This window comes from Planctomycetota bacterium (assembly GCA_016125255.1).
Taxonomy (GTDB): domain Bacteria; phylum Planctomycetota; class Phycisphaerae; order Phycisphaerales; family Zrk34; genus RI-421.
Genome location: WGMD01000006.1, coordinates 1 through 57,671, shown reverse-complemented (window position 1 = coordinate 57,671; position 57,671 = coordinate 1). Strand labels below are relative to the sequence as shown.

At 64.1% G+C, this 57,671-nt stretch carries 45 protein-coding genes (1 of these 45 running past the window's edge); 12 read left to right on the top strand and 33 right to left on the bottom strand.

What is annotated here, in order from left to right:
* Positions 1 to 916 carry the 5' portion of a methionine--tRNA ligase gene (locus tag GC162_06960; GenBank protein ID MBI1368379.1) on the bottom strand. It extends 644 nt beyond the left edge of the window, so 916 of the gene's 1,560 nt are visible here — the first part of the coding sequence; it begins with the start codon at positions 914 to 916; the stop codon falls past the left edge of the window.
* 598 nt (positions 917 to 1,514) lie between these two features.
* On the opposite strand from GC162_06960, the gene GC162_06955 reads away from it, so the two are divergent.
* Genes GC162_06955 through GC162_06940 form a run of 4 tightly spaced genes read left to right on the top strand, consistent with a single transcriptional unit; the run spans position 1,515 to position 5,683 of the window.
* On the top strand, positions 1,515 to 3,062 hold the full coding sequence (locus GC162_06955; protein ID MBI1368378.1) for a hypothetical protein: 1,548 nt from the start codon (positions 1,515 to 1,517) through the stop codon (positions 3,060 to 3,062).
* A gap of 2 nt (positions 3,063 to 3,064) precedes the next feature.
* A complete protein-coding gene (locus tag GC162_06950; GenBank protein MBI1368377.1) occupies positions 3,065 to 3,895 on the top strand; it encodes a hypothetical protein in 831 nt (276 codons plus the stop codon).
* 3 nt (positions 3,896 to 3,898) lie between these two features.
* Positions 3,899 to 5,029: a hypothetical protein gene (locus GC162_06945; protein MBI1368376.1), complete on the top strand. Its 1,131-nt coding sequence runs from the start codon at positions 3,899 to 3,901 to the stop codon at positions 5,027 to 5,029.
* Complete coding sequence (locus GC162_06940; protein MBI1368375.1) at positions 5,030 to 5,683, top strand: MBL fold metallo-hydrolase; 654 nt, start codon at positions 5,030 to 5,032, stop codon at positions 5,681 to 5,683.
* Between the two features lie 380 nt (positions 5,684 to 6,063).
* Here the strand turns inward: GC162_06940 and GC162_06935 are convergent, their stop codons facing one another.
* The 22 genes from GC162_06935 to GC162_06830 all read right to left on the bottom strand — a co-directional run bounded on the left by GC162_06935 (position 6,064) and on the right by GC162_06830 (position 37,051).
* The gene (locus GC162_06935; GenBank protein ID MBI1368374.1) at positions 6,064 to 6,654 is read right to left on the bottom strand and encodes a hypothetical protein; all 591 of its coding nucleotides are present in this window, start codon (positions 6,652 to 6,654) and stop codon (positions 6,064 to 6,066) included.
* A gap of 107 nt (positions 6,655 to 6,761) precedes the next feature.
* Positions 6,762 to 8,108: a hypothetical protein gene (locus tag GC162_06930; GenBank protein ID MBI1368373.1), complete on the bottom strand. Its 1,347-nt coding sequence runs from the start codon at positions 8,106 to 8,108 to the stop codon at positions 6,762 to 6,764.
* A complete protein-coding gene (locus GC162_06925; GenBank protein MBI1368372.1) occupies positions 8,105 to 9,748 on the bottom strand; it encodes a hypothetical protein in 1,644 nt (547 codons plus the stop codon). Before GC162_06925 ends, GC162_06930 begins: the two co-directional genes overlap by 4 nt.
* Positions 9,745 to 10,335: a sigma-70 family RNA polymerase sigma factor gene (locus GC162_06920; GenBank protein MBI1368371.1), complete on the bottom strand. Its 591-nt coding sequence runs from the start codon at positions 10,333 to 10,335 to the stop codon at positions 9,745 to 9,747. The genes GC162_06925 and GC162_06920 overlap by 4 nt, the downstream gene beginning before the upstream one ends.
* Positions 10,332 to 12,587 carry a hypothetical protein gene (locus GC162_06915; protein MBI1368370.1) on the bottom strand — a complete coding sequence of 752 codons (2,256 nt, stop codon included), beginning with the start codon at positions 12,585 to 12,587 and terminating at the stop codon, positions 10,332 to 10,334. Before GC162_06915 ends, GC162_06920 begins: the two co-directional genes overlap by 4 nt.
* Positions 12,584 to 16,582 carry a PQQ-binding-like beta-propeller repeat protein gene (locus GC162_06910; GenBank protein ID MBI1368369.1) on the bottom strand — a complete coding sequence of 1,333 codons (3,999 nt, stop codon included), beginning with the start codon at positions 16,580 to 16,582 and terminating at the stop codon, positions 12,584 to 12,586. The genes GC162_06915 and GC162_06910 overlap by 4 nt, the downstream gene beginning before the upstream one ends.
* Complete coding sequence (locus tag GC162_06905) at positions 16,579 to 20,436, bottom strand: PQQ-binding-like beta-propeller repeat protein (GenBank protein MBI1368368.1); 3,858 nt, start codon at positions 20,434 to 20,436, stop codon at positions 16,579 to 16,581. Before GC162_06905 ends, GC162_06910 begins: the two co-directional genes overlap by 4 nt.
* A gap of 71 nt (positions 20,437 to 20,507) precedes the next feature.
* Positions 20,508 to 21,794 (bottom strand): DUF1552 domain-containing protein, encoded by a 1,287-nt coding sequence (locus GC162_06900; protein MBI1368367.1) that lies wholly within the window; start codon positions 21,792 to 21,794, stop codon positions 20,508 to 20,510.
* Positions 21,795 to 21,820: 26 nt separating this feature from the next.
* Positions 21,821 to 24,283, bottom strand: a complete 2,463-nt coding sequence (locus GC162_06895; protein ID MBI1368366.1) for a DUF1592 domain-containing protein — start codon at positions 24,281 to 24,283, stop codon at positions 21,821 to 21,823.
* A gap of 27 nt (positions 24,284 to 24,310) precedes the next feature.
* Positions 24,311 to 25,735 (bottom strand): hypothetical protein, encoded by a 1,425-nt coding sequence (locus tag GC162_06890; GenBank protein ID MBI1368365.1) that lies wholly within the window; start codon positions 25,733 to 25,735, stop codon positions 24,311 to 24,313.
* A 24-nt stretch (positions 25,736 to 25,759) separates the two neighbouring features.
* Positions 25,760 to 26,551, bottom strand: a complete 792-nt coding sequence (locus GC162_06885) for a hypothetical protein (protein MBI1368364.1) — start codon at positions 26,549 to 26,551, stop codon at positions 25,760 to 25,762.
* 1 nt (position 26,552) lies between these two features.
* Positions 26,553 to 28,136, bottom strand: coding sequence for a hypothetical protein (locus tag GC162_06880; protein ID MBI1368363.1), 1,584 nt, complete (start codon positions 28,134 to 28,136; stop codon positions 26,553 to 26,555).
* Positions 28,129 to 28,707: a sigma-70 family RNA polymerase sigma factor gene (locus GC162_06875; GenBank protein MBI1368362.1), complete on the bottom strand. Its 579-nt coding sequence runs from the start codon at positions 28,705 to 28,707 to the stop codon at positions 28,129 to 28,131. The genes GC162_06880 and GC162_06875 overlap by 8 nt, the downstream gene beginning before the upstream one ends.
* 104 nt (positions 28,708 to 28,811) lie before the next feature.
* Complete coding sequence (locus GC162_06870) at positions 28,812 to 29,435, bottom strand: hypothetical protein (GenBank protein MBI1368361.1); 624 nt, start codon at positions 29,433 to 29,435, stop codon at positions 28,812 to 28,814.
* A 135-nt stretch (positions 29,436 to 29,570) separates the two neighbouring features.
* Positions 29,571 to 30,452 (bottom strand): PEP-CTERM sorting domain-containing protein, encoded by an 882-nt coding sequence (locus GC162_06865; GenBank protein ID MBI1368360.1) that lies wholly within the window; start codon positions 30,450 to 30,452, stop codon positions 29,571 to 29,573.
* Between the two features lie 151 nt (positions 30,453 to 30,603).
* Positions 30,604 to 30,828, bottom strand: coding sequence for a Trm112 family protein (locus GC162_06860; GenBank protein MBI1368359.1), 225 nt, complete (start codon positions 30,826 to 30,828; stop codon positions 30,604 to 30,606).
* A 12-nt stretch (positions 30,829 to 30,840) separates the two neighbouring features.
* Positions 30,841 to 32,130, bottom strand: coding sequence for a UDP-N-acetylglucosamine 1-carboxyvinyltransferase (gene murA, locus GC162_06855; protein ID MBI1368358.1), 1,290 nt, complete (start codon positions 32,128 to 32,130; stop codon positions 30,841 to 30,843).
* A gap of 67 nt (positions 32,131 to 32,197) precedes the next feature.
* Positions 32,198 to 33,238 carry a gfo/Idh/MocA family oxidoreductase gene (locus GC162_06850; GenBank protein ID MBI1368357.1) on the bottom strand — a complete coding sequence of 347 codons (1,041 nt, stop codon included), beginning with the start codon at positions 33,236 to 33,238 and terminating at the stop codon, positions 32,198 to 32,200.
* 129 nt (positions 33,239 to 33,367) lie between these two features.
* The gene (locus GC162_06845) at positions 33,368 to 33,970 is read right to left on the bottom strand and encodes a gluconate 2-dehydrogenase subunit 3 family protein (GenBank protein MBI1368356.1); all 603 of its coding nucleotides are present in this window, start codon (positions 33,968 to 33,970) and stop codon (positions 33,368 to 33,370) included.
* A gap of 23 nt (positions 33,971 to 33,993) precedes the next feature.
* A complete protein-coding gene (locus GC162_06840) occupies positions 33,994 to 35,700 on the bottom strand; it encodes an FAD-binding protein (protein MBI1368355.1) in 1,707 nt (568 codons plus the stop codon).
* Between the two features lie 153 nt (positions 35,701 to 35,853).
* The gene (locus GC162_06835; GenBank protein MBI1368354.1) at positions 35,854 to 36,699 is read right to left on the bottom strand and encodes a metal-dependent hydrolase; all 846 of its coding nucleotides are present in this window, start codon (positions 36,697 to 36,699) and stop codon (positions 35,854 to 35,856) included.
* A 130-nt stretch (positions 36,700 to 36,829) separates the two neighbouring features.
* Entirely contained in the window at positions 36,830 to 37,051 is a 222-nt protein-coding gene (locus GC162_06830) for a hypothetical protein (protein MBI1368353.1), read from the bottom strand.
* Positions 37,052 to 37,201: 150 nt separating this feature from the next.
* On the opposite strand from GC162_06830, the gene GC162_06825 reads away from it, so the two are divergent.
* From GC162_06825 to GC162_06815, 3 genes are all read left to right on the top strand, one after another.
* Positions 37,202 to 38,404, top strand: a complete 1,203-nt coding sequence (locus tag GC162_06825) for a gfo/Idh/MocA family oxidoreductase (protein ID MBI1368352.1) — start codon at positions 37,202 to 37,204, stop codon at positions 38,402 to 38,404.
* A 54-nt stretch (positions 38,405 to 38,458) separates the two neighbouring features.
* Entirely contained in the window at positions 38,459 to 39,175 is a 717-nt protein-coding gene (locus tag GC162_06820) for a hypothetical protein (protein MBI1368351.1), read from the top strand.
* Between the two features lie 294 nt (positions 39,176 to 39,469).
* Complete coding sequence (locus GC162_06815) at positions 39,470 to 40,525, top strand: PEP-CTERM sorting domain-containing protein (GenBank protein MBI1368350.1); 1,056 nt, start codon at positions 39,470 to 39,472, stop codon at positions 40,523 to 40,525.
* Positions 40,526 to 40,603: 78 nt separating this feature from the next.
* On the opposite strand, the gene ilvE is transcribed toward GC162_06815, so the two are convergent.
* The 3 genes from ilvE to GC162_06800 all read right to left on the bottom strand — a co-directional run bounded on the left by ilvE (position 40,604) and on the right by GC162_06800 (position 42,259).
* A complete protein-coding gene (gene ilvE, locus GC162_06810) occupies positions 40,604 to 41,476 on the bottom strand; it encodes a branched-chain-amino-acid transaminase (GenBank protein MBI1368349.1) in 873 nt (290 codons plus the stop codon).
* Between the two features lie 48 nt (positions 41,477 to 41,524).
* Positions 41,525 to 41,896: a 50S ribosomal protein L20 gene (rplT, locus tag GC162_06805; protein ID MBI1368348.1), complete on the bottom strand. Its 372-nt coding sequence runs from the start codon at positions 41,894 to 41,896 to the stop codon at positions 41,525 to 41,527.
* Positions 41,897 to 41,986: 90 nt separating this feature from the next.
* Complete coding sequence (locus GC162_06800) at positions 41,987 to 42,259, bottom strand: 50S ribosomal protein L35 (GenBank protein MBI1368347.1); 273 nt, start codon at positions 42,257 to 42,259, stop codon at positions 41,987 to 41,989.
* Positions 42,260 to 42,386: 127 nt separating this feature from the next.
* Between GC162_06800 and GC162_06795 the strand changes: the two genes are divergently transcribed.
* On the top strand, positions 42,387 to 43,169 hold the full coding sequence (locus GC162_06795; protein MBI1368346.1) for a glycosyltransferase: 783 nt from the start codon (positions 42,387 to 42,389) through the stop codon (positions 43,167 to 43,169).
* 805 nt (positions 43,170 to 43,974) lie between these two features.
* Here the strand turns inward: GC162_06795 and GC162_06790 are convergent.
* From GC162_06790 to GC162_06765, 6 genes are all read right to left on the bottom strand, one after another.
* Positions 43,975 to 44,868, bottom strand: a complete 894-nt coding sequence (locus GC162_06790; GenBank protein ID MBI1368345.1) for a prepilin-type N-terminal cleavage/methylation domain-containing protein — start codon at positions 44,866 to 44,868, stop codon at positions 43,975 to 43,977.
* On the bottom strand, positions 44,865 to 46,118 hold the full coding sequence (locus GC162_06785) for a hypothetical protein (protein ID MBI1368344.1): 1,254 nt from the start codon (positions 46,116 to 46,118) through the stop codon (positions 44,865 to 44,867). The genes GC162_06790 and GC162_06785 overlap by 4 nt, the downstream gene beginning before the upstream one ends.
* Before the next feature lie 55 nt (positions 46,119 to 46,173).
* Positions 46,174 to 47,526 (bottom strand): hypothetical protein, encoded by a 1,353-nt coding sequence (locus tag GC162_06780; protein MBI1368343.1) that lies wholly within the window; start codon positions 47,524 to 47,526, stop codon positions 46,174 to 46,176.
* Complete coding sequence (locus GC162_06775) at positions 47,492 to 48,916, bottom strand: hypothetical protein (GenBank protein ID MBI1368342.1); 1,425 nt, start codon at positions 48,914 to 48,916, stop codon at positions 47,492 to 47,494. Before GC162_06775 ends, GC162_06780 begins: the two co-directional genes overlap by 35 nt.
* The gene (locus tag GC162_06770) at positions 48,909 to 49,424 is read right to left on the bottom strand and encodes a sigma-70 family RNA polymerase sigma factor (GenBank protein MBI1368341.1); all 516 of its coding nucleotides are present in this window, start codon (positions 49,422 to 49,424) and stop codon (positions 48,909 to 48,911) included. Before GC162_06770 ends, GC162_06775 begins: the two co-directional genes overlap by 8 nt.
* Positions 49,425 to 49,508: 84 nt before the next feature.
* Positions 49,509 to 51,185, bottom strand: coding sequence for a hypothetical protein (locus GC162_06765; GenBank protein ID MBI1368340.1), 1,677 nt, complete (start codon positions 51,183 to 51,185; stop codon positions 49,509 to 49,511).
* Positions 51,186 to 51,360: 175 nt separating this feature from the next.
* On the opposite strand from GC162_06765, the gene dnaN reads away from it, so the two are divergent.
* The 3 genes from dnaN to GC162_06750 all read left to right on the top strand — a co-directional run bounded on the left by dnaN (position 51,361) and on the right by GC162_06750 (position 55,714).
* Entirely contained in the window at positions 51,361 to 52,461 is a 1,101-nt protein-coding gene (dnaN, locus tag GC162_06760) for a DNA polymerase III subunit beta (protein ID MBI1368339.1), read from the top strand.
* Between the two features lie 252 nt (positions 52,462 to 52,713).
* Positions 52,714 to 53,238 (top strand): hypothetical protein, encoded by a 525-nt coding sequence (locus GC162_06755; GenBank protein MBI1368338.1) that lies wholly within the window; start codon positions 52,714 to 52,716, stop codon positions 53,236 to 53,238.
* Complete coding sequence (locus GC162_06750) at positions 53,228 to 55,714, top strand: c-type cytochrome (GenBank protein MBI1368337.1); 2,487 nt, start codon at positions 53,228 to 53,230, stop codon at positions 55,712 to 55,714. The genes GC162_06755 and GC162_06750 overlap by 11 nt, the downstream gene beginning before the upstream one ends.
* A 127-nt stretch (positions 55,715 to 55,841) precedes the next feature.
* Here GC162_06750 and GC162_06745 read toward each other — a convergent pair whose 3' ends face one another.
* Positions 55,842 to 56,465: an FCD domain-containing protein gene (locus GC162_06745; GenBank protein MBI1368336.1), complete on the bottom strand. Its 624-nt coding sequence runs from the start codon at positions 56,463 to 56,465 to the stop codon at positions 55,842 to 55,844.
* Positions 56,466 to 56,823: 358 nt separating this feature from the next.
* Between GC162_06745 and GC162_06740 the strand changes: the two genes are divergently transcribed.
* Positions 56,824 to 57,546 carry a D-arabino 3-hexulose 6-phosphate aldehyde lyase gene (locus GC162_06740; protein MBI1368335.1) on the top strand — a complete coding sequence of 241 codons (723 nt, stop codon included), beginning with the start codon at positions 56,824 to 56,826 and terminating at the stop codon, positions 57,544 to 57,546.
* The last annotated feature ends 125 nt before the right edge of the window (positions 57,547 to 57,671 follow it).

Here is a 57,671-nt window from a genome sequence, read left to right as displayed (position 1 = left end):
TGAAATTCCCGAGACTTTTGGACATCTTCTGCCCCTCGCTGATCCAGAAGCTGTGCGAATAGATCTGCCTGGGCAGGGGCTTGTCGAGCGCCATGAGCATGGCGGGCCAGATGACGGCGTGGAACCAGAGGATATCCTTGGCGATCAGGTGCACGTCAGCCGGCCAGTACTTGGCGCGATCGGGCGTGTCGACGGCCGTCAGGTAATTGAAGAGCGCGTCGATCCACACGTAGATCGTCTGCGCATCGTCGCCGGGCATGGCGATGCCCCATCCGCCGGCGCCGGTGCGACTCACGGGTACATCGTTGAGTCCTTCGCGCAGGCGGCCGAGCACTTCGTTGCGGCGCGATTCGGGCTGCACGAAGTCGGGGTTCTCGGTGAGCAAGGCGGTGAGCTTGTCGCCATACTTGCTCAGACGGAAAAAGTAATTCTTCTCGGTCTTGCGGACGAGCGGCTTGTGCGTGACGGGGCTTTTGTAGTCGTATTCCTTGGCCTTGTTTTCCGGCAGGTACTCCTCCTGCGAGGCGTCGTACCAACCGACGTACTGACCGTCGTAGACGTCGCCGGTGTCCATGAGCGCCTGGACGAATTCGACGACGCGCGACTTGTGACGGTCCTGCGAGGTGCGGATGAAGTCGTCGTTGGTCATGCCCAGTTTGGCGAAGGTCGCCTCGAACACCGCGGCGTTGCGGTCGGCCCATTCCTGCGCGGTCGTATTGTTGCGCGCGGCCGAGTCGACGACCTTGGCGGCATGTTCATCGGTGCCGGTCAGGAAGAAGACATCGTCGCCGCGCAGGCGGTGGTAACGGGCGAGCACGTCGGCGAGCGTCGTCGTGTAGAGATGCCCGATGTGCGGGCGGTCATTGACGTAGTAGATCGGCGTCGTGACGTAGAACTTTTGAGCGGATTGAGGCATAGTCGCGTCATTCTACTGTGCAGGGAATCGAATACCAGTCGGCGGACGCAGAAGGTTCGAAAGCGATGGAGGATGCCGACTGAAAAATGGCCATGGCAAATTGAGACCTCGCAATAACCACCGAGGCGCCAAGAGCACCAAGATGATGACGGGGTTTCCGCTCGACAAAGCATTCCTTGGTGCTCTGGTGGTTCAGGATTTGAGAGAAATCAATTTTCAATTTTGACCTTGTTGCATCCTAGAATGTGAAGATGGATAAGCCGATAAAGGATGAAGCATGCGAGGCGGGGCCGCAGCGTCGGGGGTGGCTGAGCTGGCTTCGGAGAGGGCTGTCAGCGTGGCTGGGGATACACCGTGGATGCGCCTGCCGCTCGATTGATACGCACGCACAGCAGAACACGCCGGGGCGCGAGCCATCAAAACCGGCGTCCGATTCATAACTTATTTCTTGGCATCATCCCAAGGGGCCTGTACAATAGAGTGTTCACACGGGGGTGTGGGAAAGCCCTTGTCTGCCGAGCGTTTGTCGGTGTTATCATGGATGGGGCAGCCGTTCGGCGAGGGCTTTAGGTGAAGAGGACGCACCCGGAGTGCCGGCATGTACTTCAAGTTTCCGTGTGATCACTGCGGAAAGAATCTGAAGGTCAGCGAGGAAAACGTCGGTCGCAAGGCCCGTTGCCCTTACTGCCATAAGGCCATCACCGTTCCGCAGGTCACCCCCGCCGACATCCCCGTCGCCACGCCGCGCGGCAAGCGCGGCCCCAACGGCAAGTCGCAACGCTCCAGTGCACGCACGCAGGCCGAGTGGTCCGACGGCACCAACGTCACGCTCCTGCCCAGCGCCATGATCGGCGTCGTGATCACCATCGCCTTCTACACCATCCTCTTCCCCTTCAAGCACACGTACTTCGGCAAGCTCTTCATCAAGCAGGAAACCGGCGCGTGGGTCTGCTACGCACTGGTGTACCTGATGGCCTGGTCCGTGGTCATGCTCTTTTTCAAATCCCGCAAGCTTCGCCGCCAGAAGGACGCCATGCTCTTTGACGTCCTGCCCACCGAAATTTCCGAGGACATCAATGTCCGCACCGTCGATCAGTTCATGGAGCACATCCGCTCCCTCCCCGCCCGCGCGTCCAACAGCTTCCTGATCAATCGCGTGCTGCGAGGCCTCGAACATTTCCAGGTCCGCAAGTCCAACCCCGAAGTCGCCACCATGATGGCCTCCCAATCCGAGATCGACGCCAACAGCGTCCAGGGCAGCTACACCATCGTCAAGGTCTTCATCTGGGCCATTCCGATCCTCGGATTCATCGGCACCGTCGTGGGCATCTCCGACGCGGTCAATTCGTTCAACGGCTCGATGGGCCAGGCGCAGGACATCAGCGTCCTCAAGGAATCGCTCAACAACGTCACCGGCGGCCTGGCCACCGCGTTCGACACCACGCTCGTCGCGCTGGTGATGAGTCTGCTTGTTTCCTTCCCCGCCAGTTCGCTTCAGAAGTCCGAAGAGGACCTGATCAACTGGGTCGACGAATACTGCAACGAGAATCTGCTCAAACGCCTCAATGACGAGGTCAAGCCGGAGGGCGAAGGCGCCACTCCGCCCGCCGGGGACCGTCAGGCGGAGATTCGCGCGGTGGTCGATCAGGCCCTGGCGGCGCACCATGCGGAGATGGAGGCATGGCGACAGAAGTACGAAGCGGTCGGCGACGCCATCTCGCGGAAAGTCGCTGAGGGATGGACGCAGATCAACGAGAAGTACCGCGGCGAGCAGGATGAGCGGCTCAAGCAGATCAATCAGATGGTCGCCGCGGTCAACCCGGGCGCGGCCCTCGTGCCGCAGGTCGTCGACGAGATGAAGTCGGCGATGACGGACCTGCGTGAGCAGACGCAGTCGGTGCAGTCGGAAATCGCCGGTTCGATGCGCGCGTCGGCCGACGCGCTCAAGAGCTATTTCGCCAATCTGGAAGTGGGTCTGCGCTCGCTCAACAGCGTGCTGAGCCAGCTTGGCGACAAGCAGATCAAGCTCGAGTCGCGCGAGTCGATGCCGGCGCATGAGTCGCCGGTGCATGAATCGCCGGTGGATGAAATGCCCGATGACGATTTGCCGCAGGGGGTCTTAAGCAAGCGTCATGGAGGAGGGTAAGCATGGCGCGTCGCCGCCAGGTTGCTGAACCGCCCGTCACGCTGTTTCCCTTCCTGAGTATTTTGGCGTGCGTGATCGGCGTGCTGACGCTGATGATCACGGCGATGGTGCTCGGCGAGATTGATCCGGGCCACGTGGCGCAGACCGCCCTGTTCATGCGGCAGCAGGAAGACCGCGACGATCATTTCAAGCAAGTGTCGAATCAATCCGATCGCGATCGTGAGGAAATTCAGCGGCTGCAAAAACTGCTCGAAGAGGCGGAGAATGTGCGGCAGCAGGTGGCGGCGGCGCGCAGCGAGCTGGCCCGCCTCGAAGCCGAGCGCACGCAGCAGATTCGCAATCTCGTCGCCAACAAAGGCAACAACGCCCAGATGCTCGCGGAGGCCAACGACCTTCGCCTGCGCGTCGTGGAACTCGAACCGGAGTTGCGCGACTTGCAGGAGAAGATCGAATCGCTCAAGCGTGAAATCGCCGACCGCAAGAAGAAGCCGGAGGAATCGCAGGTGACGATCCTGCCCAGCGGCAGCGGCACGGACCTGAAGCCGCGCTTCGTCGAGTGCAATGCCGGCGGCGTCGTGCTCTACGAAGGCGCCGATACGGTGCATGTGCGTCGCGGCGACCTGGCCAAGAGCGAGCCGTTCCTGAAACTGCTCGATGCCGTGGCGTCGGGCAAGGATGAAACCGTGATTTTCCTCATCCGTGAAGACGGACTGGGGACATATTTCGTCGCCCGCGGCATCGCCCGTTCCCGCTATGCCCGCAACGGCAAGCTCCCCGTGTACGGACAGGGCAAGATCGACCTGACCATGTTCAAGGACCTCATCAAGAAGTAGCCCATGCGACTGCGCCAGACACAGCACGGCGGCAGCCTCGATTCGCTGCTGGACACGATGACGAATGTCGTGGGGATCCTCGTGATCCTGCTGGCGGTGACGCAGTTGGGCGTGGGCGATGCGGTCAAACGCATTGTCTCGACGCGCGGCGTCAGCGCCAGCGCCTCGCTCAATGTCACGCTCGAAAAGCTCGACATCGCTGAAAAGGACGCCGACAGTCTGCGGGCGCTGCTCGATCAGCTGCGCGAGCAATGGCGCGATGTCGGTCGCCGCGTGGCCAACGATCAGGCGGACCTGCAGCAGATCACCCAGCTCATCGAAGCGCTCAAAAAGGAGCTTTCGATGAAGCCCGACGCCAAGATCGACGCCGCGGAAGTCAAGAAGATCATCGATGACCGCGGCAAGCATGCGCACGATCTTGAGAGTAAGATTTCCAGCGCACAGGCGGAGCTCGCCAAGCTCAAGGCGATTCTCGACACGACGCCGCAAATGCAGGTGCCCGCGCCCAAGATCATCACGCTGCCCAATCCCCGGCCTGCGCCGCCGGAGGCCACGCCGATCCTGTTCATCTGCCGCGAAGGTCGGATTTTGCCGGTGGATATGACGCAGCTTGAGCTGGTGGCGCAGACCGGCGTGCAGCAGGCGGGGGGGACGCCCAATGCCAAGGGCGAAATCGATTGCGACGCCGTCGTCAACTATTTCGAGACCCATGCCCTCGGCGACAAATACTTTCGTGTCCGCATCAAGATTCACAACTACACGCCCTACATGATCCTCGACCGCAAACCCGACGCCGGCGAAACCGTCGAGCAGCTTTCCGCACCGCAAAGCGACTATCAGCAGGCCGTCCGTGCCGCCAATAAGACCACCCAGTACGCCCGCTATCTCGTCTGGCCCGACAGCTTCGAGACCTACATCGCCGCCCGCGCCATCGCCGCCGACGCCGACATGATGGCCGGCTGGGAGCCCATGACCCTCAACAGCGAATGGTCCGTCCGCCTCGAAGGCAACATCAAGTGCAAGGGCCGGCCCCCTGAGCCGCCGCCGCCGCCCGACAAGACGATCCGTCCGCCCGACTCCACCGAGGCCGCCCCCAACCGTGTCGATCCGCCGCCAATTGATACCATTGACTGAATGAGCACGCTTTTCGAACAGATTCACGTCGGCGGCGACAAGAACTTCTCCTACCTCGTCGGCGATCTGGACACCTGTCAGCTCGCCATCGTCGATCCCGGGTACAACCCCTATATCCCCCTCGACCGGGCCGCTGAGCTGCGATGCGATGTCGTCATGGTCATTGGAACCCATTCCCACTACGACCACATCGCCGGTGTTCCCGACGTCGTCCGAAAGACCGGCGCCCCCTTCGCCGCCTACCAGACCGTCCCCGGCGTCGATCGCCCCCTGCGCGATGGCCAGACGATTCGCATCGGCTCCGTCCCCATCAAAATCACCTTCTGCCCCGGTCACGCCCCCGACTCGATCCTCCTCCTCTGCGATCATGACAAGCTGATTGTCGGCGACGAACTGTTCGTCGGCGGCGTCGGCAAGTCCAAATCGCAGCAGCAGGCCCGGCTCCACCACCGCAATCTCCACGAGAAAATCCTCACCTTCCCCGACGAAACCGAGGTCTACCCCGGCCACAACTACGGCCCGACCCCGCACTCGACCATCGGTCACGAACGCCGCACCAACCCCTTCCTCCTCGCCTCGACTTTCAACGACTTCTACCACCTCCGCACCAACTGGAAACGCTACCTCCAGGAACACAACATCCAATGGGGCTGACCCCTCAAGCCCGCACCCCGCGCACCCGTTCGACCATGTTCGCCGATTTCGACCGCGCCGTGCGCCCCCGTTTTCACCCGTAATAACCCCGCTTTCGCGCATCATCACGTCGCTTCGCGCGCACCGGACGGTCCGGTGCGCACCGGCGCACCGGGGTTGGGCGCGCCGGTGCGCCGTGTTTTAACGACTTACAAACGCCCTTGCCCGCCCCATGCGCGCTTTTGCCGCGCCCATGCGCTAATCGCGTCACCTCTGTGCGAAATCCGACAAAATCTCCCCCTCTTACTTCCCATTTCCAGGTCGCGCCCGCGGATGTCAACCTCGAGCGTGAACAGGGTAGTGAAGCGCTCGCCGTTGGCTCGCGGCTAAACGGGGGACGGTCATGCGTTCGTCGTTACAAAATCCCAATGCTGGGCGCGCTTGCCTTCCTTGATCGGGTTCATGCGAACGTACTCGATCGCGCGATTGATGGCGTCGGCCTGATCGAGAAACACCTTCCACTGACCCACCGCCCACGGTGAGGGCACGCGGCCATCACGGCGAGCGAACGTCGCGAGCGGATGACGATTCTCTTCGATCAACCGGCGCGTCGCGGCGCCTTTGAGGTGATTGACGATCAGTTCGATGTTCTGGTCGTGACGCGCGATCACCAGATGCACATGCTCCGGCAAAATCGCACCGGCGAGAATGCGGTAACCGGCCTTGTCCGTCTTGTCCGCGAACCCGCGCGCGATCGCACGGGCCTGATGTCCGTCAAAAACAACCGGCGGATATTTGAGCGCCGACTTCGCCTCCCGCCGCGATATCGGGTCATGCGCTCGGCCGGCGACCGAGCGCCGCGTCGTCGTTTTCGTCGCCGGACCGAACCGCAACAGTTCCCACGCCCCGACGAAATCCGACCACGATCCCCGCGGATCATTGGGGAGCCAGAACCCATACGCGCAGAAAATAACATGAAACGCCCGGACCATGTCGCGGATTCTAATGCGCGCGGGGAACAAGGGGAAGCGCTCGCCGTTGGCTCGCGGCTAAACGGGGGGGTTTCGTTTAGCCGCGAGCCAACGGCGAGCGCTTTTTGTCAATTCGGCGATGCGGGGACGAGGGCGGCGTGGGGGCCGGCTATGCAGATGCTTTCGAAGCGCAGTTCGGCGTCGGGCGTGTCGAGGTGGGGCTCGATGACGAGCGTGTGCGTCGCATCGGGGTCGAGGTTCTCGGCGAGGACCTGGTAGAAGTGCGTGTTGCCGTTCAAGCGCTTGGCGAGTTTGCCGGCGTCGAAGGTGTCGATCATCGCGCCTTTGGGGCCGTCGGGGCGCTGGACGGGTTGGCCGTCGATCGTGGCGGTGAACGAGCCGGATTTGACGGTGGCTTCGCCGAAAATCAGTACGTCGGACCCGCGGAAGCGGAGGGTGTAGTTCGCGGCGGCGGGGCCCGTGGCGATGACCAGCGAGTCGAGCCAGCGGGACATGAGCATGTCGAAATACGCGGAGACGACATGCGGCTTGCCAACGGTCCAGCCGGCGGGCGGCCCGGGCGGATCCTTGAGCGGGATGCGCGCGGAGGTCATGTACGTGTCGGCGTTGAGCATCTTTTCGGGCGGGGCGCAGACGCGCTGATCGTCGATGGCGGACAGCAGGGCGGACCATGCGGCGTCGGTGAAAAGCGTGTACCCGTCGTCGCCGGGATGCACGCCGTCGTAGGGCCAGAGTTCTTCGAGCGTGGTGAGCTTGTCGCGCACGCGCTGTTGCGCGAGGGCGATGGCGTCGCCGAGCGCGGTGTGATACGCGATGCTGATGGCGATGTGCGCTTCGCGCCGGGCCATGCCGTCGAGCTTGCCGGCGGCGACGTCCCACTTGAAGGGGAAGATGACCTGCACGACGGGAGCATGGGCTTCGGTGATGATGCGGCGGACGATGGCTTCGTAACTGGCCATCGTGTCGGGGCGGGCTTCGTAGACGCCGTCGTTGGCGGTGAAGTCGAGGAAGACGAGATCGGGGTGACGGGCGAGCACATCGCGGTCGAGTCGGAAGAGACCGAGCTGCGAACTGGTGCCGCCGATCGCGGCGTCGAAGAACTTGAAATGCGCTTGGGGGTAACGCTTTTCGAGCCGGTCGGCGGTCTGGGCGCGGTACGAGGTGCGCATCGGGTCCGTCGCATTGGCGCCCCATGTGAGCGATGCACCGAAGAAGACGACGTTCAAATGTTCACCGGCCCGGGCGCGACGATCGAAGTCGGCGAAGCTCGGCTGCGCGGCTTGTGCGAACGTGGTGAAGACGAGCGCGAGCAGCAGGATGGCCAGAACCGTTGAACCACCAAGGCACGAAGGGCACCAAGGTGATGATCGGGTTTTGAAACAGGGATGTGTCTTCTTGGTGACCTTGGTGTCTTGGTGGTTCATCGATGGACGGATCATGAGAGGTGGGCTCATCGCAGTTGGGGTTGGACGGTGCCGGGGGGGAGATGGCCGGCGTCGTGGAAGATGGCGCGGCCCCAGGTGGAGCCGTTGAGGAAGAGGTACGGCTGAGCGGACGGGCTGGTGATTTCGACGAGATGCCCGCGGCTGATGCGGCCCAGTTCGTCGGACCAGTGGACGTTCCACGAACAGGCGACGGCGTCGCCGGCGCGGGGATGATCCTCAGCGGCGCGGAGGACGGACCAGGGAATGGCGTACTCGAGCGTGTAGCTGCGGCCGTCGGGCGAGCGGCGGAACGCGCCCTGCCAGCCGGTCAGGTCGCCGGCCCACTGGTGATGATCGATGCCGAAGACGACCTGAAGGCGCGGCTGATGCGTCGGCTGGTGATACCAGAGGACGATGCTGGCGATGCGATCGGTGGTGTCCTGCGGACGATGACCGGCATCGGGCGGCGTCGTGCGCGTGCGTGCGGCGGAAGCGATGGCGTCGAGCGGATAGCCCAGCGCTGGATCGGTCGCGAGCCGCACGATGACGCTGCCGCCAGCCCAGAGCCAACCCGGATCGGCGGAAGGATCACGCTGATTGCGCATCGGCGCCGGATCGCCGACGCGCGCGGCGATGTACAGATGATCCGCGTCGTACATCATCATGCCTTCGACGAAATAGTCGCTGGCGTAGGGCTCGACGCAGGCGGAGCGGAACAGACCCGAGGCGTCCCAGTCGGAAAGGTCGCCGTCGATCGCAGGCGGCGAAACGGCGGGGACGACATGCACGGCGTCGAAACGGCTTCGGTTGTAGAGCGGTCCGCTCGGCGGGGAACTGCGGGCGGGCATGGGGAACCGGCGCACGAAGCGATCGGCATCGAAGGCGACGGGGCGCAGCGCCTGCGGCGCGGTGTCGTCGGCTTCGAGGGCCTGACCGGCGGAGAGGCGATGCTCGACGGCGGCGGCGGTGCGCGTGTGGGCGATGACCTGACCTTCGAAGACCTGCACTTGCGAGGCGCCATTGGCGCCGACGTCGAGGCCGAATTCGGTGCCGAGATCGACGACGGTCAGGCGCGGGGTGTCGACGGTGAACCCGACGGCGGCGGGGGGGACGCGCGTGACGGCCCGGCCGAAGTGCAGGGCGGCGCGATCGGCGCGGACGAGTTCGATGCGGCTGGGGCCTTCCAGGAGCATCTCGGCGCCGTCGGCGAAACGAATCTGCGCCAGACCCTGCGAAAGTTCGAGCGGACCGGCGGCGAGGGCGGCCCCGACGGGCAGATCGGCGGCGGGGCCGACGAAGCGGGCGTTGGAAGCGGCGATGAGTACGGCGGGAGCGGCGGGCGATTGCGTGAAGTAGAAGTTCACGCCGAGGATAAGCGAAAGCAGGATGAGCGCGGCGGCGGCGAAGCGGGACGGCCATGCGATGCGGCGCTTGGGCTCATTGGTGAACGTCATCGGCGGGAGCGTTTCGTTCGCCCCGCGCGCATCCCAGCGCATCTGTGCATGCAGATCGAGATAGGCGAGGTAGAACATCCGGGCGGCGGGCTCGCGGCGGAGCAGGTCGTTGAGTTCGACGCGCTGATCGGACTCGAGCGTGCCGGCGCAGTGGGCATCGACGAGCGCGATCCACGCTTCGGGGATGCCCGCCGGGATGATCGGGGTGTCGCTCATGCGGGGTTTTGTGCGGCGATGGTGCGGCTGATGCAATTGAAGAGCGTCACGCGGAGGCGCTTCAGTTCCTTGTAGACGGCGTTGGTCGTCTGCCCTCGCGCGGCGGCGATGTCGGCGATGGCGTCCTCATCTTGGTAGTAGCTTTCAATGAGCTGACGCCGATCGGCCGGGAGCTTGGCCATGCAATCGGCGAGCGCGGCCCGGCGATCGTCGAGCACTTCGCCGGAGCGATGACGCAGATCGGCCAGCGCGTCGAGCACGTCTTCATCGAGGAGCATCATGGCGGCGTAGCGCTGGCGCATGTAGTTGCGGGCATGGTTATGCGCGATGCCGCAGGCCCAGCGGGTAAAGTCCTGCGAAGGATCGAAGCGGTCGCGGATTTTCCAGAGCGTCAGCGAAGTCTGCGCGAAAAGCTCCTCGGCGTCGGTGCGGCCGGGCACGAGCGTGACGATGAAGCGATAGATGCGGCTCTGATTCCGCACGTAATGAGCGAGAAAATCGTCGGAACTCAAGGGTTTCACGCGATGCTCCGGGTCTATGAATGTATTGTCGGCTCGCGGAGGAAATTGGCCGGGGCGCGGCGTCATTTCATTTCGCCGATCCACTGACGCAGAAGCGCGACGCCGGCCGCATCGACGACGTTCGTCCCCGCCGGGGGCATGCGGCCTTTGCCGAGCAGCGACATGCGATAAGGGATCATCGAATGATCGGCATCACCGGGCGCGAGGATCACGCCGCCGGTCAGACCCATGTCGCTGTGCACGGGCGGGGCGCTGACGATGTGCATGTCGGCAAGCGGGATCGAGCTGAGCAATTCAAACTGCGAGTTCCCGCCGCCCATGCGCATGTGGCAATGCGCACAGTTGGCCTGCATGTACGAGCGGGCGCGGTCTGCGAGGGGCTGCGATGCGTCGGACGGATCGGTCAGATGCGGCAGGTCGATCGAAGTGAGATGACCGGCGGCGTCGAGCTTCGTGAGCGTCTCGCTGATGGGGCGCGTGAAGAGGCCCATCTGCTCGAAGGCCGCGAGCTGATTGAGGCGCGTGCCGTCGTAGTCGTGCGGGCGGTTGAGCTGCGCGGTGTTGACGCCGAGGGTGAACCCGGCGGGCATGGTGTGACAGAGGGTGCATTCGGCGCGGCTGGGGAAATGCCATGTTTGTTTGCGCACGCCGCCGGGCGCGCCGGCGTCGGCAACTTCATAGGTGCGCTCCAGCGCCGCGGGGCCGATCAGTTCGGCATCGGTCTGCGCATCGTTCCAGAGGTACGTGTAGCCCCGCCAATGGTTCTGTTCGAGATGCAGCAGGCGCGTTTCAAGTCGTCGCCGGCTGGTCGGATCGCCGGGGCGAAGCTCGAGCATGAACGTCTTGACGAGGACGGTCCCTTCCGGAAATTTCCACGGTTTTACCGGGGAAAACTCGATCTTCGCATCGCCCGGCACGGCGATGAACCGCTGCTTGATCGCGCCGTCGGACCAGAGCGGGGCGTTGACTTCATACGGGACCGTGCCGGGCGCGGGGGTGAGGTCGGCGGTCGAGGCGAACAGCCCCGTCTCGCTGAGTCGGCGCGGGAACGGATGCGCCGGGGCGTCCTGCGGGCGGGCGCGCTCGATGCGGTAGAGTCCGCCGGCGTAGTCGATGATGAGCAGTTCGCCATCATGGTCATGCGCGAAACTGACGATGCGCAGGGGCGTGTCGATCAGTTCTTCATTCTTGAGCATGACATGCTTGTCGCGGTCATAGGTCAGGGCCCAGATTTTGCCCGTGTCGAAGTCGCCGTAGATGTACGTGCCGTCGAGTTCGGGGAAGGCGCGGCCGTGGTAGACTTCGCCGCCGATGATGCTGCGCGCTTCGGAGTGATCGAGTTCGAAGACGGGGGGCGAGATCGGCGTCGGACCGGCGGGGCGATCGGGGCGGAAGTCGTGCGAGCCTTCCTTGAGGGACCAGCCGTAATTGTGACCGGGTTCGATATGAAAGACGGATTCCCAGAGGTCCTGTCCGACGTCGCCGCCCCACAGATCGCCGGTTGCGCTGTCGACGCTCATGCGCCAGATATTGCGGAGCCCGTAGGCGAAAAGCTCGGGCTTCGCGCCGGGCACCGCGAGCATCGGATTGTCGCGCGGGACGGCGTAGTGCTTGTCGGCGTCGGCGTGATCGACGTCGATGCGGAGGATCGAGGCGTTGAAGTCGGTGACGTCCTGTCCGCTGCCGTGCTCGTCGCCGTAGCCGCTGCCGTCGCCGACGGAGATGTAGAGCATGCCGTCCGTGCCGAACTTGAGGCATCCGCCGAAATGATCATCGCCGGGGTTCCAGTCGGCGATGGGATAGGCGGTGGCGGGGTCGATGGTCGGGGCGGATTCGCCGTCGCGATGGACATAGGTGTAGCGCACGAGGCGCGTGCGCTTGGGCGCGGGCACGGGGTCGTGGAAACAGACGTACAAGTAACCGTTGTGCGCGAAGTCGGGGTGGAACGTGAAGCTCCAAAGGCGCCGCTGCTCGTTCCATGCGAGCTTGTCATGATCGGGCCGGCGGATGTCGAGCAGCGGGGCGGGCGAGCCGCCGGTTTCGTCGGCGAACGATTGCAGCACACCCGATTCGCTCGCCACGACCCAACGCTTTGCGAGCGGCCAGATCGACGCATCGACCGGGCGATCGAGCTTCACATCCTCATGCACGCGCTCGACGCGATACCGCTCCGGCGGCTCCGGCGAACCGGCGACGCGCGACGTCGTCCATAGCGGGCGCTTCGCCGGCTCGGGCGTCTCCGATCGGGCAATCAGCGCGCCGACCGTCGTGATCATGATCGCCGTGACGATCATCCATTGCCGCGAGATGTGATTCATGGTTCGAATTTCATGTCGCCCCAATAGCGCGGTTCGAGCATCAGCTCAAAGACCGCATCGTCGACGATTCCGGTGTGCTGGTTCGCCCAGTATGTCCGCAGGCGCGTCCGCTTGCCGGCCGCGTCGCCGTGCGTGACCCCGATGTCGCCGCGCAGCGTCATGCCCGGCTTGAGGGTCAGGCCCAGCGAAGCGAGCGGAATCGCCGCCTCAATCGTATATCCGCGGCTCGACTTCGTCACCTTGATGTCGACGCCGTCGAGGCGTGTGACGGAGTCGAGGGTGTAATCCTTGATGACGCCGGAGCTGAAGGTGTGCGGGTGCTTGTCGGTCCAGACGGGACGATAGAGCACGGCGGTGGGCGTGCCCTTGAAGTCGCCGATGGAAAGACGCAGATCGCCGGCGGCGGCGTCCTTGCGATCGGGTTTGGCGGCGGGGTCGGCGGCGAGCTGGAAGTCGACCGTGTCGCCGTTGAGGTACATCGACGTGGCGTCCTCGGCCCCGTTGACCCACGGCGTCGGGTCGGCGACTTCGTAGCCGAGGTAGAGCTTCGCCTCGTCCCATGCCCCGACGAAGCGCACCTTCGCCTCGTCCTGTTTCATGAAGTTGACGCCCCGGTCGCCGGCGAAGTCGCGGCCGAGTGCGCCGGTGAATTTCGGCGTGGCGTGACGGATCGTCATCGTCGGCGTGCCGATCGCCGCCTGCAGCGCGCGCTCACGGTAGCCGCGCGACTTCGTCACGTCGTCAGCGCTGAGCGAAACGGAACCATTGCCGAGCGCTATGACGGTGTCGAGGCCGACGATGCGCACGTTCCAGAATCCGGTTTTGCCCGCCTGCACGTACAAGTTGCCGTCATCCGCGAGCGTCACCGAGCCGCCGAAGTCTTCGCCGCCCATGCCGGGGGGCGTGTTGTCCATGATCGCCCCGGGCACGGCCTGCTCGGGCCAGCGCACCTTGAGTTGATCGGGCTGAAACAGCCGCGTGAGGTAGAACCCGTCGCCGGTGAGGATGTGCCACTCGCCCATGTTCGTGGGAATCACCCAGATGTTGCCGATCGGCTCGGGCAATTTCGCCACGCCGCACGGCTCGTACGCCCCGCGGATCAGTCCGATCTCCGGCGGAATCGCATTGTGCGAACCATGCACGCCGACGTAATTGTTCGGATACGACCAGAGCACCTTCCCGCTCGCCGTGTCGACGCATTTGGACTCCGAGAAGTCCGCGTTGTACGCCGCGTTGAGCAGTTCCATCGTCCCGTCCGCCGAGACGACGCCGTTGGGCGTGATCATCTTCGGCGACTGCACGTTCCACAGCGGCGCGCCGCAGTCGGTGTAACCGGTGACGCTCAGCATGCGACCGTCGCGACACGTGATCGTCATATCCGGCGAAAAGTTCATGTACCATCGGCTGAAGTAGAGCGTGCCGTCGATGGTGACGGATTCGTCGTCCTGCTCTTTCTCGTCGCCGTTGCGGTCGGCCCAGAAGCGCGTCTTGGCTTCTTTGTCCTTGCCGCTGTAGTGGAAGGCGGCGCGCCGCTTGTAGTCGCCCTCGCCGACGCGCTCGAAGATCGTCACGTCGCTGGGGCCGTGAATCCAGCCCTCGCAGACGGCCAGGTAAAGCCGCCCGTTGCTTCCGCGGCCGAAGCGCGAATTGTTCATGCCGTCGCGCGTGATGACGCTGACGCAAGCGGCGCGGCCGGTCGCCGGGTCGAGCCGCCATTCGCAACCCTGACCCACCATGACCATCGGGTCCGTCGGGCAGATCGCCCCGCCGACGGCGCCGTAGCTGCTCGGCCCGAAAAATTCATCCACGAACGCGCCGCTCGCCGTGTCCCAGACGCTCATGCGCTTCGGCGCCCCGTCACGCTCCGAAACCCAAAGCTTCCCGTCCGCGTCGACCGCGATCGAACTGACGAACGCCATCCCGTCGGGATTCCACTTGCCGAGCTTCGCCCGTCCCCCTTCGCGGCCGATTGTGCGAATCTCCTTGCCTTCCATCGAATACACATGTACCCGATTGTCCGGCTCGCCGAGCGCGACGAACACGTTCTCGCCATGCACCGCCAGCGCCTTCATGTTCGGCACATTCGCGAGAAGCGCCTTGCTCTGACCGTTCGTCACGTCGATGGCCAGCACGCTGTTTGCATTACTGATGACGGCGACATGGGTCGCATCGAGCGTCGCCATCGCCGTCGGCGCGGGGGCGTCGATCGTCTTGATGAGCTTGCCGGTTTTCGTGTCCAGCAGTGCGAGTTTGCCGGCTTCGTTGAAGCTCAGCACGATCGCGTCGCCGCACAGGGCGATGTCATCGGCCTTCGTCGGGCCGGTCTGTCCCTCGCCCCAGAGTTCCTTGACGATGATGTCGGCGATGTCCTTGCGGACGGGGTCGTCCCATGTCCGGTAGCTGCCGTCGCGCGTGCTCAGTTTGTAGATCGCGCCGCCGCCGGAAGCTTCGCCGGACTTGCCGCCCAGCACGTACACCACTTTGCCGTCGGACGCCATCGCCTTGACGCCGCTGATTCCCGCGCGGTTGTTGGACCACTGCACGTTGCCCTTCTTGTCCACGCACAAAAGCGCCTTGCCCGCTTCCGCGCCGCTCCAGCCCAGATAGACACGCGACCCGTCCGCCGCCGCCGCGATCGGCGAGCCGTGGTCCCCGCCCCAGTTCTCCTTACCCGTCGCACCGTCCCATGGCGCGATGCCCCCGTTGCATGCCCATCCCGTCAGCCGCAGACCGATGCCTTTGTGCCAGATCGCCTTCCATGAATAAGCGCCGGGTTCGAGCGTATCGCCCGGCTGGCGCGCGGACCATGAACCCAGACCGTCCCACATCACCGTGTGCTCGCCGGCCGTGTAGAACGCGTCATTGAGAAGCTGGCAGACGACCTGTCCGTCGCTGTTGAGAAGATGCAGCGAGAGGTGGCCGTCTTCGGGCATGGTGAAGGTGATCGGCTTGAAGCCCTCGGGCTCGCGCGACTGGTCGAGGCCGGTCCAGTCCACGCGCGGCTCGCCTTTGTCCATATGCACCTTGAACGTCCGCCCGTCTGAAAGCCGCAGCGGCTGCGGGTCGACGCTCGTCTGACTCAACAGCGTCGCCGTCCCCCAGCATCGGCTGGCCATGAACGTGAAGATCCGATCGACGCGCTCGCCCGGCTCGAACAGTTCCTTCACCGACACGCGGCCCTTGCGGCCGATCGTGAAGTTGGGCTCGAACGTCATGCGAAACGAATCGCCGGGCTTGAGCGGTTGGCCGTCGGCGGTGACGAACTTCCAGGGAAGCGCGATCTCCTGCACGTAGCCGCGCCCGTCCGCGTTGACGGTAAATGCTTGAAGCGCGCCTTCGAGTTTGGCATCCTTCAGGACGCCGCCTTTGAAGGTGACGCCTTTTTCGATCTTGATGACGTCGGTGTTGTCCACGCCGTGCCAGCAGGTGAAATGATTGCCGAAGGGCTCCTTGCCGCCGGCGTTGGTGATAATGCGGAACTGGAGCGAGTCGCCGTTGAACCCGTAGTCGGCGACGGTCTGCCCCGGATTGTTGAGCGGCGTCAGGTCTGTGAACCGCGCCAGCACATACAGATAATCCTTGTCCCACATCGTGTGCAGCCAGATCGCCGTCTCCTCCCGCTGATTCTCCACATCCGGGCAGGCCAGCATCCCCGCCGACAGGTCCCAGTCATCGGTCTTCCCGTCGATGACGACCTTGCTCCGGGGCGCCAGCACGCGCATGCCCTGGTTCTCCGTCTCCGTCGCCGACACCGGCGCGACAAGCAGCAGGGCGATCAGCGTCACGAGCATCATCCGAAATTGCATGGCGGATCTCCAAACAACCTCTCCCTCCGGGAGAGGTCGGCCCGAAGGGCCGGGTGAGGGTGCGTCCAAACACTGACTGTGACCAATACGAAGCGCGCCATACTTTGCGGCCACCCTCACCCCAACCCTCTCCCGAAGGGAGAGGGGGCTAAGCAGAAATCTCGGTCGCATGTCAGCACTCCATGTCATTTGTTCTTCGCATCATCCATATCGACGGGCGCCTCAGCGCGGCCCCATCGCGCGGGGTTCATTTCGGCCGCATCATCCGTCCATCCGATCCGCTCGCTCCCGCGCCCGATGATCGCATTGAGCCGCATCGGCCCGGCGAGATCGAGGCGCGTTTCGCTCGCCCCTTTGTGCTCCTTGCGGTCGAAGCTCACCTTGCGCGGCCTCGTCAATTCCGGCAGGGCGGCCAGCGGAATCGCCGCTTCGATCATCCAACCTTCGCCATCGAGCCGCCGGCGGAACTCGACCGTGCCCCCCGGCAGCGCGGTCAGCTTCGTGCAATCGAGCGGCTTCTTCAGTTCGTCGCCGATGAAATTCCCCGTGACACCCAGCGCTCGCAATCCCGGCGACGGCGCGAGCGGTTCCGACGCGGGGCGATACACGTTCACCTTCCCCGCCACGTGAATCCCCAGTCGCTCGTCCTTGACCGCGCCGGGCGTGAACACGAATTGCGTATCCCCCGGACCCGCCGCCGTGCGCGACGCCGGTGCATCGGGGCCGATGAACAGCTCCATCGTGGGCCAGGTCGCCATCGCGTCCTCCTTGCCCGCCAGCACATCCGCGAAGACGTACAGCATGCCCGCATCGCGCCGCAGCCGAATCTCCGCCGCGAGGGCGCCGGCGTGCATGAGCGAAATCGCCGGCGCTTCCTGTCGCCAGTCGGTGTCGATGCCGTCGACGCCGGCGTACCGCCCGCTGTGCGTGCGCAGCATCGTCTGGTACGCAATCGTCGCGACATCCGGCGCGCCGGCGGCACGCGGCTGCGGCGAAGCGAGCGTGATCGAGCCGGTCGTGCGATGAATCTGATCGCCGAACACGCCGTCGATGTTGAGCACGCGCACATCCTCCGTGCTCACGCCGACGAGCAGGTGACGCCCCGTCTTCGCGTCCTTGATGAACAGGCCCGGCTGGACATTCTCGACGTACCACGCGGTCGGCCCGTCGTTGACCTGTGCATCGTCGGCGTCCCGGCTGATCCAACCGAGCGTCAGGCCGTCGGTGGTGTACGCGGTGAAGTTGGAATTGACTTCGGTCGCCATCACCACGCCGTCCAGTTCGCCGGTCATGTTCATGATCATCGTGCTGTCGCCGTTGTGGCGATATCGGCCGTCGTGATGGCCGATGATCCACTTGACCTTGCCGTCGACGACGCGGCAGACGCGCAGCTCGCTGCACCGGTCCCAGAAGTTCCGCCCCGCCTCCGCGCCGACGTTCGTCGCCATGTACCGCGCGCCGTCCGCGCCCGGCGGGCTGAACGTCACGCTGTAATTGCCCTGTTCGCTGTACGCCTGTCGCGGCAGCATATTCTCGCCGAAAATTTCCTTGGTCTTCGTCACGTCGTACACCGGTGCGCCGTGCGCATTGATGGTCGTCGGCGATAGATCGGCCGTCCCGCCGCGCAGCGTCAGGTCGCGGTCGATCCAGACCCAGTGCGCATTCGGCCGCTCGACCGCGCTGACTTCATCGTCCTGCGTCACGCCGTCGCCGTTGGCGTCGGTCCACAGAAGCGTCACATCCGCGCGGTCTTTGGTGCGCCTTGCCGACCGCATCGCGGCGCTGGGCCGCCATTGATCGCCGTCGGCGATCCACAGACCGAATTGCTGCCGCGCCCCGATGAAAAAGTAGCGATGGCCGCTCGTGCTGGTGAACACCAGTGCGCGGCCGTAGCCCGTGGACCCCACGGGGTCCTCCAGTTCGTACCCTTCGCGCTGCGACGGGCCGATGTCGCTCATGTCGTAAATCGCCTCGATCTTCCATGTGCCCACCGGATTGCCCGGGTCCTTCGCCGCGGCGTCGTAATCGACGCGCGCCTTGACGAACTGCGACGAGCGCGGGCCCGGCTGATAGTAGAGCGTGGACGCATCATCAAGGTCGACGCCGACGGTCGTGTATCCGGTCGGCCCGTAAAAGTCTTCGAGCCATCGGCCGTCGCGCGTGAGCTTGATGAACCGCCGCGGCGCGCCGGCTTCGACCGCCCACAGGTTCCCATCCGGCCCGGTCGCCACGCCGATCAACTCGGCGAAGGCCATCGGATCGTAAGGTACGGCGGTGCGTACGCGCCCGCCCGCTCGGCCGATCGCGCCCATCGGTTTGCCCGCCGCGCTGAGTTTGATGATCTGTTGCGTCGTGCCTTGCAGGGCGACATAGATGACGCCGTCCGAGTCGACCGATACCGCGCGCGGGGCGTCGAGTTTGTCCGCGATGGTCGTGATCTTGCCCGTCGCCGGTTCGACACGCAGCAGGGCGGCCGTGCTGCACACGAGCAGGGCGCCGTCGGAGGTAGAGCACATGCCTGAAGGATGCGTCAGGGCGATGTCCGCCAGCGGCTGGCCGGTGGTCAGATCGATGACGCCGAGGCGATTCTTGTCGGGTTCGCTGTAGTACGCGCGGTCGCCGATCACCGCCAGACCGCTGGGCTCGATCGGCCCGAGGTCCACGACGTTCTGTCCCGCGATCTTCTGTCGCTGCCCTGTGGCGGCGTCGAGCTTCTCCAGTTGCCGCGTCTTGCGCGATGAGTGCAGCACGTACACGCTTTGATCCGCTTCGACGACGGCGTAGCCCCGTGCGAAGATTCCGATGCTCGCGAACCAGCGGGCCTTGCCGGTGGCCGGGTCGATGCAGCGCAGCGTCCGCTGACCTTCCTCGCCGGAGTGAAGCATGTAGACGCCATGTTCGCCGGCCGCGACGGCGGCGGTTCCGCCGTGCGTCCCGCCGATGCTGCCCATGCCGTCGGGCGTGCGGAATGAGGGCCGCCCGCTGTTGCCGACGCTCGCCGCGAACGTCGCCTTTATGTCGTCCCATTGTCCGATCAGGTATTCGTATTTGCCCGCGGGCATCGGCTGCCCGTTGCGATCGCGCCCGTCCCAATAGAGCGTGTATTGACCGGCGGGAAGGCGACGGGCACGCAGCAGTTCGCGCACCACCCATCCGTCCGCCCGCCGCACGATCACGCTCACGTGACTGTCCTGCGCGACATTGAGTTCGATCGGCACGCCGGGCCCGATGAACGCCGCCGCCTGATCGTCGCGGTCGAGCAGGTTGGGCGTCGGGCGCGGACCGGGGTCGACGGCGAACAGCTTCGCCTTGCCCCACGAGCGGCTGTAAAGACGGGCTTCGGTGACGAGGTCCATGGTGCTCATCGCCTGACCCGCATCGCAGCGCCACCAGGCCGTGGCGACATTCATCGACCCCGCCGGATCGGAGAAAATCACCTGCAGATCGAACGGCAGCGTCAATCCCTCGCGCGGCTTGATCGCCAGAGATGCCCACGGCAGCTTCACACGCACCGCATATCCGCCGTCGACTTCATCGAACCCCGCTTCCGCCCCGTCGACCGGCCCGACGTAGTCCATCGCGTACGACCCGACCGACGTGTACGTATACGGCTTGTGCTCCCGCCAATTCGGACGCATCGCAAGAATCGTCGGCTTGCCCTCGACGCGCGCGATCATGATGCGCTGTAGCGCCCGCACGTCCGTCACACCGCCGAGGCACACCCCCACCGCGTCGCCGCCCTTGATGAGCTCTTCGATCACCCCCGCCGAGTTCTTCATCGGACTTTTGTCATGCACCACGATCCGGGCGTACAGATTCGCTTCGTCATAGGCGAGCTTGAACGTCGCCGCCTCGCCGAAGAGGCCCATGATGACGTGCTCGGCCTTGATGGCGTCCCAGTCGGACGCCTCGCCGCGCAGCGACATGGGCTTGTCCGTCCGCACCATCGCCGCCATGTCGTCCTCAGCCGCGCGGGCCGCATGCGCGATGAACGTCGTCAACAAAAGCGTGACGGACAGGGATCGTTGAATCGAACCGTGCATGAAACGTCTCGCGGGGTGGGCTACTGATGTGTTGTCGCGCGGGCGGACAAATTAGCCCATCAAAATCAGGATCAGGCGATCTGATTCAGATTGCCGCTGCTGGTGCCGAAGGCGTCGGTTTCGACGCCGAATTTCTGGAGCATGGACAAATAAAGGTTGCACAAGGGCGTGTTGTTGTCCTTGTCGAAAGCCACGTGCTGCCCATGCTTGTATCCGCCGCCGGCCAGCAGGATCGGCAGGTTCTGGTTGGAGTGCGAATTGGCGTTGGAGAGGTTGGAGCCGAAGAAGACCTGCGTATGGTCCAGCAGCGAACCGGCGGATTCGCCCGAGCCCTTGAGCTTGGTGAGGAAGTCGTCGAAGGCCATGACTTCCTGAGCTTCGATGCGCGACAGTTCCTCGATCTTGGCGGGGTCCTGGCCGTGGTGCGAGAGTTCATGATGCGTCAGTGATGTCGGCGCCTTTTCGCCGGGCAGTTGGACGGACCCGTTCTGGCCGAGCCAGAGTGTGATGATGCGCGTCGAGTCGATCGCCAGCGCCAGGTGCATCACGTCGTACCACATCTTCGACTTCTCGATGAGGTACTTTTCATCGGAGAGGTACTTGGGCGGCTTCATGTCGACCTTCGGCTTGGGCTTCGACGCCCAGACTTCGTTCTGCGCCAACCGCAGTTCCGCTTCGCGCACGGCGGTGAAGTAGCGGTCGAGCTTGTCGCGGTCCGCCGGGCCGACGCGGCGCTGGAGCGAGCGGGTTTCGTCGCCGAGCGTGTCCATGATGCTGCGCCCGTCGCGCAGATCGCGCACCGCCCGCTGCACCTCGTCGGGCTTTCCATCGATGAACAGATCGCGGAACACCCGGTCGACGCGCCCGTCGGCGGGGAGTCGCGTGCCGTTGCGCGACCATGAAAGCGTCCATCCGCCCAGCGCCATGTTCGTGAACCGCGTCTTGTCGCCGACGACTTCCGCGGCGACCTGGTCGGCGGAGATGGTGTTGTGCAGATTGCGCGGATTGCGGATGGCGTCAAAGGGCGCGCCGGTGAGCAGGGCGATGTCGCCGCTGTGACCGGCGGGGTAGTTCGGATGCGACAGCCCCGAGAAGATCGTCATGTCCCTGCGGTGATCGGCGAGCAGCTTCAGGTACGGCGTCGGCGTGTAGTCGCGGCCGGTCTCCTTGGGAAACAAAAACGGCGGATGCAATCCCAGATTGCGACCCACGAAGACGAGGCGCTTGGGCGTCGCGGCAAGGTCCGCCCCGCGCGCGGCGGCGGGGATCATGGCGTCCAACAGCGGCAACGCCAGACTCACGCCGCAGCCGCGCAGAAATGTCCGACGGGAAAGTGCGATGCGTCTGAGCGGATTCATAAGGGACTCCCATCGCGCGGGGCGCGTCATTTTTCCAGGAACATGCGGCTGCGGACGATCTGATGAATCAGCGTGCGCAGGCGATCATCGTGTTTGTCCGCGTCGGCGACGATCCGGTCGATCACCTCGCGGTCGGCGAACTGGACGCCGGCGCCGGTGGCGTAGGTGATCAGCCGCTCGGTGATCGCGCGGACGACCTGCTCCCGGTCCGCCATCAGCAGGTTGGACAGTTCGTCATAACCGTCGAAGGGCTTGCCATCAGGTGTGACGCCGGCGGCATCGACGGGCGGGCCTTTCCATGCGCGGGGCCCGCCTGGGTAAACCTCGGCGCGGCCGGCGTCGGTCTTGTCGGACGCGCGGTACCACGTGCGAAACCCGCCGATCACGTCGTACGCTTCGAGCGCGAAGCCGGGCGGATCGATCGTGCGATGGCACGCGGCGCAGGACGGATCGGCGCGGTGCTTGTCGAGCTGCTGACGAATGGTTGTGGAGCCGCGCGTGTCGGGGTCGATGGCGCCGACGCTGGGCGGGGGCGGATTGGGGGGCGTGCCCAGCAGATTGTCGAGCAGGAATTTGCCGCGCTGGACGGGCGACGTCACGGTGCCGTTGGCGGTGACTTTGAGAATCGCGGCCTGGGTCATGAGACCCTGTCGGTGGGAGCTGGGCGGATTGGGCACGGCCCGCAGCTCCATGCCGCTGACGCCGTCAATCTGGTAGTGCCGGGCGAGGCGTTCGTTGATGAAAAGGAAATCGGAGCGGACGAAGTTGACGACGCTCAGGTCGTGATGCAGAAGATGATCGAAGAAGCCGAATGTTTCGCGGGGCATGGACCAGTGCAGCTCATCGTCGAACTCGGGGTAGAGTTTCGCATCGGGCGTCGTGGCGTCGAAGTCGCGCAGGTTGAGCCATTGACCGACGAAATTCTGCGTGAAGGTCTCGGCGCGCGGGTCGGCGAGGAGGCGATCGACCTGCGCATCGAGCACGTCCGGGTCGTGGAGCTTGCCGGCGGCGGCGAGCCGCAGCAGTTCGTCATCGGGCATCGCGCTCCAAAGGAAATACGAAAGGCGCGACGCCAGGGCGAAATCGTCGAGTTTGCCGGGCATTTCCAGCAGGTACAGGCACTGCGGCGAGCAGAGGATGGCTTTGAAGCCCAGACGCATGGCGTCGTTGAATTCGTAACCCTGCGCGAGTCGGTCGCGCACGATGTCCAGCAGCGGCGCGATCTCGTCGCGCGGCACCGGCCGGCGGAACGCACGCTGCGCGAAGGCGAGCAACAGGCGATCCGCATCCGCGGCCGGATCGGGCGAGTACGCCTCGGCGGGTTCATCATCGCCGATGGCGGGCCAGTCACGATGCTTGCGGATGGCCTCGCGAATCCTGCCCGTCACGACGGGCAGGTCGCCGAAGAGCAAACGGTGCGAGCGCGTGGGCCAGGTCTCGCCGAGCGGGCCCTCGAAATCGAACCAGTCGACCTTGATGCCCGGGGCCTTGGTCTGATCCAGCGGCGCATCGCCCTGGGCTTTGATGAAAGCGTCGGAGAGCGGCAGGTGCGAAGCGAAGAATGACAGCGACTCGTGCTCATCGAGGTCGATGTCAAAGGTGATGATCCGCGGGGCGCCGGGCGGGATGTCGCGGAAGTCGACGACATGCGAGGGGACGGTGTGCGCGGCGAGCTGATGATGAATCGCCAGCACGAGCGGGGCGTCCGAGTTGACGGCGGCGGCGGCGATGCGGAGGCGGTAGCGGCCGGGCGTCTCAGCGCGGAAGGTGCGAAAGGTGCGATGGTCGGGGCGATTGGAGTAGATGATCGCCGCGTCGCCGACGATGGTGACATCCTTGCCGACGGACGCACCCCAGCGATCGCGGGCGTACGGGCCGGCCAGCTCGTGCTGATGCACGGTCTGATTCTTTTTGCGTTCGATCGCCAGCGCGAGCGAAGCGTCGATGACGTTCATGTAGCTGACCATGTGCGACCCGGACACGTCGTTGCCCGCCGCCACATTGTCGAATCCGTCGGCGACGCCGTCCGGCGGCAGATCGTCATGCATCGGCACGTACACGCCGAGCAATTCGCGCAGCGTATTCTGGAATTCGACGCGATTGAGGCGGCGGAGCACGACGCGGCCGTCGGTCTGCTGCGATCGGCGGGAGGCGTCATACAGGGCGGCGTTGAGCGAAGTGGTGAATGCGGCGAGCGCTTGCGGCTCGGGGCGCGGGCGTTTGGCCGGGGGCATCTGGCCGGTCGATGTCTTGTCGTAGATTTTGATCCATGTGTCCAGCGCGGTGCGGTCGGCGAGGTTCCCGCTCAGGGCCGTCAGATCGAGCCCCGCCTTGGGGTGCGGCGATTCATGACACTCCGTGCAGTGATCTTCGAGAAACGGGCGAACCAGCGGCGCGATGTTCGCATGATCCCCCGGCGGCGCAGCAAGAAGCGGCGACACGCCCAGCGCGCCAATGAGCAGCAACATCAACGAACAACGAAAGGGCATGACAATCTCGCGGGCGGGGCGCGTCGATCAGGGATCAACGTGCATGGGCAGGTAGCGGATGCGGATGACCTTCGGGTCGGTGGCGAAGTAGTCGGTGAACGTCAGGTGAAGCGTGTCGCCGACGAAGAGGCCCGAGGCGTAGCAGAAGCCGGTGTAGCCGTTGCGGGCGGTGGTGATGAGGTCGGGTTTGTAGACAAGCTGACGATACCCGCTCCATGTGCGTCCGCCGTCGCGGCTCCGCCACATGCCCAGGATCAGCCGCGGCCCCAGTGCATGCGTATCGCCGCCGCCGACATACGGGTTCCACACCAGCAGGATCGACCCGTCCGCCGGATCGCGCAAGAGCTTGGGCGGAGCGACGGCCGAGGGAATGTTCGACGGCACGCCTTCGGACCATGAATCGCCGTTATCCTCCGACCGCGATTCGTAGAAGCGCCCCGCCATCGTCCGCCCGAGCATCAGCAGTTTGCCTGGCGCATATTCGACGACGTCGGCTTCGTGAAACATGCCGCGGCGCTTTTCTTCGATCGGGTCCGGCGTGCGGCGCTGCCATGTGCGGCCGTGATCGTCGCTCGTGTAGATCAACGTGCCGATCAGATACGGCTTGCTCTGAATCCGCCGGCGGGAGACGGGATGAACGAGACGCCCGCTGCTTGTGACGAGCAGGCGATCGACCGCGCTGGTCTGATAGAACTGCCAGTCGCCGTCGGAGATGAGCACTTCGTCGGACCACGTCTTGCCTTCGTCGCTCGACCATCGAAAGGCCTTCTCGCCTTTCTGCTGCCGTGGCTCGGCGGGCAGGCGCTTCGTGTAGCTCAGCCCCAGTTCGCCATTGCCGAGCCGCGCCAGCGACGGGTGATACAGGTCATATTTCGGATCGCTCATGAGCGCGACGGGTTCGGTCCATGTCTTGCCGCCGTCGGTCGATCGCCGCATGCCCAGCCGCACGCCTTGCGCGTCATCCGAATACGTCGGCCACTGTCCGTACGCGAACAGGAGCGATCCGTCGCGCAGGTCGATCATGTCGCCTTCGCTCGCCCGCTCAAAGCCCGGCACCGGGTCGGTGAAGACCGTGCCGAAGTCCGTGTCGCCCGGCTGCGTCGTCGTCACCGTCGGGAACGCCGCCGGCTCGCCGGCTTTGCCGTGATCGTCGATCGAGCTGATGCGATGTTCGCACCGCACGCCGCCCAGCAGGCCGACGCTCTCGTAGGTCGTCACCTCGACGGGCAGTTCGGCGACGGCGCGCCATTTGGTTTCGCCTTCGAGCAGGCGCTCGATCTGAACCCCGCGCACCTCCGCCGCGGGCTTCGCCCACATGAGCTTCACCGCCGTCGGCGCGATCGGCTCGGCCTTCAAATCCCCGGGCGGCGCAATCGGCGCCGGCGCGGGCGCACCGGCCCGAAGGGCGGCGGTGAACAACAACATCACAACAGCGGGGATCAATCGGTGCATGGTTCTCTCATCTTGATCGGCGCGTCAGCGAATTTTGGGGATCGCATACTGCGAAGTGCCCGCTGGTTCGCCGTCGATGGTTTTCTGGTCCGTGTCGCTGAAGCGCATCAGTTCGACGTGACCATCGACATAGCCGGCGTTGAGGGTCATGGTGGGTTTGACATCGACGAGCGCGGTCACGCCGCCGTCGATCCAGAAGCTTTCATAGTCTTCGGAGTTCTCGTAGCCGGTCATCGGTATCGGGTGATTGAAGCGCAGTTCGTGGAACTGGTGGCCGGTCCAGTAGAGCATGTCGGTCGTAAGGAGCTTCGACGTGCTCGAAAGCGACATCGGGCCGGTCCATCCCTGGTTCTTGTAGCCCCACCAGCTCCACCAGATGCCGAACGACGACTTGAGGAAGTGCGTGCGGCTGTTCCAGTAGCGCGGATTCAGATCGGCGGGACGGCTGGGGATCATCGGGCACATGAGCACTTCGGCATCGTTGAGGGTCGAGCCGATGTACTTGCTGATGGCGGGGTAGCGGCCGAGATTATCGTCGCCGTGGTAATTGATGTAGTAGGGATTGGAGAGCGTGTCGGGTCCGTTGTTGTGCTTATAGGTCGGGACGGTGGGGGGGAAGACCGTGTTGTTGTCTGTCGCATAGACGAGGCCGGCCTGCACGACTTGACGCTGCCGTGCGGCGCAGAGAGTGAGATTGGCGGCGTAGCGCGCGGACTTGAGGGCGGGAAGCAGGATGGCGATGAGCACCATGATGATCGACGTGACGACGAGCAGTTCGACGAGCGTAAAGCCGAATTGGAAGGAGCGTCGTTGCATATCAGTTGTGTTTCCCGGTGGGGTTGGCGCCCAAGAGGGCGAAGCCGACGAAGCGGTATCGTGCGGCGCCGGTGTCGGGGGTGCTGGTGGATCCGAAGCGGACGAAGCAGCCGGCCAGGTCGCCGCGCGTGGGTTTGACGGAGCCGGGGTCGTCGCGGTAGACGGGCGTCAGGGAGCCGTCGATGTACAGTGCGGCGGTGCGCGACGCGGGGTCGTAGACGAGGCGCAGGCGGTGATAGCCGGCGTGATCGGAGACGAAGGAGGCGTGATCGTTGCGGGAATCGACGATGAGACGGTCGTCGGGCGTGGCGCCGAGATCGAGCCAGAACTCGCGGCCGCCATCGGGGTCGTCGCGCGTGTCGGGGCCGACGAAGTTGATGACGCGCGAACCGTTGGGCGGCGAAGCGCCGTCGGCGTCGACGCTCACCACCGCTTCAAGCACCCACGCCTGCTCCATCACCGACCCATGCATCGCCTTGGGCAGGTCCATGCGATAGCTCGGGCGCGAGGGCATGGAGCCGCGATTGGCGTCGTTGCGGCGGTTGTTGTCATACACGAGCCATGCGGGTCCGGCGGGATCGTCGGTCACCGGCGCGACGAGGCCCGCGTCGAGATTCGACGTGCTGATCCATCCTTCGGTGCGCGGATCGGCCGCGCCGGAGTGCTGAATCAGCCAGGGATGCGTGTGGTCCAGATCGGCGGGCACGGCGGGCAGTGCGGCGATCGTCGGCAGGCCCGTCCGCAGATCGCATTGGGCCGACTGACCGGCGACGAGGCGCATCCGCACCGGCTCCGCGCCGCTGACCGTCGCTTCGGGGCCGATCACGTCGACCTTGCCTTCATGCACGACGACGAAGGCGCGCTCGGCCGCGGTGGCATCGATGGTGAAGCGCGTGCCCAGATCGATGACGCGCGCCCCGCCGGGCAGATCGACCGCGAACCCATGCGCCCGGTCGGGCACGTACGCTTCGAGCCGCCCGCGCGTCAGTCGCCCGCGGTTCGGCCCGGTCATTTCAAATTCGCACGGGCCGACGAGATCGACCACGGCCGTCGAACCGTACATGAGCTGCACGCTGCCGGAGCGCAGTCGGATCGGCCGCTCGGCCAGTTGTTCGCCCAGCGGGATCGACGCGTCGGCGCTCTCGTACACCGCGTCGACGGCGTTCGTCAGCGTCGCGACAAAGGGGCCTGCCGGCTGATCGGTCAAAGCCGTCGAAGGATGCCTCGCAGCGTGCGGCGAGACGGGAGCGAGCATGAACATCAGCACAATCGCCGCCGCGATCGCCATCGCCGCAGCCCAACCGGCCCAGTGACGATGCGAGGCGATGGGCCGAACCACCGGCGGAATTTCGACCGTCTCGCCCGGCAGCACCTCGACCGGCGCGCTCACGTCCGCCATCTGATGCGACTGCACGCACAGAGCGACGAATACATTGCGTGCTTCGGCGCTCGATGTCAGCCGCCGGCGAAGGTCATCAAGCTGATCGATGCTGAGCATGTTGTCGACGTAGCCCAGCGCCAGCGCGACCATCGCTTCGTCATCGCAGCGGAGGATCACATGCTGTGCCCGGGCGCGGTCAGTCATGGCGGCCCTCCGCTTCGCGCGCCAGGCGGCGGGAGATGCACTCAGCCAAGGCGCGGTGAATGCGCGTCAGGGCGACGTAGACCGTGTTGAGCTCCTTGCCCAGGTGCGACGCGAGACGCTTGCCCGAAAGCCCCTGCGTGTAACGCAGCGACACGAGCTGGCGGCTGTAGGGCGAAAGCTTTTCGATGCATTCGTGAAGCGCGTGCACCGTGTCGCTGCCCGCGCCGGCGTCGAAGGGCTCCCAGTGCGGATCGAGCAGGTCGAGAATGTCGGAGGAAAAGTGCGGATCGGACTTGCGGTCGCGGAGGGCGTTGAGCGCCAAATGCCGGGCGGCGACGCGGAGCCAGTTGGCCAGATGGGCCGCGTTCTCGATCGTGTCGCGCTTCTGATAGGCGGAGACGAACACGTCCTGAAGGACATCCTCGGCAAGGTGGGCGTCGCCGATGATGGAGACAATGTAGGCGAGGATATTGGGCCGAAGCTGGGCCAGGGAGCGGACGAGAATGGTGCCGTCGATTGCCAAGAGAAGTCTCCGGTCATTGTTGCACGCGGGGCCGTGACAACTGTACATCGGCGGCGCGGAAATCTCGATGAAGAAATCAGCCCGTATGACAAGGCGGGGAGACTTCAGTCTCCCCGCCGCCTGGATTCTCTCGATCCATCGTTCTGCGTGTCTCAGCGTCGCCGACGTCCGGCCGCGGAGCCGAAGGCCATCAGCGCCAATCCGCCGGGCAGGGCCAGCGGCGTGGGGACGGGGATGGCGCTCACCGTACCGGTGAAGACCATCGGGGTGGCGCTGGATCCGCTGACGTTGGAGACGCGGAACGTGCCGGCGCCGGTGGCCGTGCCGGGCGTGGTCTGGTCCTGTTGCAGGTTGCCGATTTCGATGAATCGGAACTCGACGATGCCCGTCAGGCCGGTCAGCGACAGCGACTTGGAGTAGTTGGTGTCAGTGGCGGTCATCGCCAGGGTGAACAAGGGGGATGCGTAGTTGTCGGCGCTGACGTAGAAGCCCATCGTGCCCGGTCCGTTGGTGGCGGAGCGGGCGCGGAAGTCGAACTGGGTGATGCTCGCGGTGTATCCGGCTTCGACTGTGAATCGGAAGGCGACATAGTTGACGTCGACGGCGGGCGTCGCGCCGGGGGCGGTGGCCCATCCGCTGGAACTGTACGTGCTGCCGGAGCTGTTGGCGGTCAATGCGGCACTGCGGGCGAGCTCGGCGGTGGATACGTGCGTCGCGGTCGTGCCCACGACCGGCGAAGGCGGATTGGTCGTCGTGACGCTCCAGGAAGCGATCATCGCCGCGGGAGCATTTTGGGAGACAACCAAGATCGCCGCGATTGCGACGATCACCAACATCATGCGACGGATTCGACTCATGTTCTACCTCAAATTAAAAGGAAACTAGGGAAATTCGCCTCTTCTTAATATCGTTCATCGCCGCCGCCGCGCGATCGCCGCGACGCCGATTCCCAGAAGGGCCAGACTGGTCGGCTCGGGAGCACTGACGGGGGCCGTGATGCCCTCCTGCCGGATCGTTTCAAGGGCGGTGAGGTCCAGGACGGTGTTGTAAATGCGCACATCGTCAAAAAGCGCATCGGGCGTCGCGGTGCTCGAGCGCTGCGTGCCGCCGAGGCGCAGTTCATCGTCATTGTCGGCGACCGCGCCCTTGTTGAGCGTCCGGGTGGAGCCGAGCTGTGCGACGGCGCTGGCGACGGCGCCGGTGTAGAACTTGACGTTATTGGTGGTCAAGGAGCCGTCGTAGGTGACGACCATGAAGTGCCATACATTCAGATCGACGGCGGCGTTGGCGGAACTGGCGATGGAGGTGCCGTTGACGGAGATCGTCAAACCGCCGGAGGAATTGCTGAACAGCCAGTCGAAGCCGCTGGTGTTCGGCGACAGGTCGTTCTTGGCGATGAGTCGCTTGTTGGCGGCGATCGCGGACTGAGGATTGAACCAGAGGGCGATGGTGAATTTCGTCAGGTTGTCAACATCGTCGATGGGCTGCGTGCCTGACGGGTCGGTGGCGACGAGATAGCTCGTCGATCCGCCGCTGGTATTGAAGCTGGCGGTGGAGGCGCTGTTGGGGGTGTTGGTGGAGCGGGTCGAAGTGCTGTTGAAGACGCCATTGATCGTGCCGTTGCCGGCGGAATTGAGGGCGTTGGTCGTGCCGCTGGCGGCTTCGTCAAAGGTCCAGTGCAGCACGATCGATGCCCGCGTCAGACTCGGCATCGCAAGCGATACGATCATCGCCCACGCGCCGGCCACGAGGCGCAATCGCCCGCGTTGACCGCTTTCATCATTTTTCGACACGTTTCATCTCCTTGCGAACGCGGCGAATAACCCCATGTCACACCGAAAGATGCAGTTGCATTCAGTCATGGCGCGTCATGCTTCTCGTCACTTATTGCACGGGCGGGGGTTGCGACTGTACATGGAAAATCCGCGAATCTTCGCCGGCGTGTCAGTCGGGGATCTCGGCGGCGAACTGACGCTTGAACGCGGCCAGATTGGCGAACCCGGCGGGGAGGGTCGCTTCGTCGGGCAGAAGGACCGGGATACCGTCGCGAACCGGGTAGCGCAGGCCGCCGATCGATGCGACCAATTCGTCGCCTTCAGGGCGCAACGGCGAGCGCGTGACGGGACAGACAAGAATCCGGAGCAGTTCGGCATCGAGTGGGGCGGTCATGGTGGGTCGATTCTACTCTTTCACCCGTTCGATTTCCGCGCCGAGGGCTTGCAGCTTCCTGTCGAGCTGCTCGTACCCGCGGTCCAGGTGGTACACGCGGTTGACTTTGGTCGTGCCCTTGGCGGCGAGACCGGCCATGACGAGCCCGGCCGAGGCGCGCAGATCGCTCGCCATCACCGGGGCGCCGATGAGCCGTTTGACCCCGCTGACCATGACGGTCGGGCCTTGCCGGTAAAGGTTCGCGCCCATGCGGGCCAGCTCGGCGACGTGCAGAAAGCGCTCGGGGTAGATTTTTTCGGTGATGATCGAGTTGCCGTCGGCGAGTGTGAGCAGGGCCATGAGCTGGGCCTGAAGGTCGGTCGGGAACCCGGGGTGGGGTTGGGTCGTGACCATGACCGGTTCGAGCCGGCGTGCGGACGAGACGGCGACGGTCGCCCGCATCAGGTCGGCGTTCTTGTCGACGACATCGACGCCCACGCCGATGTTGGCAAGGCAATCGACCGCCGCGCCCAGCGCGTCGATCGGGCAGTTTTCGACTTTGACATCGCCGTTGGTGATCGCCGCGGTCATCAGGAGCGTGCCCGCCTCGATGCGGTCGGCGATGACGCGGTGCTCCGTGCCGCGCAGGGTTTTGACGCCTTCAATGGTCATGCGCGGCGTGCCGGCCCCGCTGATGTGCGCGCCCATCGCATTGAGGAAGTCCGCCACATCGACGACTTCCGGCTCGCACGCCGCCGACTCGATCACCGTCGTGCCGTCGGCCAGCGAAGCGGCGCACATCACATTGATCGTGCCCAGCACGGTGGACCCGAACGGCCCGCCGAGGAAGATTTTCGATCCGCGCAGCTTGCGGGTTTTGGCGTGGACGTTGCCGCCTTCCTCAAGGTCGATATCGACGTTGAGCTGGCGGAGGCCGCGGAGGTGGATGTCGATGGGACGGTCGCCGATGGCGCAGCCGCCGGGCATGGAGATCAGGGCGTTATGTCGTTTGCCGAGCAGGGGGCCGAGCACGCAGACGCTCGCCCGCATCGTGCGGACGACCTCGTAACGGGCGTGCGAGTTGAGTTCGTCGACGACCTCGAGCTTCATCGTGCCGTTTTCGGCATGTTCGACCGTGCAGCCAAGCTCGCGCAGGAGGTTGGCCATGTTATCGATGTCCGACAGGTGCGGCACGCCATGCAGCACGCACGGCCCTTCCGCCAGCAGCGCCGCCGCCATCAACGGCAACGCCGCATTCTTCGCGCCCGACACACGCACCGTGCCCTTGAGCCGGCGACCACCTTGAATCACGAAAGCGTCCATGCTTGTGAGAGTCCTTTGAAGATGAGGCGGGGGGACTTAAGTCCCCCCGCCTTGTGAAATCCGGGGGTCAGTATTTGATCTTGAGCGTCTTGCCCTGTTTGGCGGCGTCCATGGCGGTGAGGATCACATCCAGGGATCGGAAACCTTCCTCGCCGTCGATCGAGGGCTTTTTGTTCTTGAGGATACTATCGGTCAAAGCATCGATGACGCCTGAAGCGACCTGTTTTTCGTTGGTCGCCATCTCGCCGACCTTGTGCTTTTCCATGTCGCCGTTGCGGTAGTTGACTACGACGCCGAAGGCCGGATCGGTGCCGATGGAGACGACGCCCTTGGTGCAGTAGACGACGGTGTAGTTCTCTTCCGCGCCGTAGTTGGTCCACGAGAGGATCATCGACCCGACGACGCCCTTGTCGGTCTTGAGCGTCAGGTACGCGTTGTCATCGAGGCCGATGAGTTTGCCATCGGGGGTGCGTTTGTCGAGCGTGGCGAGGATGCCGCCGACTTCGGTGAACTCCTGCCCGAGGAGCCAGCGCATCAGGTCGGCCTTGTGCACGCCCAGATCGCCGGTCACGCCCATGAACGCCGACCCCTTCTGGAAGAACCAGCTCTTGGACCCGTCGACGCTCCATCCCTCGGGCCCCGGATGTTTGAACGCCGTGCGGAACGAGAGCACCTTGCCCACCCGCCCCGAGTCGAGAATCTCTTTGGCCCGGACGTGCGGGGGCATCAGGCGCTGATTGAGCCCGATCATCAGGAACTTGCGGGTCTTTTTGGCGGTGGCGATCATCTTTTTGGCATCCGAGCGCGTCGTCGACATGGGCTTTTCGCACAGCAAATGCTTGCCCGCCTTGAGTGCGTCGATCGTCATCGGGGCGTGCAGCGCGTTGGGGCCGCACACCACCACCGCGTCGATGTCCGCTTCCTTGAGCATCTTCTTGTAGTCGGTGTACGGCGTCGCGCCATACTTTTCGGACAGGGCCTTGACGCGATCGGCGACGGGGTCGGCGATGGCGGCGATGGTCGACTTGGGGTTGGCGTGACCTTCGGGCAGATGACGATGCTGGGCGATGGCTCCGCCGCCGATGACACCATACTTGACTTGCTTCACGTGACGTTTCCTTGTGCGGGTGAATCGAGGATTGGATACGGATGGATAAGCGTAACAGAGGGTGCGAAATGACGAAAGAGGCGGGTAAATGAGGCGGGGGGACTGAAGTCCCCCCGCCTTGTGTGCGTATCACGCGAGCCCCAGTTTCGCGAGCACTTCCGGGGGCGGGCCGGGGAAGGTCGCCATCGGCGTGTTGCCCACGTAGCCGATGTCCTTCATACCCTCCGGCGTCGTGTAGAACGCGCCGAGCGTCAGCCAGCGCACGCGGCCGAAGAATCCGGCGGCGCTCCGCCATTCCGCCTTCACCTTTCCGGGGTCGCAGATGTCGTCGGCGATCGCCGCCATCTGTTTGCCGTCCAGATCGTCGAACGGCTTGTTGAACCGCTTGATCGATTCGGCCTTGAGCCAGTCGAGGCCTTCGAGCACCACTTTGCGGTCGTTCTGCTGTTCGTCGTACGGAGCACTGACCCATTCGTCGATGAAGTCCGGCACACCGACGGCGCTGGCCGCCGGGGAGCGGTCGTCGGCGGGGATGATCAGATCGCAAAGCGATGCGAGCATGCGAAGCTGTTCCTTGCTGAGCGTGCGGGGCCAGGGGACGACGGGATTGAGCAGATTCGGATCGGACCCGATGCGCGACGGCAGCGTCGTCGCGCCGAAGCTCTGCGGATCGAGCACCGAGATCGTTCCCGCCGCCGCGATCATCCACTTGATCGCCTCGCGCCGGCTCACCGACATGGGATCGTTGTGCGAATTCAAAGCTCGCCTCCTTTCATCAGACCCGCCAGATGATCGCAATTGCGCATCGCCAGCGCGAGAATCGTCAGCGTCGGATTCTTGTCCGCGTTGGACACGAACGGCGCGCCGTCCGTGACGAACAGGTTGGGCACGTCCCACGCCTGCCCCCATTGATTGAGCACGCTCTTTTTCCGATCGTCGCCCATGCAGGTCGTCCCGACTTCGTGAATGATCGCTCCGCCGGGGTAGATGCACTTGCTGCCCTCGGTCGCCGCCTCGCCGAAAATCGTCCCGCCCATCGATTCGATGATCTGCTTGAACGTCTGCTGCATGTGCACCGCCTGCTTCAGTTCGTAGTCGGAGAACTTCCAGTGGAAGCGCAACACGGGGATGCCCCACTTGTCCTTCACATCCGGGTCGATCTCGCAGTAGCAGTCCTCATTGGGAATCATCTCGCCGCGGCCGGAGAAGTTGAGCACCGCGCCGTAGTATCGGCGGGCGTCCTCCTTGAGCTGCCGGCCGTAGGTCTTCTGCATGGCGGGGACCCAACTGACGGAGCCCATGTGCGGCATGCGCCGGCCCCCGCCGAATTCGATGTGATACCCGCGGGGGAAATCGAGCTGGTTCTTGGCCTGCTGTTGATAGCCCCACCAGGGCATGTACATGTGCATCCCGCTGGCGCCGTCCTCGTTGTGCGGCGGAAGATTCTCGAGCATCGGAATGTGACCGGCGAGCCGCGCCCCGACCGTGTCCATCAGGTATTTGCCGACGAGGCCGGTCGTGTTGGCGATGCCGTCGGGGAACTGGTTGGACTTGGAGTTGAGCATGATGCGGGCGGTTTCACAGGCGCTGGCGGCGAGGACGACGACATGAGCCGGGGCGAAGTCGTCCTTGCCGGTGGCCTTGTCGACGAAGACGACGCCGTTGGCCTTGCCGTCCTTGCCGAGCGTGACCTCGCGGGCCATCGCGCCGGTGCGGATGTCGAGATTACCGGTTTCGACGGCGGGGGGGAGCAGGACGGTCGTCGATTGGAAGTTCGCCTTGATGGAGCAGCCGCGCCCGCAATCGGTGGCGTAGAAACAGGCGGCGCGTCCGTTGATGGGTCGGGTCAGAATCGCAAGATGCGAGGGGATCACGGGAATGCCCAGCCGGTCGCAGTGCTTTTTGGTGAGCAGTTCGTAGCCGCGCGGTTTGGGCGGTGCGTGCAGTACGCCGGGGGAGGAGTTGGGCGTATTTTCCAGGCCCTCGTTGGAGCCGAACACGCCGATGAGTTCCTCCGTCTTGTCGTACCACGGCGCCATCTCGTCGTAGGTCATGGGCCAGTCGATGCCCAGTCCGTCGCGAGCGCGCGGCTTGAAGTCGTAGGGCCCCATACGCAGCGCGATGCGCCCCCAATGATTCGTCCGCCCGCCGAGCATCCGGGCGCGCCACCATTGGAATTCGCTGCCGGGAGCGCTGGTGTACGGTTCGTTGGGAACCTGCCATCCGCCGTCGACCGTCGCATCGTAAAACCCGAAGGGTTTCTCCGGCGTGCCGACGCCGCGCAACGGGGCCTGATTGGGCGTGTTGAACATCGGCGTCTCGGTCGTCGGATCGTAGTGCCGGCCCGCTTCGAGCATCAAGACCTTGAGCCCGGCATGCGCGAGCACATACCCCGCCATGCCGCCGCCCGCGCCCGAACCGACGATGACCACGTCATACTTCCGCTGCGTTTTGGAACTCATGCCTGGCGGGCTCCTTTACGATCTGACGACGATGGACACAAAGACTCAAAGACATGAAGGCACAAAGAAGACAAAAAAGGGAACTGCAATTTGAATGCATTGGCTTTCAAATTGCAATTCCCTTCGTGTCTACGTGCCTTCGTGTCTTTGTGATTATTTGCCCGAAACTTCCGCGGTCGCGCCCGCTTCGATGGTCAGCGGTTTGACTTTGAAATGTTCGCTCTGGCTGAAGAAGCGGACGGGGTTGTTGTGGAAGATGTCCAGCAGTTCCTGCTCGCTGTGGCCTCGGGCGCGGTAGTCGAGCGTGCAGCGGTGGAGATTGAACGGGTCGGAGACGCCCCAGTCCGCCGCGGCGTTGATGCAGGTGCGTTCGTGCCCATACATCTCGAGCATGTCGGCCGCGCGGGCGGGCGTCATTTTGCTGACCGGATACAGCGTCATGCCGCACCAGTATCCGCCGTCGAGCACCGGCTTGATCGTGTGCTCCTCGACATGATCCACCAGCACGCGATCCGGATTCGCCCCGACTTCGCGCAGCATGTCGAGAATCATCATCGTACCCTTGAGCTTGTCCTTCAGATGCGGCGTGTGAATCAGAATCAGATACCCATGCCGCACCGCGAACTGGGCCTGCTCCATGAAGATCAGCGCTTCGTTTTTCGTATTCTTGTTGAGCCCGATTTCGCCGATGCCCAGCACGTTAGGCCGATCCATGAACTCGGGGATGCGCGCGATGACTTCCCGGGCGAGACTGACGTTCTCCGCCTCCTTGGCGTTGATGCACATCCATGTGTAATGCTGAATCCCGAACTGGGCCGCGCGGGCGGGCTCGAACTCGGTGAGCTGACGGAAGTAGTCGCAGAAGCTGTCGGACGAGGAGCGGTCATACCCCGCCCAGAAGGCGGGCTCCGACACGGCGACCGTCCCGCTCATGGCCAGCCGCTGATAATCGTCCGTCGTCCGCGAAACACAATGAATATGCGGGTCGATCAGATACATGGGGCGCTCCGCTTAAATGACCAATGACCAAATCCCAATGACCAATGATGGAACGGCATTCGGCCTTTCATTTTTGACAGTGGGTCTTTGATCATTTCCTTGGTCATTGGTGCTTGGACATTGGTCATTTTCAATCCACCGGGTCGGAAAAGATCTTCTGAATGCGCTCCGCGCGATCGGGGGCGCGGTTGTCCATGAGGACCTTGAGGGACTGCTGATACATGGCGAGTCGGGCGTCGGAGTTGACGTCGCCTTCGCTTCGATCGCAACGGTCCATCACCGCGGCGATCTGAATCAGCCACGCGCGGACTTCGGGAAAGTAACGGTCCAGAACCTCTTGTCGATCAAGCATGAAGACTCCTTTCACGCTGGACAGGTCATTGTAGTGCCGGCGGGCGGTCGAACCAAGGTTGCACTCGTCGTGGGGCGACGATTATGATTAACGACCCTGCAAAATCACTCCCTCCGTCTGCGAGGCATTCATCACGAAAGGGATCGTTACATGGCCAAAGACAAGTCGGTGTGCAACGTCGCGCTGGTGGGTACGAAGTTCATGGGCCGGGCGCACGCCAATGCGTATCTGAAGGTCGCCAAGTTCTTCAATCTTCCGGTCGAGCCGGTGATGCACACGGTGGTGGGTCGCGACCCGGTGGGTACGCCGGCGTTCGCGAAACGGTGGGGTTGGGCGAACAGCTCGACGGACTGGAAAGCGGTCGTCGCCAATGACGAGATCGATCTGATCGACGTGTGTACGCCGAACAATTACCACGAGCCGATCGCGGTGGCGGCGCTGGAGGCGGGCAAGCATGTGGCGTGCGAGAAGCCGCTGGCGGCGACGCTGGAGGTAGCGCGGTCGATGCGCGACGCGGCGGCGAAGGCGAAACGTAAGGGCGTCAAGACGGCCGTGTGGTTCAGCTATCGCGGCTGCCCGGCGCTCGCATTGGCGCGGCAGCTCGTACAGGAAGGCAAGATCGGGCGGATTTTCCATGTGCGGGCCAATTATCTGCAAGGATGGGCTGGGCCCGACACGCCGCTCGTCTGGCGATTTGACGGGAAGGTCGCCGGCTCCGGCGCACACGGCGACTTGGGCGCCCACATCATCGACGCCGCCCGGTTCATCACCGGCGAGGAAGTCACCGAAGTCTGCGGCGCCATCGAAAAGACCTTCATCAAGGAACGCGTCATCCCCGAAGCCGACACCGGCAACATCAAGGGCGGCAAGGTCACCGGCAAGAAGAAGATGGGCAAAGTCACCGTCGACGACGCCGTGCTGTTCCTTGCAAATTTGAGCGGCGGGGGCGTGGCGTCCTTCGAATCGACGCGCTTCGCCATCGGCAATCAGAACGCCAACCGCATCGAAGTCAACGGCGAGAAGGGTTCGATCCGCTGGGACTTTGAAGATGCGAATCTGCTCTGGTACTACAACGCAGCCGACGATGCGGAGGTCGCGGGGTGGCGTCGGATCATGGCGACCGACGCGGGCAAGCACCCGTTCGCCCACGCCTGGTGGCCCGACGCGCACATCCTTGGATACGAACATGGATTCATCAATTGCACGTCTGCGATCCTGACGGACATCGCCGGGAAGAAGCCCGAAGTGCCGGTGCCGGATTTTGAGGATGCTTACCAAACGCAGCGCGTGCTCGAAGCGGCGGTACTCAGCGCCAAGAATCGCCAGTGGATCAAGCTCAGCGAGGTGAAATAGGCGAATTCCCCGAAAAATTCAGCGCGTTCGGCGAAGTGGTCGATATAATCGCAGATGCATATGGAACGTCGCCATTTTCTGATCGGGTCCCTGGCGCTGGTCGCCGCTGGTTGCGAACAGAACGTCCGGACGGTGGGTTCATCGGGCAACATGTCGGGCGTTTGGCCGAACGTGAACGCCGCTCCGCCCGTGGCGCGGACGGTGCCGCCGCCGCAGACGCCTTCGCAGGCCCAACAGCAGGCCGTTCGACCGCCCGCCGGTTCGATACAGCCCATCTCGCGCGACAACTGGACGCACGCCGGCCCCCGCCTCTCGGACATCAATCCGATGAACGGCGTCAACAAGCTGACGATCCACCACGACGGCATGCCCGAAGCCGTCACCTTCACCGACTACAACTCCTCCCGCAGTTACCTCGAACTCATCCGCCGCTCGCACCTTCAGCGCGGATGGTCCGACATCGGGTACCACTACGTCATCGACCGCGCCGGCCGACTCTGGGAAGGCCGCGACCTGCGCTATCAAGGCGCTCATGTGAAGGATCACAACGAGCACAACATCGGCGTCATGTGCATGGGCAACTTCGACATCCAGTCGCCTTCCGCCGCTCAGCTCGAAGCTCTGCACGGCACCGTCCGCCAACTCCGCCGCTTCTTCTCGATCTCCGAAAACCAGATTTACACGCACCAGGAGATCAACCCGACTTCGTGCCCCGGCCGGGCGCTTCAGCCCCGCGTGGTGAGCATGCGGTCCAGCCATCTGTTCGCTTAAGCCGCCTTAACGCTGGTTTTGCGATCACCGCCCCCCCCCGGGTTCGTCCCGCGGCGTTTTGTCGCTTGGCACCGACGCGGCGAAGGCACTCCCGCTTTTTTAAGATTTTTATTGACAAGGCATTTCGCCCATGGGTATATTCTGACCATCGAGCGGCGTGAGAAACCGCTCGTGTGTAAAAGGCGAATGAAACCCTAAGTGCGGAACGAGAGGCCACCAATGGGATTGTCAGTCGGTTTGAGACGTGCGTGCGTTGCTGCGCGCGGGTTCGGACTCGGGTGTGCGATCGCGGGAATGATCGGGCTCGCCGCCGGTTCGCCGGCTCAGGCCGCCCTGACGTTCAACCTCGTGCCCGCCGGCGGAATGAGTGCTCAGGCCATCGCCGGATTCAACGCCGCGGCGGCACGCTGGTCCAATGTCTTCAGCGACTCCGTCACCATCAACATCAACATCAATTTCACCACGCTCGGAGCCGGCATCCTCGGCTCCACCAGTTCGTCGCATGTGACGACGAACTACACCAACTTCAAGAACGCCATGAACGCCGACGCCACCAGCACCGACGACGCCTCCGCCACCGCGTCGCTTCAGTCCGGCTCATCGTTCAAGATGCTCTTGAACTACACCAGCAATAACCCCAACGGGTCCGGCAGCGCGACCACGTACCTCGACAACGACGGCGACGCCAACAATACGACCGTCTACATGACCAATGCCAACGCCAAGGCGTTGGGCCTGCTCGCCGCCAACAATCCCGCCGTCGACGCGAGCATTGCCTTCTCCGACCAGTTCACCTGGGACTTTGATCCGACCAACGGCATCACCGGCGGCGCCTACGACTTCGTCGGCGTGGCCACGCATGAAATCGGACACGTGCTGGGATTCATCTCCGGCGTCGACATCCTCGACACCAACAGCACCAGCCCCAATTTCTTCGCCGACAACGTCTTTACCTATGTCGACCCGCTGGACATGTTCCGATTCTCCGCCGCGAGCATCGCCGCCGGCGGCGCGGGCACCATCGACTGGACCGCCGGTTCCGCCTCCAAGTATTTTTCCATCGACGGCGGCGCCACCAGTCTGACGACCTTCTCGACCGGCCAGGTCCACGGCGACGGCCGGCAGGCCAGCCACTGGAAGGACAATCTGGGCATCGGCATCATGGACCCCACCGCCGCGCCGGGCGAACTGCTGTCGATCTCCACGCTCGACCTGCGGGCGTTCGACGTCATGGGCTGGGACCTGGCCTCCGTGACCGTCGCCGCGATTCCCCTGCCCGAGCCGGCGGAACTGGGCGTGCTGGGCCTGGCCTGCATGCTCTTCATCCGCCGCCGCTGGCGCCTGTATTGATCGCCGATTGATACGCCAACAAAAAAGCCCCGCGCGATGCGGGGCTTTTTCATTGGGTTCATGCATGCGGCCGCCCGCTCAATCCTCCGGGGGATTTTCGAGCAGTTTGCGGAAGTCGGCGATAAGCCGGCCGGTGACGGGCCCGGGCTTGCCCGAGCCGATCGTCACATCGTCGATCTTCGTCACGCCGATGACTTCCGCGGCCGTACCGGTCAGGAAGACTTCGTCGGCGGCGTAAAGGTCATCGAGCTTGAAGTCGGCTTCGCGCGTCTTGATGCCGGCCTTTTTGGCCAGTTCGAGCACGACGCCCCGCGTGATGCCCGGCAGCGGACCCGCCGAGAGCGGCGGGGTCGTCAGCACACCCGCCTTGACCATGAAGATGTTGTCGCCGGTGCATTCGGAGACATTGTGCTGATAATTGAGCATCAGCGCTTCGGGGACCTTGGCTTTGACGGCCTCGATCTTGGCGCGGATGTTGTTGAGGTAGTTCATGCTCTTGACCGCCGGGTCCATCGCAAGGGGGTGATTGCGGAGGGTCTTGGCGGTGATGATGGGCATGCCCTTCTCGTACATCTCCGCGGGGTAGAGCGAGATGGTGTCGGCGATGATGAACGTGTTGGACTTTTCGCACAAGTAGGGATTGAGCCCCAGGTACCCCGTGCCGCGCGTGACGCAGAGGCGGATGTACCCATTGGCGATCCCGTTGTTGGCGCAGGTCCGCCGGATGCCCGCTTCGAGTTCTTCGAGGGTGTGCCGGATTTTCAGGTCGATCCGGCTCGCGCCGTCGAAGAGGCGGTTCAGGTGCGTACGCATCTTGAAGATCCGCCCGTTGTAGGCGCGGATGCCTTCAAAGACGCCGTCGCCGTAGAGCAGACCGTGATCGAACACGCTCACGCTCGCCTGCGCGGCGGGGACCAATTCCCCGTTAAACCAGACGGCTTTGTCGGACACGTCGAGTCTCTCGGTAGGTGATGATTTGTCGCGGGAGCAGCGGAGCGATCAGGCGGCCTTGTGGGCGGACAGCGCGGCCTTGGCGGCTTCGACAATGGCGTCGAAGGCGGCGGGGTCGGCGATCGCGATCTCGCTGAGCATCTTGCGGTTGAGGCGGATGTCAGCGAGCTTCAGGCCGTTGATCAACTGGCTGTAACGGATCGTGCGGGTCGAGCAGGCGGCGGTGATACGCGTGATCCACAACTGCCGGAACTCGCGCTTGCGGGCGCGGCGGTCGCGGTAGGCGTACACCCCCGCCCGGGTAACCGCTTCAAAAGCACGGTAGAAGAGCCGCGAGCGGGCGCCGCGATAGCCCTTGACGGCTTTGAACAGACGATTCTTGGATTGACGCCGAGCGGCGCCCTTGCGTGCGCGAGGCATGGGGAACTCCTGTCAGTATCGCGGATTCGGGACTCCGTCACATGCGGAGATTTCGTCGCCCGAGCCGCAGATGGCGGCGGCGGCAGCTATTTACTGCTCGCGGCCGATCAGTCGCATGTGCAGCACCCTCTCGAGCTTCTTGGCGACCGGCTTGGACACGACCAGCGCCTGCCGAAGCCGACGCGAATCCTTGCCGTTCGTCGCGCTCATGAGGTGGCTCGTACCCGAACGCTTGTGCTTGACCTTGCCCTTGCCGGTCACACGCATGCGTTTCAACGTACCCTTGTGCGATTTGAGCTTCATATCGAGCCGTCCTGTCCGTAGGTCATGAATCCAAAGTGGAGCCCCATAGTTTAGCGACATCTTGCCCAACTTCAAGTCCAGCCCAGCCGGGAAACTGGAAGGCGGAGCCCCGGCCGCAAACCCGCCCTGCCTCGCGCTTCCGGGGGTTCGAGTTTCGAGTTTTGGATTTCGGGTTTATCATGGGCGGATGCCGCCCAAGATTTCCGTCTGCATCCTGGCCTGCAACGAGGCCGCCAAGATCGCCCATACCCTCGAATCCGCCCGGGCCTGCCCGTGGGTGGACGAGATTGTCGTCTTCGATTCGGGCTCGACGGACGACACGGTCGCCATCGCTCACCAGTTCACGCCCCGCGTCGAGTATCACCCTTGGGTCGATTTCACCACCAATCGCCGGCTGATCGTCGACGCCGCCGCCAATGACTGGGTGTTCATTCTCGACGCCGACGAGGAGATCAGCCCCGAGCTTTCCGCCGCCGTCGCCGCCTTGCGTGATGATCAATTCCGGATGCACCCCGTGATCACCATGCCCCGCCGCAATTACCTGCTCGGGCGTCACGTGCGGGCATGGGACCCCGACCGCATCGCCCGCCTGATCGACCGCAAGCGCGTCGCCTGGCCCCAGCGCTCGATTCACGATCGCCCCGCCCCGACCGACGGCAGCGTCCTGAACCTCGCCGCCCCGATCTATCACAACCGCTACGCCGACCATTGGAACGACTACTTCGACGGCGAACGCTACGAGAAGCGGGCCGACGCGCTGGCTCATGAAATGTACGCGCAGGGCAAGCGCGTGGGGCTGCTGGGCCTGTGGTTGCGGCCGTGGGCGGCCTTCGTCAAATTCTTCTTCCTCAAACGCAGCTTCCTCGACGGGTCGTTCGGCCTCCTCGTCGCCCAGAAAGCCGCCTTCAGCGTCCAACTCAAATACGCCCGCCTCTGGCACCTCCAACAGCAAAAATCATCCAGCCCGTAACCCCCGCTTCGCACGCGCAGCTCCCTTTGCAAAATCCCCCGGCGCCCCGAGCCGAACCTCTCGCACGGGGGCCGTCACGCGCCACCTCTGCCCATTATCGCCGCCAAATCAACGCCTTCCGCACGCCGGACGCCAGACCCGGCGCGCACAGGCGCGCCGGTGCGCACCCCGATGGAGCGCCGCGTCACACCCTTGCGCGACTTTTCAGGACTTATATCCACGCATGCGCACGCCGGCTGCTAATTTGCCCTCCCCGTGCGCCAAATGCGAAACATCCATGCGCGATGATTTGCAAAATCCCACATCACCCCGGCCCTCCGTCCGCCCGCCAGATCGTGCCGCATTCAGTCCGCGATCCCCCATCGCTTGACCGCCTCTAACCCCGCACGTCCGCGAAGTCGATCTCCGCCGCCGTGTCGACAATCACACGCGTTCGCGTTGAGGGGTTCTCCCTTTCGCTCGTCGGATTCATCGCCGGGTCCAATGCATGGGGCATGAGGCATGAGGTATTTGTCATCGGTCATTTCGGAAGACACCGCCGTCGATTCGGCATCCACGTGGCAGACAGGTGTCGTTCTCATTGCGAGGCAAGTCTGAGCCGGGCCGCCCTCGGCCCGGGGATTTTCAGTGTCGTAGTAAAAATGGGATATGGCACGCCGCATTCGGGCAATCGGCAGGATGAATCCTGCCCAACATGCTGGCCAACACGCCGTGTCTGATATGACCAATGACAAATGACCAATGCATTTGTCATCAGGCATTGGGCATTTGTGATTGGTTAAGTCGGAGGGCGAGCGGGGGCGGATCAGAAATACGGATTCGCCGCGGGGACGTAGTTGCCCCAGTCGTTTTGGAAGCCGTAGGCGCGGCGGGCTTCGCCGCCCCAGCTATGGAGGCGGAGCATGTTCTGGAAGGGCATCCAGCTCACGGAGCCGTCGGTGTAGAGTTGGTTGCCGCCGGCGGGGAGCAGTTCGTTGGCGGCGGCGGGATTGGCCAGGGGCAGTTCGCCGTTGCCAGCGAGGTGGCTGGGCATGTTGGCGTAGGCGGTGGGCCGGCCGGCGCCCCAGGCCAGGTCGATTTCCATGGTCGTGTCGGACGCCAGCAGCCAGTCGCCGTGCGCCGCGGCGATGTTGACGGGGCTGCGCGAGGGGACGGTCAGACCGGCGGGCAGGGTCCATGTCTTGATCCCGCCGAAGTACTGATAGGCGATGACAAGCTGGTCATAGCTCGTCGTGGCTGTCTCCCACTGCGATTGGTAATCGCGCGAGGGGCAGTTGAAGACGGGTGAGGGCGGGAGGCGTTTATATCCGCCGCCGACGTCGACGGGGATGTCGCCGACGAGGTTGACGGTTTTGAGCGCATCGATGCCTCGGTTGCCGGTGACGTTCACGAAGGCGATCTGGACGTTGAAGGTATTGGGGGCGAAGAAGTCGCCGTGGTTGGAGGTGGTGTAGGTGATGGCGCAGGCGCCGATGGATTTGAGATGGGAGAGACAGACGGTGCGCTTGGCGATCTCGCGCGAGCGGGAGAGGGCGGGCAGGAGAATCGCGATCAGCAAGGCGATGATGCTGACGACGACGAGGAGTTCGATTAGGGTGAATGCGGGGTGACTGAAGTCACCCCGCCTCGGGGACGTGCATCGGTGATGCGGGGCAAGCGCCGCTGTCGGGCGATCGTGATGCGCGTCGGTGTGTTTCATTTTCGTCGTCGGAACGCGAGGGCTCCGAGCAGGGCGAGGCCGGCGGGGAGTGCGGCGGGGGCGGGGATGAAGGCGACGGATTCCTGGAGGATCAGGCCGTTGAGGAAGACGAAGGACCCGGGTGCGCCGGAGCGGCCGAAGATCGTCATGTTCGTCTGCGTGGCGGCGAAATAGGTGGTGAAGCCCATGGCGGCCTGCGCGGTGGAGGCGGCGCCGAGGTTGAACGCGCCCTGTTTGAAGGGTGTGGTCGAATTATTGAGGAACCAATCGGTATAGACGCCGCTGTTGGCGCTGGTGTCCTGCGAGAAAATGGTGAGCGAGTAGAGCTTGCCGAGCGTCAGGCCGCTCAGGTCGATGCGCATCTCGGCGTTGGAGAGGATGAAGTCATTGAAGAGGGCGTCGCCGGAGTTGTTGCGATTACGCGTGGGGTTGTCGGTGCGGTCGGAGGTGACGGTGACGGTGACGGAGCCGCTGGTCAGGGTGCCGATGTTGTTGACGGGATTGATGGCGGAGAAGCCGGCCTTGGTGACGTTGGTGGGGCCTTGTCCGGCGTTGGTGTTGTTGATGTCGGCCTTGATGACGTCGGTCAAGGCGGGGATGGCGGTGACGGAGAGGCCGTTGAGGAAGGCCAGGGCGTTGCCGGCGTAGCCGGTGGACCCGCGGGTGTAAAGATGAATGGCGCCGGCAGCGTCGGAGGTGAGGTTCAGGTCGAGGAAGCCGGAGTTGGGACTGGCGAGGCGGTTGTCGTAGAACCCGACGAGTGCGGGGTCGTTGGAGTTGAGCGTGGCGGGTGCGGAGGCGCCGGCGAACCACAAGCTGCCGGCCTTGTCGTTCTGTGTGTCGTAGGTGTAGACGCGGACGGTGTAGGCGGTGTTGGGGGCCAGGCCGGTCAGGTCGGCGCGGAGGGCGTCGGTGGTGACGGTGCTGCTGGTGCTGGTGAAGGTGAAGTCGCGGAGGAGACTGGCATCGGGGTTGCCGGCGAGGACGCCGCCGCCGGTGCGGTCGCGGGATTGGTCATTGGGGTTGGTGATGGTGAGTTTGACACCGCTGGGGGCGGTGGCGTTGAAGGTGTTGGAGCCGGCGCCGTTGCCGTCGTCCTGCAAGCCGGTGTAGCCGGATTGTGTGACGGGGCCGGTGGGGAAGTTGACGTCGAATTGGGCGCTGGCGGCGAAGCCGGGGATGACGGTCGATGCCGGCGCGGCGGCGGCGAGGGCAAGGGACGACACAACAGCGATGGCGAGGGTCTTCATGCTCAGTCTCCTTCGGGGTCGAATTGAATGGAACCTCTGGTCCACCATTATAACCTCAGGAGCGAGCGGAATGAAGATAATTCTTGCGGCGGCCGATCAGGATCAACCCCAACAGCGCGAGGCCGGCGGGGAGGGCGGCGGGGGCGGGGATGATGGTCAGTTCGATGCCGTTGACGATGACGATGCCCGATCCGCCGCCGAAGGGTTGGGCGAGAATGTGCATGTCGCCGTTGGCGTCGGCGAAGAGGTTCATGATGAATGCGGCGGTCGAGGGGGAGGAACTGGTGATGGTGTGGACGGCGAGGGGGGAGCCGCTGATGGCGTCCTGATACCACTCGCTTTTCGTGCCGTTGTTCTGCGAGTCGTAGGAATAGACGGTGACCTGATAGAGCGTGAAGGGTCGCAGGCCGGCCAGATCGAGTTGGACGGATTGGCCGTCGTTCTCGAAGACGAAATCGCGCAGGAGATTGAACTGCGGATTGGAGGAGGGGAGCGAAGCGGTGTTGCCGCGGTCGCGGAATTCATCAAGGGCGCCGTTGATGGTCAGCGTGGTCAGGAGGGATTCGGTGCTGGTGGGGCCGACGGCGGTAACGGGGGTGTATCCGCTTTGCGTGGTGCCGCTCGCTGTCGAACCGTTGATGTCGAACTGGACATGATTGGCGTAGATGCGATCGCTGGCGGGTTCGTTGTAGAGTTCGAGAATGTCCGAGTCGCTCAGGGCGCGGTTGTAGACGCGGAAGTCGTCCATGCGTCCGTTCCACGATTCGGAGCCCTGTCGGCCGATGAGCAGGGTGTTGATGACGGTGCTGAAGGAGCCGGAGTAGGCGACGTTGTTGGTGGTGTTGACGCCGTCGACGAAGACCTGGTAGCTGGAGCCGGTGCCTCGGAAGGTGACGAGGGACCATGTGCCGTCGGGGATGGCGGAGTCGGCATCCTGCGGGAGGTCGTGCGTGCCGCCGGCGATGATGCGTCCCCAGACCTGGTCGGAGGTATTGACCCAACCGCCGAGGGTCTTGTTGGCGGCGTTGCCGTCGTTGATGGTGAACAGGCCATTATTGACGGAATTGCCGGTGGCGGAGCGGTTGACCCAGAGGGAGACGGTGAAGCCGGAGGAACTGAGCGTGGAGATGGGGGCGGTGATTGAATCGCTGGAATCGAAGAGTGCGGCGGTGATGCGCGTCGGGTCATCGACGATGTCGACGCCGCTGTTCGTGCCCTGAAAGTTGTTGCCGCCGGAGTCGAGGCCGGGATTGGCGGGACTGTCGAAGGCGTATCGGCTCACGAGGCCGGTGGTGATGTCGGCTTGCGTGCTCGCGCACTGGAGCAGCGGGGAGGCGGCGATCAGGACGGCGGGGAGGATGGACTTTCTCATTTCATTGCTCCTTGTCAAAGTGTGCGGGCGGCGCATTGCTGATCGAAGTCGCGGGCGCAGGGTCGGCGTCGGATTCGGCGATGGTCAGGCCGTTGAAGATCACGATCGACGGGTCGCCGCCCCAGGGTTTGGCGACGAGGCGGAGTCGGCCGCGCGTGTCGGAGGTCAGGTGCAGCGTGAACGCGCCGGCGGCGGGGTTCTTGCAGTGGATGGTGTGCACATGCAGCGGGGCGCCGGCTGCTTCGTCGGCGAACCAGGCGCTTTTGGTCTGATCATTGGACTGAGCGTCGAAGGAGTAGACGGTCAGGTCGTAGGCGGTCTGCGGTCGCAGGCCGTCGATGCGGATCGTCACGGGATCGCCGGAGTTTTCGTAGACGAAATCGCGGAGCAGGTTGTAGTGCTCGACATCAGGGCTCAGTTCATTGCGACGATCGCGCCACTTGTTGAGATTCGCGCTCAGCGTGACGGAGACGCCCAGCGACGTCGCCGCCCCCGGCCCGACCGTCAGCGCGGCGGCGTCGGGATCGGTGATGGAACCGCCGCTCGCTTCGCCGTCCACATCGAACGAAAGGGCCAGCGGAAGGATGCGGCCGGCGCGGCTGATGCGCCGACCCTGACCGGCTTCGAGGACGAGCGCGGCGGGCTCCACATCGTCGATGCGCACGCGGCCTTCGAGCACCCGCAGGCGGGCGGAGCCGTCGGAGGCGTCGTCGATGGCGAAGCGCGTGCCCAGGTCGACGATGTGCGCGTGACTGATCAGGCCCACTGTGAACCCGCGCGCGGCGGCGGGGACGTAGGCGGTCAACAGGCCATGCCGCAGATACCCGCGGTTCTCGCCGGTCATGTCAAATTCGCACGGCCCGGTCAGATCGACGACCGCGCCGGAGCGAAACGCGATCTGGGCCGACCCGCGTTTGAGCGCGATCACGCCGGGCAAAAGGTCGGAGCCGAGCGCGTGCGGCGCGTCGATGAACTGCGCGTTGTCGGAAAGGTCCGAGAGGAGAGCGATGGGGGCGGGGGAGTGCGGAATGGGGAGTTGGGAGTGTGGAGCAGCGGGCAGGAAGATGTACAGGAGCGCGCCGGCGATGACGAAAAGCGCGGCGATCGCTGCCATGACGCTGAACCCCGAACCCTGACCTCTGAATCCTTTTGCGTACCAGACGCTTCGCCTCAGAGCCGGCTCAGCGTCGGCGTGGGGGCGACGGGTGATTTTGCCGACCCCTGACACCTGAGCGACGAATCCTTCCTGCGGAGCCAGCTCGGCGAGGCAGCGTTCCTGAAGGCAGCGGTCGACGAACATCCGCCGCGCGGCCGCATCGCCGGCGAGCATGGCATTGAGCGCACTCGTCTGCGCCGCGTCCGCCACGCCCTCCAGGTATCGCGCGATCAACTCCTCCAGCGCCATGTTCGTCATCGCGTCACTCATGGCTCATCCGCTCCCGCACGCAATCGGACAGGGCGGCATGCGCCCGCGTCGTCGTCTTGTAAACCGCCGCGACACTTAAACCCAAATCCGCCGCGATCTGCTGCGAGCTGCACGAGCGCATGTAGCGAAGGTCGATGATCCGCCGGGCATGCGGCGTCAGATGCGAAAGACACTCCCGCAATGCGTCCATCAGCCGGTTCGTCGGCACCGCGTCGCGCTCGGCCCACTCGCCTTCAAGCTGATCCAGCACGCCGGCGTCGAGCGTCAGCGGTTTGCTCCGGCCCTGACGCAAGGCGTACAGCGCCCGGTGCCGCGCCGTCGTCCGAAGCCACGCCGCCAGCACCGCCTCATTTTCGATCTGCTCGCGCTTCTCCACCGCGATCACCGACACGTCCTGCAAAACATCCTCCGCGATGTGCCCGTCATGCACGATCGACCAGATATACGCCAGCAGCTTGGCGCGGTCGCGCATCAGCGTTCGCACAATCACATTCTGCGGGACGGACATGAAAGGCCTCCATCGCTCATATCACAGCCGTCAGGCGCTTTAGGACACCCCGCCGGAAAATATTTTGAAGATTCCCGCCTCGTTCTACGCCTTCAATCGCCGCCGCAGCCGCAAAAATCCCCATCCCCCCAGCATCATCACAAAACTCGCCGGCTCCGGAAGCAGCCGGGCGTACAACTCAAAATGCCCATCCCGGTCCACATCCTGCATCCAGACCGCGAATTGCCCGTCGGCGGTGAAGTCGAATTTCCCAAAGTGCCCCAAACCCAATCCCGTGTTGACCAGAAACGGATGCACCGACCCGTCGAGCGCCGACGCCATCAGCACATCGCCCGTCCCGTTCCCGTCCGCGTCCTCAAGGTACAGCACCCACCGGCTGTCCGGCGAAATCACATAGTCCAGCACATCGCGCGACCCGCCCAGCGAATCGCTCACCAGCCGTTCCTCGCCGCTCGTGCCCAGTTCCGCGATGAACAGATCGAACACGTTGTCGATCAATTCATCCGAGCGATACACGACAAACCGGCTGTCGGGCGTGATTTTGAAATCGAGCACATCGCGCGTGACGTTGAACGCCGGATGCACGCGCGTGACAGGCCCCGTGCCGTCCGTCAAAGCCGTGTAAAGCTCCGCCACGTTGACGCTCGCCCCGTCGCCTCGAAACACCGTCCATTTCCCATCCGCGCTGATGTCAAAATCATCGTAAATCTTCCCGCCCGACGGCGTGACGAACTTCGTCTGCAACGCCACCGCGCCGATCGGCGTCGTGTACAGCGCACTGACCCCGCCGTCCTCCGGGTTGCCCCGGTACACGACGAACCCGCCCCCCGGCGCGACCTTGTACGAGAACACCTGACCGACCGGACTGGCCTGGCTGATCAGTTCGCCCATCTCCGAGCCGTCCGTATGCGAGTAAAACAACTGCTGATGACCCGTTGAAAGCTGCGTGGCCAGATACACCACGTCCTGCCCATCGTCGGTGAGTTGGAAGTTGAGCACCTGCCCGCCGCTCACCAGTGGTCCGCTGAGCTTGATCGCCGGCTGCGTGTCGCTCCCGCCGATTAGCTCGTTGACGCCGTTCGTGTCGCCGTCCGCGTGATAGACGAAGGTGTAGGTCTGCCCCGAGCCGAAGTGCGCATCAAACCCGAACACATCGCCCCCGACGACCAGCGGGGCGCTGATCTTCTGTTGCGAAGCCGACAGATCGGTCGGGCGGAAGTACAACTCGAACGTCCCCGCCGTGTTCAAGTCGCCCAGGTAGATCGCCCGATCGCCATCGGATGAAAGCACAGCGTTGAAAACCGCGCCGCTGGGGGCGAACGCTTCGCTGATCTGCGTGACGCTCGCATCGGCATGCTTGAAGAAGACCAGATCGTCATGTCCGTCGCCGTCGACGTCGCCAACCAGGCCCAGCCCGTCGGGACTGGCGTCGATCCTCTGCTCCGCGAATTGAAGGCCCGTCGGGAATCGATTGCTCAGCAGCAACTCAAACGCGCCGCCCGGCTGATCGAATCGCTTCGTGTTCGTCCGCGCCAGATCCGTTTGCCCATTGCCGTCAAAATCCCCCTGCACGATGGGAATCCTGATCTCGGCGAAAAGCTCCTCCAGGTCGTATCTCGACGCATCGAAGTCCGCCACCCCGTCCGGCGCGATCTGATGCAGCCGGCTCGGCGACGCCTGCGGCACTTCCGCCCGCAGCGTCATCGCGCCCATGAACATCAACCCCGCCCCCGCCATCGCGCGTGTGCTCAAAGTGGTCATCGCCGGTTCCCCGTATGTGCGTCGATGTGCGTCCGTCGCTCCCGATTCGTACCTTAACGCGCTGGGCCGATCCGCGAAACCCTTTTTTTGAAGATTTCATGCGGGATCGCCCCATTTGTCGCATGCCCGCGGGCGTGGTAACTTATGCGACTGCAATCTGAAGGAAGGATCGAACATGAAAGTGAATTGCGATCGCGGTGTGCTTGTCGAGGCCCTGAACCTGATCGGCGGAGCCGTGCTCAACCGCACGCCCAAGCCCGTCCTGCTCTGCGTCAAGCTCGAAGCGGCGGGCGGCGTTCTGACGCTGGCGGCGACGGACATGGAAGTCGGTATTCATCTTTCGATCAACCAGGTCGAGGTCGTCGAGGACGGAGCCGTGCTCGCCCCCGCCGACAAGCTCACCGCCATCGTCCGTGAATCCGCCGACGCCACCATCACGATCGAAACCGACGAGGAGGCGACGCATATCCGCGGCGCTGACTCGCATTTCAAAATCTATGGCCCCGCCGTCGAGCAGTTCCCGCCCGTCGAACCCTTCGCCGGCGAACCCGACTATCAGATCAAGGCCGGCACGCTCAGCGACCTGATTCAGAAGACGATCTTCGCCACCGCCCGCGAGACGAGCCGCTACGCCATCAACGGCGTCCTCGTCGAACGCGAAGCCAAGAAACTCACCATGGTCGCCACCGACGGCCGCCGCCTCGCCCTCGCCAAAGGCGCCTGCACCGAAGCCAAGGGCGAGCCCGGCGGGACGATTGTGCCCACCAAGGCCCTGAACCTGCTCATCAAGCTCCTCGACGATCCCTCCGAAACCGTCCGCGTCAAAGTCGCCGACAATCAGGCGCACTTCGCCACCGAGCGCGCTTCACTTTCGTCCAACCTCGTCGAAGGTTCGTTCCCGCCCTACAAGGACGTCGTGCCCAAGGATCAGGACCGCAAGGCGTCGTTCAAGACCGACCTGCTCGCGTCCGCCGTGCGCCGGGCCGCGCTGCTCACCAACGAAGAATCCAAGGGCGTCAAGTTCGCCTTCAGCGGACAGGAGCTGGCCCTGTCGAGCCGCGCGCCCGAGATGGGCGAAGCCGAAGTGCATGTGCCCATCGAGTCCTACACGGGAGACGCCGTCGAAATCGGGTTCAACCCGCAGTTCATCCTCGACGTCCTCAAGGTCGCCGACGCCGACACGATCGCCATCGAACTCAAAGCCCCCAACAAACCCGGCACCCTCAAAGTCGGCACCGACTTCCTCTACGTCGTCATGCCCGTCAGCTTGGGCTAAGCCGCTCACGGCTTGGCACGAGTGAGATGTATTTAACGAGCCGCGACCGTCAGGGAGCGGTCAGGGCGTCACCCATTGTCACGCGCCTTGACCGCTCCCTCACGGTCGCGGCTCGTCGATCAAAAGGCAACTCACCTATCTCGACCCCCGTCACATCACCCGCATCGAACCCCTCAACGGCAACGGCCACCACGCCGCCGACTAGCCGCTCGCGGCTTGGCAGCATTCGTGGCGCGCCGCCTATAATTGAGCATGTCTTCCGGTGAGGTCCATGCCAATCTGACCATGCCGTCCGGCCGCGCTCCTGACGCCCCCGGTGGCGTGGACGCGAACGAATCGTCCCACATTCCCAAATTCCTTGGCCTCCCTGTCCGCAGACCGGAACTCACCGACGAGCAATACATTGAGCAACTCCGAAAGAAGCTTCGCCGAATGCGATTACTGGCATGGTTCTTCATTCTGTTGGCGGAGTTTCAGATCGTTCTTTTGGTGTTTTGTTTAGTGCTCGTTCATCGCTGGGAGGAACTTATTCGCGGCCTCACGAGCGATCCGAACGATGACGGCAACCTGAATGTCTCCGCGATGCGTGCCGGCCTTGTGATCGGCATCTCGTTGGGGTTTTTCGTTTCGTCGATTATCTCTGGCATCATCGCGGCGGTAATTCACGCCTATCAATTGTTCAAACGAGGATTGACCCGCTCCGAAAAGCTCGCGATCGAGTATCATGATCTGATTGATCATCTACTCGAACGCGAGGATACCCGCCATGATTCTTGACCGGCATCAACCGATGCAATCGTTGATCGCGACCGCGGTGCTTGCATGCACAGCGGTCTTTTCTTTGGCGGCCGATCTGCCCCAGGTGCAGCGGCCGGACCTGAAGATCGAACTCGTCGCCGAGGCGCCGCAGATCGTCACGCCCATCGCGATGACCGTCGATCCCAAAGGGCGCATCCTCGTCGTCGAGTCCGCCACGCACTTCCGCCCCAAGGACTACGCCGGCCCGCCGCACGACCGCATCCGCGTCCTCGAAGATTCCGACGGCGACGGCAAGGTCGACAAGTTCACGACGTTCTATGACCAGAGCGATCTGACGATGGGCCTCAAGTGCGGGCCGGACGGGTACGTTTATGTCGCCACGCGCAGCGGGATGTTCAAGCTGCGCGACACCGATGGCGACGGCGCGGCCGACGAACGCATCGACCTGTCCCATCTCGAAACCACCGCCAATTACCCGCACAACGGCATGAGCGGTATGGCGTTCGACGATGCGGGCCACGTCTTCGTCGGCATCGGCGAAAACCTCGGGCAGACCTACACGCTCATCGGCGCCGACGGCAAGACTTACAAGTTCGACGGCGAAGGCGGCAACATCTTCCGCTTCGACCTCGACGGCAAGAACCTCACGCACTACGCCACCGGCTTCTGGAACCCGTTCGGGCTGTGCATGATTTCGCATCAGCGCCTGCTCATGATCGACAACGATCCCGATTCGCGTCCGCCGTGCCGGCTCAACCATGTCGTGCCCGGCGGGGACTACGGATATTCGTTCCGCTACGGGCGGTCGGGGCTGCATCCGTTGCAGGCATGGGACGGCGAACTGCCCGGCACGCTGCCGATGCTCAACGGAACCGGCGAAGCGCCGACCGGCATCGTCTACTACGACCGCTACAACATGCCCGCCGATATCTTGGGCCGCGTCATCGTCACGTCATGGGGCGATCACCGCGTCGACTCGTACCCGCTGACGGCCCGCGGCGCGACGTTCGCCGCGCCGCTCGTGCCGCTTGTCATCGGCGGCGAGGACTTCCGCCCGACGGGCATGACCATCGCGCCCGACGGATCGATCTACTTCGGCGACTGGGTCGATCGCAATTACACATTGCACGGCAAGGGCCGCATCTGGCGTTTGTCCAGCGACACGAAACTCACGTTCGTGAAGGAACCGGACCCCGTGCCGGTCACCGATGCGGAGAAGCGGGCGAATGATCTGCGCGCCTCGCGCGATGTGCCGACGCTGCTGGCGGCGATGAGCGATGCGGACCCGTTCACGCGCCAGGCGGCGGTGTACGGTCTGTCGCAGTTGCCGGGCCTTTCCGATCTGTCATGGTCATCGCTCGAAGCACCACAGCGCCTCGGCGTCGTCGAAGCGATGCGACTGGCCCACATGGACGCGCACAAGGTCGTGCCGGACGCGCTGCGCGACGGCAGCGCCGATGTGCGGCTGTTTGCCGTGCGATGGATGAGCGATGATAAGGTTAAGGACATGGAGCCGAACCTGCTGGCGGCGCTGGCGGACGGCAACGTGATGACGTCGCGGCTATTCTCGGCGTATCTGGCGGCGATCGAGTGGCTCGAAACCGGCAAGGTCACGGGCAAAGGCGAGTCGATCGACAAGTACGCCGTCGAGCGGCTCAAGGACGCCAGCAGCACGCCGACCATTCGCGCCATGGCGCTGCGCGTCATCGACCCGAACCACGGCGCGGTGTCGCTCGATCTATTGAGCGAACTGGCCCACGGCGCGGACAAGCATCTGGCGCTCGAAGCCGTGCGCACGCTCTGCGATAAGAAGGACGGCGGGCGATTCGATGTGCTGATGAAGATCGCTGACGATCACGCCATCGCCGCCGATGTGCGGGCGGAAGCCGTCGTCGGTCTCGCGGCGGACGTAGACAAATTCAAGGGCGAACTTGAGAAACTCGCCGGCGACAGCGAAGGCGTCGTCGCCGCGGAGGCCAAGCGCTCGCTGCGCACCGCGCCGCCCGATGCGGCGGATCGTCCGGCGATCACGGACGTCGATGGCTGGCTCAAGGTCGTCAGCGAAGGCGGCGACCCGGAGACGGGGCGTCGCGTGTTCTTCCAACCCCGACTCGCTGCATGCAACCGTTGCCACCGCATCGACGGTCGCGGCGGGGAGATCGGACCGGAGCTTTCGGTGGTGGGGCGTCGCGCGACGCCGCGCTGGCTGCTCGAATCGATTCTGACACCGAGCCGCGAAATCGCCCCGCAGTTCGTCGCGAATGTCATGACGATGAAGGACGGCAAGACGCTCATGGGCATCATGCTCCCGCAGGGCGGTCAGAACGGCAAACAGACCTTCGTCGACCCCGCCGGCCAGCGCTTCACGATCAACACCGACGACCTCACCGACCGCAAACTCATGGACGTCTCCGTCATGCCGATGGGCCTTTCGGCGGCGCTGACGAAGGAGGAGATGCGCGATCTGGTGGCGTATTTGATGACGCTTAAGTGAGTGGTCTTCATTCCCTCTCCCTCCGGGAGAGGGTGCGTTCAAGTACCGGCTGGTTTCGATTTGCAGCGCGCCTCCATCCGCAGCCACCCTCACCCCAGCCCTCTCCCGGTGGGAGAGGGGGTAAGCATTACGACTGAAGCGGGACGTGCGAGTGCATGTGCTGCGACATGAGGTCGCCCGCCTTGTCGGCATCGCGAGCGCGGAGGGCTTCGATGATGACGGCGTGTTCATGCACCGACTGCGCGAGGCGCTGGGGGCTGATGAAATACATTTCGCGGTGCAGGCGGATGCGGTCATAGAGCTGGCCGAGGATTTCCTCCAGCAGCGCGTTGCCGCTGCGATGAACGAGCAGGGCGTGAAAGCGCTGGTCGGCATCGAGCCAGGCATCCACATCCGCATCGCTGGCGATGCAGGCGTAGCCCACGGCGAGCGTCTGATCGAGCCGGACGAAATCGGGTTGCGACAGCCGGGCGCATGCCGCACGGGTCGCCACCGGCTCCAGCGCCGATCGCACGGCATTGAGGTCCGCGAAATGCTCCGCTGACGGCAACGTCGTCGTCGCGCCGCAGTGAGGGCGAAAAGCGATCAGCCCGTCGCGCTCGAGCAAACGCATCGCTTCGCGCACCGGCGTGATGCTCACATCAAATTCCGCCGCGAGCTTGTCGACGATCAACCGCGTGCCCGGGGCGATGACGCCGCCGAGAATGCGCTTGCGCAGTTCATGATGAACCCGCCCTGCGAGCGTCCGCATCGTCGTGCGCGGCGGGGGGACGGCGGATGAATCACCCCTCCCTCGAAGGGAGGGGCCGGGGGAGGGATTCGAATGCGTGGCGACATCATCGATCAATGAAAACGTCCTTCGTAGTCGAAATCCCCCTCCCTTGAAGGGAGGGGGCTGGGGGAGGGATTGATTCGCGCAGCGCAGTCCGGCAATTTGTGCGTTGCCCCATTCGAAATCCCCCTCCCAACCTCCCCCTTCGAGGGGGAGGGGTTGAGGCGGCGATTGACAGTGATGGTGGAATCCGTATCATGCATCATGCATGATCTTAACAAGATCATGTGGCATTGCAAGATACGATTCCAAACAACATGTTTTGACGAGGCCGCCCATGCGACCGATTGTGCAGATTTCCCTCGATATCATCGAGCTTGACGAGGCGCTGGCGACGGCTCAGATGGCGCTGGATGCGGGCGTGGACTGGTTGGAGGCGGGGACGCCGCTGATCCTGGCGGAGGGGATGCACGGCGTGCGGGCGCTGCGCGAGCGCTGGCCGGATACGCCGATCGTGGCGGACCTCAAGACGATGGACGGCGGGTATCTGGAAGCGGAGGTGATGGCCAGGGCCGGAGCGACGCATGTCGTCGTCATGGCCCGGGCGCACGAGGAGACGATCCGCTGCGTCGTCAAAGCCGGGCGCGATCTGAACATCAAGGTCATGGGCGACAACCTCGGCTGCGCCGACATGGTCGACGCCGCGAAGCAGCTCGCCGACCTCGGCTGCGACTACATCGTGCATCACATCGGCTACGACGAACGGCGCGGCATCGGAGCCCGGGGCCAGCGCATGCCCAGCCCGCTCGATCAGCTTCGCCAGGTCGTGGCGGCGGTCGACGTGCCCGTGCAGGCGGTCGGCGGATTGTCGATCGAGCAGGCGGTGGCGACGCCGGGCTACGGCGCCCCGCTGGTCGTGCTTGGCGCGCCGCTGACGATCGACGCCGATGCATTCAAAACCGCGGACGGCAATCTGGCGGCCTCGCTGCGCATGATCTGCGATCGCGTGCATGAGCATGGCGATGTCCCGGTGGGTTCATCTTCAAAGTCGACGTCATAAAATCATCGAAACGAGGTCACCCATGAGCGAATCCGCCGTCGTCAATTTCGCATCGGAAAAGTTCAGCGTCGAAGTGCGTCAGATCGCCCGGCCGACGATCGGCGAGAGCGATGTGCTGCTTCAAG

What these genes read in the sequence shown, in the direction of transcription:
- GC162_06955 (MBI1368378.1), top strand. Translation starts at nt 1,515, where the DNA reads ATGTACTTCAAGTTTCCGTGTGATCACTGCGGAAAGAATCTGAAGGTC.
- GC162_06950 (MBI1368377.1), top strand. Translation starts at nt 3,065, where the DNA reads ATGGCGCGTCGCCGCCAGGTTGCTGAACCGCCCGTCACGCTGTTTCCC.
- GC162_06945 (MBI1368376.1), top strand. Translation starts at nt 3,899, where the DNA reads ATGCGACTGCGCCAGACACAGCACGGCGGCAGCCTCGATTCGCTGCTG.
- GC162_06940 (MBI1368375.1), top strand. Translation starts at nt 5,030, where the DNA reads ATGAGCACGCTTTTCGAACAGATTCACGTCGGCGGCGACAAGAACTTC.
- GC162_06935 (MBI1368374.1), bottom strand. Translation starts at nt 6,654, where the DNA reads ATGGTCCGGGCGTTTCATGTTATTTTCTGCGCGTATGGGTTCTGGCTC.
- GC162_06930 (MBI1368373.1), bottom strand. Translation starts at nt 8,108, where the DNA reads ATGAGCCCACCTCTCATGATCCGTCCATCGATGAACCACCAAGACACC.
- GC162_06925 (MBI1368372.1), bottom strand. Translation starts at nt 9,748, where the DNA reads ATGAGCGACACCCCGATCATCCCGGCGGGCATCCCCGAAGCGTGGATC.
- GC162_06920 (MBI1368371.1), bottom strand. Translation starts at nt 10,335, where the DNA reads ATGACGCCGCGCCCCGGCCAATTTCCTCCGCGAGCCGACAATACATTC.
- GC162_06915 (MBI1368370.1), bottom strand. Translation starts at nt 12,587, where the DNA reads ATGAATCACATCTCGCGGCAATGGATGATCGTCACGGCGATCATGATC.
- GC162_06910 (MBI1368369.1), bottom strand. Translation starts at nt 16,582, where the DNA reads ATGACATGGAGTGCTGACATGCGACCGAGATTTCTGCTTAGCCCCCTC.
- GC162_06905 (MBI1368368.1), bottom strand. Translation starts at nt 20,436, where the DNA reads ATGCACGGTTCGATTCAACGATCCCTGTCCGTCACGCTTTTGTTGACG.
- GC162_06900 (MBI1368367.1), bottom strand. Translation starts at nt 21,794, where the DNA reads ATGAATCCGCTCAGACGCATCGCACTTTCCCGTCGGACATTTCTGCGC.
- GC162_06895 (MBI1368366.1), bottom strand. Translation starts at nt 24,283, where the DNA reads ATGCCCTTTCGTTGTTCGTTGATGTTGCTGCTCATTGGCGCGCTGGGC.
- GC162_06890 (MBI1368365.1), bottom strand. Translation starts at nt 25,735, where the DNA reads ATGCACCGATTGATCCCCGCTGTTGTGATGTTGTTGTTCACCGCCGCC.
- GC162_06885 (MBI1368364.1), bottom strand. Translation starts at nt 26,551, where the DNA reads ATGCAACGACGCTCCTTCCAATTCGGCTTTACGCTCGTCGAACTGCTC.
- GC162_06880 (MBI1368363.1), bottom strand. Translation starts at nt 28,136, where the DNA reads ATGACTGACCGCGCCCGGGCACAGCATGTGATCCTCCGCTGCGATGAC.
- GC162_06875 (MBI1368362.1), bottom strand. Translation starts at nt 28,707, where the DNA reads ATGTACAGTTGTCACGGCCCCGCGTGCAACAATGACCGGAGACTTCTC.
- GC162_06870 (MBI1368361.1), bottom strand. Translation starts at nt 29,435, where the DNA reads ATGATCGCTTCCTGGAGCGTCACGACGACCAATCCGCCTTCGCCGGTC.
- GC162_06860 (MBI1368359.1), bottom strand. Translation starts at nt 30,828, where the DNA reads ATGACCGCCCCACTCGATGCCGAACTGCTCCGGATTCTTGTCTGTCCC.
- murA (MBI1368358.1), bottom strand. Translation starts at nt 32,130, where the DNA reads ATGGACGCTTTCGTGATTCAAGGTGGTCGCCGGCTCAAGGGCACGGTG.
- GC162_06840 (MBI1368355.1), bottom strand. Translation starts at nt 35,700, where the DNA reads ATGAGTTCCAAAACGCAGCGGAAGTATGACGTGGTCATCGTCGGTTCG.
- GC162_06835 (MBI1368354.1), bottom strand. Translation starts at nt 36,699, where the DNA reads ATGTATCTGATCGACCCGCATATTCATTGTGTTTCGCGGACGACGGAC.
- GC162_06830 (MBI1368353.1), bottom strand. Translation starts at nt 37,051, where the DNA reads ATGCTTGATCGACAAGAGGTTCTGGACCGTTACTTTCCCGAAGTCCGC.
- GC162_06825 (MBI1368352.1), top strand. Translation starts at nt 37,202, where the DNA reads ATGGCCAAAGACAAGTCGGTGTGCAACGTCGCGCTGGTGGGTACGAAG.
- GC162_06820 (MBI1368351.1), top strand. Translation starts at nt 38,459, where the DNA reads ATGCATATGGAACGTCGCCATTTTCTGATCGGGTCCCTGGCGCTGGTC.
- GC162_06815 (MBI1368350.1), top strand. Translation starts at nt 39,470, where the DNA reads ATGATCGGGCTCGCCGCCGGTTCGCCGGCTCAGGCCGCCCTGACGTTC.
- rplT (MBI1368348.1), bottom strand. Translation starts at nt 41,896, where the DNA reads ATGCCTCGCGCACGCAAGGGCGCCGCTCGGCGTCAATCCAAGAATCGT.
- GC162_06800 (MBI1368347.1), bottom strand. Translation starts at nt 42,259, where the DNA reads ATGTCGCTAAACTATGGGGCTCCACTTTGGATTCATGACCTACGGACA.
- GC162_06795 (MBI1368346.1), top strand. Translation starts at nt 42,387, where the DNA reads ATGCCGCCCAAGATTTCCGTCTGCATCCTGGCCTGCAACGAGGCCGCC.
- GC162_06790 (MBI1368345.1), bottom strand. Translation starts at nt 44,868, where the DNA reads ATGAAACACACCGACGCGCATCACGATCGCCCGACAGCGGCGCTTGCC.
- GC162_06785 (MBI1368344.1), bottom strand. Translation starts at nt 46,118, where the DNA reads ATGAAGACCCTCGCCATCGCTGTTGTGTCGTCCCTTGCCCTCGCCGCC.
- GC162_06780 (MBI1368343.1), bottom strand. Translation starts at nt 47,526, where the DNA reads ATGCGCCGCCCGCACACTTTGACAAGGAGCAATGAAATGAGAAAGTCC.
- GC162_06775 (MBI1368342.1), bottom strand. Translation starts at nt 48,916, where the DNA reads ATGAGTGACGCGATGACGAACATGGCGCTGGAGGAGTTGATCGCGCGA.
- GC162_06770 (MBI1368341.1), bottom strand. Translation starts at nt 49,424, where the DNA reads ATGTCCGTCCCGCAGAATGTGATTGTGCGAACGCTGATGCGCGACCGC.
- GC162_06765 (MBI1368340.1), bottom strand. Translation starts at nt 51,185, where the DNA reads ATGACCACTTTGAGCACACGCGCGATGGCGGGGGCGGGGTTGATGTTC.
- dnaN (MBI1368339.1), top strand. Translation starts at nt 51,361, where the DNA reads ATGAAAGTGAATTGCGATCGCGGTGTGCTTGTCGAGGCCCTGAACCTG.
- GC162_06755 (MBI1368338.1), top strand. Translation starts at nt 52,714, where the DNA reads ATGTCTTCCGGTGAGGTCCATGCCAATCTGACCATGCCGTCCGGCCGC.
- GC162_06750 (MBI1368337.1), top strand. Translation starts at nt 53,228, where the DNA reads ATGATTCTTGACCGGCATCAACCGATGCAATCGTTGATCGCGACCGCG.
- GC162_06745 (MBI1368336.1), bottom strand. Translation starts at nt 56,465, where the DNA reads ATGCGGACGCTCGCAGGGCGGGTTCATCATGAACTGCGCAAGCGCATT.
- GC162_06740 (MBI1368335.1), top strand. Translation starts at nt 56,824, where the DNA reads ATGCGACCGATTGTGCAGATTTCCCTCGATATCATCGAGCTTGACGAG.